The 57523-nt window shown below is 53.3% G+C and carries 52 protein-coding genes and 2 tRNA genes (2 of these 54 running past the window's edge); 28 read left to right on the top strand and 26 right to left on the bottom strand.

Annotation, left to right across the window (positions count from 1 at the left end):
• The 4 genes from TGAM_RS02305 to TGAM_RS02295 all read left to right on the top strand — a co-directional run.
• Positions 1-474, top strand: the final stretch of a protein-coding gene (locus TGAM_RS02305) for an McrB family protein (RefSeq protein ID WP_015858073.1). 1368 nt of this gene lie to the left of the window's left edge; 474 of the gene's 1842 nt are visible here — the last part of the coding sequence; its start codon lies beyond the left edge, outside the window; it ends in the stop codon at positions 472-474.
• A gap of 5 nt (positions 475-479) precedes the next feature.
• Positions 480-1856, top strand: coding sequence for an McrC family protein (locus tag TGAM_RS02300; protein ID WP_015858072.1), 1377 nt, complete (start codon positions 480-482; stop codon positions 1854-1856).
• Positions 1857-1891: 35 nt separating this feature from the next.
• Positions 1892-2062: a hypothetical protein gene (locus tag TGAM_RS11210; RefSeq protein WP_015858071.1), complete on the top strand. Its 171-nt coding sequence runs from the start codon at positions 1892-1894 to the stop codon at positions 2060-2062.
• 92 nt (positions 2063-2154) lie between these two features.
• Complete coding sequence (locus TGAM_RS02295) at positions 2155-2493, top strand: type II toxin-antitoxin system VapC family toxin (RefSeq protein WP_015858070.1); 339 nt, start codon at positions 2155-2157, stop codon at positions 2491-2493.
• Here the strand turns inward: TGAM_RS02295 and TGAM_RS02290 are convergent.
• Positions 2490-2918, bottom strand: coding sequence for a DUF356 domain-containing protein (locus TGAM_RS02290; RefSeq protein ID WP_015858069.1), 429 nt, complete (start codon positions 2916-2918; stop codon positions 2490-2492). The two genes, TGAM_RS02295 and TGAM_RS02290, sit on opposite strands and share 4 nt — an antisense overlap.
• A gap of 108 nt (positions 2919-3026) precedes the next feature.
• Here TGAM_RS02290 and TGAM_RS02285 point away from each other — a divergent pair, with 108 nt between their 5' ends.
• From TGAM_RS02285 to TGAM_RS02275, 3 genes are all read left to right on the top strand, one after another.
• Complete coding sequence (locus TGAM_RS02285) at positions 3027-3869, top strand: SDH family Clp fold serine proteinase (protein ID WP_015858068.1); 843 nt, start codon at positions 3027-3029, stop codon at positions 3867-3869.
• A gap of 97 nt (positions 3870-3966) precedes the next feature.
• Positions 3967-5670 (top strand): DUF505 family protein, encoded by a 1704-nt coding sequence (locus tag TGAM_RS02280; protein WP_015858067.1) that lies wholly within the window; start codon positions 3967-3969, stop codon positions 5668-5670.
• A 101-nt stretch (positions 5671-5771) separates the two neighbouring features.
• Positions 5772-6350 carry a TATA-box-binding protein gene (locus tag TGAM_RS02275; RefSeq protein WP_015858066.1) on the top strand — a complete coding sequence of 193 codons (579 nt, stop codon included), beginning with the start codon at positions 5772-5774 and terminating at the stop codon, positions 6348-6350.
• Between the two features lie 5 nt (positions 6351-6355).
• Here TGAM_RS02275 and TGAM_RS02270 read toward each other — a convergent pair whose 3' ends face one another.
• From TGAM_RS02270 to TGAM_RS02210, 13 genes are all read right to left on the bottom strand, one after another.
• A complete protein-coding gene (locus tag TGAM_RS02270; RefSeq protein ID WP_048811030.1) occupies positions 6356-7009 on the bottom strand; it encodes a hypothetical protein in 654 nt (217 codons plus the stop codon).
• A gap of 23 nt (positions 7010-7032) precedes the next feature.
• Entirely contained in the window at positions 7033-8916 is a 1884-nt protein-coding gene (locus tag TGAM_RS02265) for an S-layer protein (RefSeq protein WP_015858064.1), read from the bottom strand.
• A gap of 65 nt (positions 8917-8981) precedes the next feature.
• Positions 8982-9779, bottom strand: coding sequence for a hypothetical protein (locus TGAM_RS02260; RefSeq protein WP_148206248.1), 798 nt, complete (start codon positions 9777-9779; stop codon positions 8982-8984).
• The gene (gene amrS, locus TGAM_RS02255; protein WP_048811029.1) at positions 9776-10825 is read right to left on the bottom strand and encodes an AmmeMemoRadiSam system radical SAM enzyme; all 1050 of its coding nucleotides are present in this window, start codon (positions 10823-10825) and stop codon (positions 9776-9778) included. The genes TGAM_RS02260 and amrS overlap by 4 nt, the downstream gene beginning before the upstream one ends.
• Positions 10826-10849: 24 nt before the next feature.
• Entirely contained in the window at positions 10850-11572 is a 723-nt protein-coding gene (locus TGAM_RS02250; RefSeq protein ID WP_015858061.1) for a polysaccharide deacetylase family protein, read from the bottom strand.
• The gene (locus TGAM_RS02245; protein ID WP_015858060.1) at positions 11565-12710 is read right to left on the bottom strand and encodes a glycosyltransferase family 4 protein; all 1146 of its coding nucleotides are present in this window, start codon (positions 12708-12710) and stop codon (positions 11565-11567) included. The genes TGAM_RS02250 and TGAM_RS02245 overlap by 8 nt, the downstream gene beginning before the upstream one ends.
• Positions 12686-13567, bottom strand: a complete 882-nt coding sequence (locus TGAM_RS02240) for a lysylphosphatidylglycerol synthase transmembrane domain-containing protein (RefSeq protein WP_015858059.1) — start codon at positions 13565-13567, stop codon at positions 12686-12688. Before TGAM_RS02240 ends, TGAM_RS02245 begins: the two co-directional genes overlap by 25 nt.
• A gap of 68 nt (positions 13568-13635) precedes the next feature.
• A complete protein-coding gene (locus tag TGAM_RS02235) occupies positions 13636-13917 on the bottom strand; it encodes a MazG nucleotide pyrophosphohydrolase domain-containing protein (RefSeq protein ID WP_015858058.1) in 282 nt (93 codons plus the stop codon).
• Positions 13914-14303 carry an ArsR/SmtB family transcription factor gene (locus TGAM_RS02230; RefSeq protein ID WP_015858057.1) on the bottom strand — a complete coding sequence of 130 codons (390 nt, stop codon included), beginning with the start codon at positions 14301-14303 and terminating at the stop codon, positions 13914-13916. Before TGAM_RS02230 ends, TGAM_RS02235 begins: the two co-directional genes overlap by 4 nt.
• 26 nt (positions 14304-14329) lie before the next feature.
• On the bottom strand, positions 14330-15289 hold the full coding sequence (locus TGAM_RS02225; RefSeq protein ID WP_015858056.1) for a thiamine-phosphate kinase: 960 nt from the start codon (positions 15287-15289) through the stop codon (positions 14330-14332).
• A gap of 55 nt (positions 15290-15344) precedes the next feature.
• Positions 15345-15587 (bottom strand): AbrB/MazE/SpoVT family DNA-binding domain-containing protein, encoded by a 243-nt coding sequence (locus TGAM_RS02220; protein ID WP_238516236.1) that lies wholly within the window; start codon positions 15585-15587, stop codon positions 15345-15347.
• A 90-nt stretch (positions 15588-15677) separates the two neighbouring features.
• Positions 15678-16943, bottom strand: coding sequence for a TIGR00375 family protein (locus tag TGAM_RS02215; RefSeq protein ID WP_015858054.1), 1266 nt, complete (start codon positions 16941-16943; stop codon positions 15678-15680).
• 9 nt (positions 16944-16952) lie between these two features.
• Complete coding sequence (locus tag TGAM_RS02210; RefSeq protein WP_048811027.1) at positions 16953-18674, bottom strand: chloride channel protein; 1722 nt, start codon at positions 18672-18674, stop codon at positions 16953-16955.
• A 74-nt stretch (positions 18675-18748) separates the two neighbouring features.
• On the opposite strand from TGAM_RS02210, the gene TGAM_RS02205 reads away from it, so the two are divergent.
• Positions 18749-19219, top strand: a complete 471-nt coding sequence (locus TGAM_RS02205; RefSeq protein ID WP_015858052.1) for a hypothetical protein — start codon at positions 18749-18751, stop codon at positions 19217-19219.
• 2 nt (positions 19220-19221) lie between these two features.
• Here the strand turns inward: TGAM_RS02205 and speB are convergent, their stop codons facing one another.
• Positions 19222-20079 carry an agmatinase gene (gene speB / locus TGAM_RS02200; RefSeq protein WP_015858051.1) on the bottom strand — a complete coding sequence of 286 codons (858 nt, stop codon included), beginning with the start codon at positions 20077-20079 and terminating at the stop codon, positions 19222-19224.
• 94 nt (positions 20080-20173) lie between these two features.
• On the opposite strand from speB, the gene TGAM_RS02195 reads away from it, so the two are divergent.
• Positions 20174-20776 carry a DNA-binding protein gene (locus TGAM_RS02195; RefSeq protein WP_015858050.1) on the top strand — a complete coding sequence of 201 codons (603 nt, stop codon included), beginning with the start codon at positions 20174-20176 and terminating at the stop codon, positions 20774-20776.
• Positions 20757-21773 carry a histone deacetylase family protein gene (locus tag TGAM_RS02190; protein ID WP_015858049.1) on the top strand — a complete coding sequence of 339 codons (1017 nt, stop codon included), beginning with the start codon at positions 20757-20759 and terminating at the stop codon, positions 21771-21773. Before TGAM_RS02195 ends, TGAM_RS02190 begins: the two co-directional genes overlap by 20 nt.
• 121 nt (positions 21774-21894) lie before the next feature.
• Here the strand turns inward: TGAM_RS02190 and TGAM_RS02185 are convergent, their stop codons facing one another.
• Genes TGAM_RS02185 through TGAM_RS02175 form a run of 3 tightly spaced genes read right to left on the bottom strand, consistent with a single transcriptional unit; the run spans position 21895 to position 25865 of the window.
• Positions 21895-22503 (bottom strand): indolepyruvate oxidoreductase subunit beta, encoded by a 609-nt coding sequence (locus TGAM_RS02185; RefSeq protein ID WP_015858048.1) that lies wholly within the window; start codon positions 22501-22503, stop codon positions 21895-21897.
• 1 nt (position 22504) lies between these two features.
• Entirely contained in the window at positions 22505-24448 is a 1944-nt protein-coding gene (gene iorA / locus TGAM_RS02180; RefSeq protein ID WP_015858047.1) for an indolepyruvate ferredoxin oxidoreductase subunit alpha, read from the bottom strand.
• A gap of 40 nt (positions 24449-24488) precedes the next feature.
• Complete coding sequence (locus tag TGAM_RS02175) at positions 24489-25865, bottom strand: acetate--CoA ligase family protein (protein ID WP_015858046.1); 1377 nt, start codon at positions 25863-25865, stop codon at positions 24489-24491.
• A 165-nt stretch (positions 25866-26030) separates the two neighbouring features.
• Here TGAM_RS02175 and TGAM_RS02170 point away from each other — a divergent pair, with 165 nt between their 5' ends.
• The 7 genes from TGAM_RS02170 (at position 26031) to cca (ending at position 33530) form a co-directional block, all read left to right on the top strand.
• Positions 26031-26702, top strand: a complete 672-nt coding sequence (locus tag TGAM_RS02170) for a metal-dependent hydrolase (protein WP_015858045.1) — start codon at positions 26031-26033, stop codon at positions 26700-26702.
• 62 nt (positions 26703-26764) lie between these two features.
• Complete coding sequence (locus TGAM_RS02165) at positions 26765-27574, top strand: HAD-IIA family hydrolase (protein WP_015858044.1); 810 nt, start codon at positions 26765-26767, stop codon at positions 27572-27574.
• A gap of 1 nt (position 27575) precedes the next feature.
• Positions 27576-28010 carry a ferritin family protein gene (locus TGAM_RS02160; RefSeq protein WP_015858043.1) on the top strand — a complete coding sequence of 145 codons (435 nt, stop codon included), beginning with the start codon at positions 27576-27578 and terminating at the stop codon, positions 28008-28010.
• A 190-nt stretch (positions 28011-28200) separates the two neighbouring features.
• Complete coding sequence (locus TGAM_RS02155) at positions 28201-30936, top strand: adenosylcobalamin-dependent ribonucleoside-diphosphate reductase (RefSeq protein ID WP_015858042.1); 2736 nt, start codon at positions 28201-28203, stop codon at positions 30934-30936.
• 165 nt (positions 30937-31101) lie between these two features.
• Entirely contained in the window at positions 31102-31566 is a 465-nt protein-coding gene (locus tag TGAM_RS02150) for a phosphoribosyltransferase (protein ID WP_015858041.1), read from the top strand.
• A 39-nt stretch (positions 31567-31605) separates the two neighbouring features.
• Positions 31606-32160, top strand: a complete 555-nt coding sequence (gene thpR / locus TGAM_RS02145) for an RNA 2',3'-cyclic phosphodiesterase (protein ID WP_015858040.1) — start codon at positions 31606-31608, stop codon at positions 32158-32160.
• 5 nt (positions 32161-32165) lie between these two features.
• The gene (gene cca / locus TGAM_RS02140) at positions 32166-33530 is read left to right on the top strand and encodes a CCA tRNA nucleotidyltransferase (RefSeq protein ID WP_015858039.1); all 1365 of its coding nucleotides are present in this window, start codon (positions 32166-32168) and stop codon (positions 33528-33530) included.
• On the opposite strand, the gene TGAM_RS02135 is transcribed toward cca, so the two are convergent.
• Positions 33527-35254, bottom strand: a complete 1728-nt coding sequence (locus TGAM_RS02135; protein ID WP_015858038.1) for a hypothetical protein — start codon at positions 35252-35254, stop codon at positions 33527-33529. The genes cca and TGAM_RS02135 overlap by 4 nt on opposite strands.
• A gap of 103 nt (positions 35255-35357) precedes the next feature.
• On the opposite strand from TGAM_RS02135, the gene TGAM_RS02130 reads away from it, so the two are divergent.
• Positions 35358-35666 (top strand): hypothetical protein, encoded by a 309-nt coding sequence (locus TGAM_RS02130; RefSeq protein WP_015858037.1) that lies wholly within the window; start codon positions 35358-35360, stop codon positions 35664-35666.
• Position 35667: 1 nt separating this feature from the next.
• On the opposite strand, the gene TGAM_RS02125 is transcribed toward TGAM_RS02130, so the two are convergent.
• Positions 35668-36099, bottom strand: coding sequence for an OsmC family protein (locus tag TGAM_RS02125; RefSeq protein WP_048811026.1), 432 nt, complete (start codon positions 36097-36099; stop codon positions 35668-35670).
• 108 nt (positions 36100-36207) lie between these two features.
• Between TGAM_RS02125 and TGAM_RS02120 the strand changes: the two genes are divergently transcribed.
• From TGAM_RS02120 to TGAM_RS02105, 4 genes are read left to right on the top strand one after another with little or no spacing between them, the layout of a single operon-like run.
• The gene (locus TGAM_RS02120; RefSeq protein WP_048811025.1) at positions 36208-37062 is read left to right on the top strand and encodes a DMT family transporter; all 855 of its coding nucleotides are present in this window, start codon (positions 36208-36210) and stop codon (positions 37060-37062) included.
• Positions 37063-37108: 46 nt separating this feature from the next.
• Positions 37109-37474, top strand: a complete 366-nt coding sequence (locus TGAM_RS02115) for a hypothetical protein (RefSeq protein ID WP_015858034.1) — start codon at positions 37109-37111, stop codon at positions 37472-37474.
• Positions 37475-37523: 49 nt separating this feature from the next.
• Positions 37524-38333: a hypothetical protein gene (locus tag TGAM_RS02110; protein WP_015858033.1), complete on the top strand. Its 810-nt coding sequence runs from the start codon at positions 37524-37526 to the stop codon at positions 38331-38333.
• 48 nt (positions 38334-38381) lie between these two features.
• Complete coding sequence (locus tag TGAM_RS02105; protein WP_015858032.1) at positions 38382-38570, top strand: C2H2-type zinc finger protein; 189 nt, start codon at positions 38382-38384, stop codon at positions 38568-38570.
• Positions 38571-38619: 49 nt separating this feature from the next.
• Here TGAM_RS02105 and TGAM_RS02100 read toward each other — a convergent pair whose 3' ends face one another.
• From TGAM_RS02100 to TGAM_RS02080, 5 genes are all read right to left on the bottom strand, one after another.
• Positions 38620-40722 (bottom strand): hypothetical protein, encoded by a 2103-nt coding sequence (locus TGAM_RS02100; protein WP_238516235.1) that lies wholly within the window; start codon positions 40720-40722, stop codon positions 38620-38622.
• A gap of 47 nt (positions 40723-40769) precedes the next feature.
• Positions 40770-47822 carry a carboxypeptidase-like regulatory domain-containing protein gene (locus TGAM_RS02095; protein ID WP_193777119.1) on the bottom strand — a complete coding sequence of 2351 codons (7053 nt, stop codon included), beginning with the start codon at positions 47820-47822 and terminating at the stop codon, positions 40770-40772.
• A gap of 216 nt (positions 47823-48038) precedes the next feature.
• On the bottom strand, positions 48039-49178 hold the full coding sequence (locus TGAM_RS02090; protein ID WP_048811024.1) for a glycosyltransferase family 4 protein: 1140 nt from the start codon (positions 49176-49178) through the stop codon (positions 48039-48041).
• A 2-nt stretch (positions 49179-49180) separates the two neighbouring features.
• Positions 49181-50290, bottom strand: a complete 1110-nt coding sequence (locus TGAM_RS02085; protein ID WP_048811023.1) for a glycosyltransferase family 2 protein — start codon at positions 50288-50290, stop codon at positions 49181-49183.
• A gap of 47 nt (positions 50291-50337) precedes the next feature.
• Positions 50338-51147, bottom strand: a complete 810-nt coding sequence (locus tag TGAM_RS02080; RefSeq protein WP_238516234.1) for a hypothetical protein — start codon at positions 51145-51147, stop codon at positions 50338-50340.
• Between the two features lie 88 nt (positions 51148-51235).
• Between TGAM_RS02080 and TGAM_RS02075 the strand changes: the two genes are divergently transcribed.
• From TGAM_RS02075 to TGAM_RS02055, 5 genes are all read left to right on the top strand, one after another.
• Complete coding sequence (locus TGAM_RS02075; RefSeq protein ID WP_015858026.1) at positions 51236-53581, top strand: STT3 domain-containing protein; 2346 nt, start codon at positions 51236-51238, stop codon at positions 53579-53581.
• Positions 53572-54720: a lipopolysaccharide biosynthesis protein gene (locus TGAM_RS02070; protein ID WP_148206246.1), complete on the top strand. Its 1149-nt coding sequence runs from the start codon at positions 53572-53574 to the stop codon at positions 54718-54720. The genes TGAM_RS02075 and TGAM_RS02070 overlap by 10 nt, the downstream gene beginning before the upstream one ends.
• A 28-nt stretch (positions 54721-54748) precedes the next feature.
• Positions 54749-54826, top strand: a tRNA-Glu gene (locus TGAM_RS02065).
• A 10-nt stretch (positions 54827-54836) separates the two neighbouring features.
• A tRNA-Ile gene (locus TGAM_RS02060) sits at positions 54837-54914 on the top strand.
• Between the two features lie 248 nt (positions 54915-55162).
• Entirely contained in the window at positions 55163-55894 is a 732-nt protein-coding gene (locus TGAM_RS02055; protein ID WP_015858024.1) for a helix-turn-helix domain-containing protein, read from the top strand.
• On the opposite strand, the gene TGAM_RS02050 is transcribed toward TGAM_RS02055, so the two are convergent.
• The gene (locus TGAM_RS02050; protein WP_048811022.1) at positions 55891-56676 is read right to left on the bottom strand and encodes a 4-phosphopantoate--beta-alanine ligase; all 786 of its coding nucleotides are present in this window, start codon (positions 56674-56676) and stop codon (positions 55891-55893) included. The two genes, TGAM_RS02055 and TGAM_RS02050, sit on opposite strands and share 4 nt — an antisense overlap.
• Before the next feature lie 190 nt (positions 56677-56866).
• On the opposite strand from TGAM_RS02050, the gene TGAM_RS02045 reads away from it, so the two are divergent.
• Positions 56867-57523, top strand: partial view of a sulfide/dihydroorotate dehydrogenase-like FAD/NAD-binding protein gene (locus tag TGAM_RS02045; protein WP_015858022.1) — the 5' portion only. 195 nt of this gene lie beyond the right edge of the window; the window shows 657 of its 852 coding nt (coding positions 1-657); its start codon is at positions 56867-56869; its stop codon lies beyond the right edge, outside the window.

Here is a 57523-nt window from a genome sequence, read left to right as displayed (position 1 = left end):
AGAAAAAGGCTAAACGAAAAACTAAACGAGCTATTTAGTAAACTGGGTAATGATAACTACTTTCTCAAAACTCTTCTCGAGAAGATTAACGTTCGCATTACTGTCGTTAAAGACCGCGACCACAGGATAGGCCACAGCTACTTCCTAAATGTAGAAACTGTTGAAGACCTCCACCACGTCTGGTACTATGAAGTGCTCCCTCTTCTCATGGAGTACTTCTACAACGACTGGGAGACAATAAAGTGGGTGCTGAACGAGAAAGGCAAAGAGCATGGAAACGTGTTCTTCGAGAAGTTAAGGCTTACTGGACCAAACGGAGAAGAAGCATATCAATTAAAAGTTCTCGAAGGAGACGCCTTTATTGGGGCTTTAAAGAGAATAATCAGTAAGAACACTCCATCTCAAGAGGGAGGAGCAACAACTAACGAGGAAAACTCCCCAGAGAACACCCAGTCCCAAACTGAAGGGGACTGATTCGCATGCCAAGACTAACGACAATAACACTCTACGAACATGATGAAAAGAGGTACAGGGATATTGCAGGAGACAAAAAGGCTATTCAAGACGCTCTCATCAAGTTGAACAAGCAATTTAAGAAGGATTTTAAAAAGCTGGACAGATCAGAAGATAATTCAGATACTGAGGATACAATAGACGAGAGCAAAGGCGTAGTAGAGGTCTATGCCAACAAGATTAAAGCACGACACTACGTCGGCTTCGCCGCCGTTGACAACGTTTTCCTTCAAATTCTTCCAAAGGTCTTCAAGCCAAAGAAAGAGCAAACACAAGAGACACAGGAAGATACTTGGGAGCCCATTCTGGCTTTTATACGAATGCTTGACATGGCCTATGGACTAAAAATCAAAGACCACGACTTAGCTTATCTTCAAGGAAGAAACCTCCGGCCGAACCTTTACGAAGTTTTTATTTATTTGTTCGCTAAAAGCCTCTGGAGTGAGGTTCAAAGGGGATACCATCGGGAATACGTTGAAGTTCACAGGGAAGAGAAGTTTCTTCGGGGAAAACTACTGATGAGCAGACAGATACGAAAGCTTCCCCACCAGCTAAACACCTTTAGCGTTGAAGTCCATGAGCTCATTGAGGATAATCTGCTCAACAGGATTTTCTATGCATCGGTTAGAGAAGCACTCAGAAGAACAACATGGGGCCTAAACAGAAAGCTCCTCGGTGAGCTGATGCTGGCCTTTGACGGTATTACGCCTATACACCTTAGGACAGAGCACTTTGAACGCGTTCATTTTACAAGGCTCAATGAGAGGTTTAGGAGGCCCTTTGAGCTGGCTAAACTTTTGTTTATGCCTGCAAGCGGAAAAGGAAGGAGTCGGGAAGTTAGCGGGTTCTTTGTTGACATGAACAAGCTGTTTGAGAGGTTTATTGAGAGAGTTCTCGTGAGAAACCTTCCGCCGGAATACAAATTGTTCTACCAAGAATCTTATCCATTTTTAAAAAATCAGAATGGAAGCTCCCAAAAGCCTGATTACGTTGTTAGAAAAGGTAACACTCCTGTTGTAGTTCTTGATGCAAAATACAGAGAGCTCAAAGAGAGAATCCCCAGCTCGGATATGTTACGCCAGCTTTATGTCTATTCACGGATTTGGGGTTATAAGACCAGTCACGAAAATGACTCAAAACCTCCTGCCGTCATTGTAATTCCTTCCAGCTCAACTTACAATCAAGGGCTTCCAGACAAACCGTTAGAGTTTGAATTTTTCGATGAGAGGAAGCTCTTTATAGTTGCGTACAACATGGATTATGTAAAAACGGGTGCAATATTTAAGGCAGATAAAAACTTTAGAAGGAGCCTAAACAACATTATTGGCAAACTAAACACCTAAGTTATCTCAATGCTAAACTATAGCGCGGTGATACAATGGGCGAGATAGTTGTGAAAGTTCCCTCTGGAATGGAGCGCCTCATTGAACGGAAGATAAAGATTATACTTGAGCGGGAGATAAGGAAAGGGCTGAGCAGAGCTGTTCTTTCCAAGTACCTTGGCAAATTCAAAGGGGATGTCAATGAAGAGGACTGGTACCTCCAGTGAGCTTATCTTTTTGGACTCCTCCGTTTTAATCGAAAGGACTAAAAGGTAATCCCTCCGCCGTTTCGCTTTTTGAGGAGCTCCTCAACTCCAATTTGGTCCCAGTAATCAACGACATAGTTTTCAGTGAGTTCCTTTTTCACTACATTGCCCTCAAAACTGGAGTTTCCCCGTTTACAATCAAAAAGCGGGGTGAAATAGGAAAAGTAATCCTCACCGAGGAACCAAAGGACTTCCTCAACCAGTTTCATGTTCTCCCTACGGACGATGAGGTTCTTGAGGTATCTTATGGGCTCATAAGAAAGCACAATCTGCTCCCGAATGACGCAATAATCCTCGCCACTTGTCTTGTCTTTGAAGTGAGAAACTTTGGAACGCTGGACAGCGATCTTAAACAGGCTGGGGAGAAAGAAGGACTAAACGTCCTTCCCTAAACCTCCTCGAACTCCCACTCCTCCTTCTCTCTCCTCTTCTCGGCCTTCCTTCTGAGCTCTTCAGCCTTCGTTCTCTTCGGGGGGTGGAAACCCTTAAGCTTCTCAAAGCTTCCCCAGAGGCGCATTAACTCTTCCCAGACCTCGGAATCTGGGGGGATTACAAGGATATGGGCCGGGGGATGAATGTCCATCAGCCTGCCTATGGCCTTCTTCGGCGGAAGGTCAATCTGGGCAACGACGTGGGCTTTAAAGCGCTTTCTCGGTTTCTCGCCACTTATCTTTTCGAAGGCCCAGTCTGAGAGGGCAGGCGGTATTATCCTCGGGTCACCGCGAATTCTCATACCCCCGTACCTCACGAGGTCAGCTAAAGCAACGCTCGCCTTCTGAAAGTTGTCGGTTCTAACTAAGACAATCGTGTTTCTCATACTCTCACCAAGGAATGAACGATTGAGATACTTATAAACCTGATCGAAAGCAAAGCTTTAAGTATCAGGAAGCGTAAACATTTCGTCAAAACGTTAGGGGGGAAACCCATGGATCCACTCAGCGGTTTCTTAGGTTCACTTCTCTGGTGGCTGTTCTTCCTGTACATCCTGATGTGGCCCCAGCTCCAGTACAGGCAGCTCCAGATAATGAGGGCCAAACTGCTCGCCAAGATAGCGAAGAAAAGGAACTCAACGGTAATAACGATGATACACAGACAGGAGAGCATCGGGTTCTTCGGGATTCCAGTGTACAAGTTCATAAGCGTTGAAGACAGTGAAGAAATACTCAGAGCCATAAGGGCGGCACCAAAGGACAAGCCGATAGATCTCATAATACATACACCGGGGGGGCTCGTTTTGGCGGCGACTCAAATTGCAAGGGCACTCAAAGAACATCCGGCAGAGACGAGGGTTATAGTGCCCCACTACGCCATGAGCGGGGGGACGCTGATAGCCCTCGCCGCAGACAGGATAATAATGGATCCCAACGCCGTTCTCGGACCCGTTGATCCACAGCTCGGCCAGTACCCAGCTCCGAGCATTGTGAAAGCAGTGGAGCAGAAGGGAGCCGAGAAGGTAGACGACCAGACACTGATCCTTGCTGATGTGGCCAAGAAGGCAATAAAGCAGGTACAGGACTTCGTGTTCTATCTGCTAAAGGACAGATACGGCGAGGAGAAAGCCAGGCAGCTGGCCCAGACACTCACCGAGGGCAGATGGACCCATGATTATCCAATTACTGTCGACCACGCTAAGGAGATGGGACTTCACGTTGAAACGGACGTTCCAGAGGAAGTCTACGCGCTGATGGAGCTCTACAAGCAACCGGTAAGGCAGAGGGGAACCGTCGAGTTCATGCCATACCCGGTGAAGCAGGAAGGGGCCAAGTGATTTTTCATTTTTAGTTACCGAAATTTTTAAAAACTTTATGTTTCTAAAAACTTCAGAGCCTCTCAAGAGGCCAAGTGAAGAAAGGAGGTAGGATACCATGTACCTGAAGAGAAGGCACCTTGAGATACTCAGGGAAATGAAGAAGACCGATAGTCAGACCGAGATTGAGGCCAAACTGCCGGAGGAGTTTCAGATAAGGGCAATCGAGCTCTACATACTCGGTTTTGCCGAGCTTGAGGGCGGAAAGATTAAGCTCACCGAGGCCGGAAGGAAGCTCCTTGAGATTACTGAGTTGCTCAACCTCGACGAGCTTCCCGAGGTCGTAGCGGACACCGAGATAATGAAGATGCTTGAGCTCCTCGAGGAGACCGGAAAGGTACCCGAGGGCTGGCTCGAGAAGCTGAAGGAGAGGAAGCTCGCCGATGAGAACGGCCTCACCGAGTTCGGGAAGGCCCTCCTCAAGCTCTACCGCGAGACCCACCCGGTCGTTTACCTGACCCCAGAGATAGTGTCGTTCCTCAGGGGAATGCCGAAAATAGGAACCCTCGATGAGCTCATAACCTACAAGAACTCCAAGCTCTACGGCGACAACATCGTGAACGCCCTCCAGGCGATGCGCCTGCTCCTGATCTCCCCGCCGACCGAGAATGGAAGGGCCTTCGCAACGACTCCAGCGGCGAAGCTTGCCCTCAAAGCTGTCAGTATGATTCCAGTCTTCGCGAGAGCGATAGTCCTCAGGAAGGAGGACTTCGAGGCCCTGAAGGCCGGTAGGAGCAACGCCGAGCTGGAGAGCATGGGGCTCGCCGACGAGAAGGGAACCACCGAGTTCGGAAAGGCCGTGATGGAGACCTACGAGGCGATGGGCAGGGTTGAGGAGAAGGTCCTCCCGATTTACCTGCTCAACGATGAGCTTGCAGTCCTCAAGGTCATCAAGGAGATTGAGGAGAAGTACGAGACCAACCCAGACATACTCCCCACCGAGAAGGAGATAGGCAAGCGCGTTGAGGTCGAGGACCTTGGGGCCATACTGCACCTCCTCGAGAGCAAAGAGCTGGTCGAGAGGAGGCTCGTCAAGAACAGGGACACCTACTGGCTCACCGAATGGGGTAAAGAAGCTATAAACTTCGGAACCGTCAGCCCGGACGCAATGAAGGCCGTAACCTACGCCGAGAGCGGTGATGTGCCCATAGCCGAGTGGGTAATCAAGGCTCAGGAGGAGGGCGTTGTCAAGGCCGGCGTCACCGACAAGGGCAGGTTCTACCTCAAGCTCAGCCGCTCGATTAAGCGGAAGCCGTTCCTCACCAGATACGACGCGGCGATACTGGCCAAGACCCCAAGGAAGAAGTACATACACAGGGACGAGCTGGTCGAGCTTGTCAGGGACTACGTCGGCGGAGATGAGAAGGAAATCATCAGGGCAATCGGCGAGGCGGAAGCGAAGGGCTTCGTCGTTGAGCTCCAGAACGGCATGGTCAAGCTGACCGAGCTCGGGGATAAAGTTAAGACCGCCCTCGAGAACGCCAAGCTCCAGGAGATAGTCAAGGTCAAGTTCAGTGTCACGCCAACCCTCTACAACGTGCTCAGGGTAATCTACGAGGAGCTTGAGACCTTCAACAGGATATGGAAGGAGAAGGGCGAAATCAGGGGCTACAAGATGGAGGAAGTGGACGTCATCAGGAAGCACCTCAGCCTCAGCGACGACGAGATAAAGAAAGCTTTGACGATGCTCCGCCAGCTCGGCTTCCTCGGAAGCAAGAGCCTGACCGAAGCTGGAAAGGTCCTCGTTGAGGCCTACCTTTGAATTTTTCTTCTTGAATGTTCCACTTTGATCGTAAAGCTTTAAAAAGCAATGGCTCCCATTTATAAAGGGGTTTTTAAACCCACCTGCTGGAGGTGCTGGCCTTGGTCGATATAAGTAACGTAAAGCTCAGAATTGAAAACATAGTCGCTTCTGTTGATCTCTTCGCGGAACTGAATCTTGAAAAAGTCATTGAAATATGCCCCAACTCGAAGTACAATCCAGAGGAGTTCCCCGGAATCATCTGCCGCTTCGACGAGCCAAAGGTTGCCCTGCTGATATTCAGCTCGGGAAAACTCGTCGTTACCGGCGCCAAGAGTGTTGAAGACATCGAGAGGGCCGTCAAAAAGCTCACCGAAATGCTGAAGACGAAGGTCGGAACGAAGTTCACGAAGCCACCCCAGATTGACATACAGAACATGGTCTTCAGCGGTGATATCGGCATGGAGTTTAACCTCGATGCCGTTGCTTTGAGCCTTCCAAACTGTGAGTACGAGCCGGAGCAGTTCCCCGGCGTCATATACCGTGCCAAGGATCCAAAGGCGGTCATACTGCTTTTCTCCTCAGGCAAGATCGTCTGCTCGGGTGCGAAGAGCGAGAAAGACGCATGGGAAGCCGTTAAGAAACTCCTCCGCGAGCTCGAGAAGTACGGGCTCATCGGAGAAGAAGAGGAGGAGTGGTAACTCCTCTAACCTTTTGAGCAGCTTATTCCCGTTATTCCCTCAACCAAAAGGGCCTCCCTGTAAAGGGTTCTATCATCAAGTGCCTCCAGAACGAGCACTCCCTTTCGTGGAACGTAAATCCTGTTCTCAACGGCCCCATCTAGGGGACCTCTAAGGATTATTAGCAGATGCTTTTCATTTCCGATTTCTCCTCGACCTATTGCCAGTTTAAGCGAAAACGTAAGCCAGTTACCGGAATTTACCCTTCTGGAAACCTGATCAAGGGCAAACTTTCTGGCGGCCGAGTCATTGTATCCCATCTCCCGGGCGGTCTCGTAGTAGTACGAACCCATGAGCTTGCCAACGAGACATGAGATCTCAACGGCGGCCAGCGTTCTGAACTGACACTTTCCAGTCCTGTCGCAGTAGTCCTTGGTGTCCCCACTACCGAGGATCACCGTAACTCGCTCGTAGTGATGGTATAGGGTGGCGTTTACGAGATCAAGGGGATCACCCGGGAGATAGCCTTCAACTCTCACTCCCTCGTTCTGGATCATGGCCTTTGATGGAAAGTCCGATCGAAAAAGGGACGTGTAGGCGGAATACCAGGAGTCAATGAGGAACCCACCGAGGAGAAGGAGTATAAAAACAAAAGTCACCAGAAGGTACCTTTTGCTCATGAGCACCACCAAAAAGGAAAGGATCACGAAAGGCCGGCTATGTACTGCATGAGTATCGTTGCGGCTTTTCTGGTCGCCTTGGGTGTTGAACCAGCCACTATTATGACGCTCCTGCCCTTGAGAAGGTCGCAGTGCGGGATGTAACCGAGGACCGGATATTCGCCGAACCAGACCCTGAAGTCAACGGGAAGGTGGTAGTGGCCGAAGATCATCGAGGTGAGCAAGTTTGCCTTGTTGGATCCCACGAGGATGTAGTTAGAGGTCGGGTTCACGAAGTTAACTTCGGTGTCGAGGATCGTTATGGGCTGGGTTGGGGTCTTCAGGACGATGTTCTTGACGCCCCCAACGCCCGAGATGACGTAGTCCGTCCCCGGAATCCTGTCCCCGACCGAGAGAACCAGTTCGTGGATCTTCGGGTGGTTTTCAAGGATCGTGATGGTAGCCTTGGCAACGACGTAGCTGGTGTCGGTTATGCTACCATCGCGGTTGATGTCGAAGTCAACATCCTTCTCGTTCAGGGACCTCATGTCAAAGGAGTACTTAATCGTGTAGATACCCAGGACGTCGAGGGGATTTCCGATGAGCTCGTCCTCGTTGGTCATGCTGATCCTCTTGATGTACTCACCGTCGGAATCAACGCTCATTATCCATCTCTGGTCGTTGTACTCGACGTATGTTCCGCTCGAGTACGTCTTTATGTTGCCGTAACCGCTTATCTGGGCGATCTTACCGAGGATGAGGTTCTCGGAGAGGGCCTCAAGCTTGAGCTGAAGCTCAACGGTGTCCCCCGTGACGACCACGTCCTTCGGCTCACCGAGCCTTAAGACAACCGGTCCGTAGAGTTCGCCAGTTTTGGTGTCTTTAACGGTCACTATCGCCTTCTCCTGCAGTGGATCAGCACCTATGAGTGTGATCTCCCATCTGCTGTTACCGAGGAGTTTGCTCTCGTTCTGGGCGAACCAGCCGGTGCCGAGCACTTCACCAGCGGTGAAGCTGCCCATCCCGACGGAGAAGACGTGGTACTTGGTTCCGAGGAGCGTAAATTCGTCCCCGGCCCCAACACCCGGGCTTATGGTTCCAACGATCGTTCCATTATCAAGCTCAACGTCGATTGAGTTGCCGATTCTGCTCTCGTTGACAACTATGGTCTCGGCTGGAACTCCCCACTCCGGGTAGGCCTCCCTCACAACCTCAGTCTTCTTCACGGTGTAGTTGTAGAGGGTGTAGTCAACGGAAACTACTATCCTCCTCGAGGGTATCTCAATGTCAGCCTGCTTTGGAGGAGCAACACCGTCCCAGTCGGCTGGATCAATCGGGAGGAGTGAAAGCTCGTTGATCTCGATGTCCCAGCCGTAGAGGTACTCACCGTTGACCGCGTCGCTGTCCTTAACCTTGAACTGAGCAGAGAAGGAACTCGCCCAAGTCGAGTAGTTGGCGGTGTAAGAGGCACCGTTGAACCAGTAATCCGCTGGAAGCTCATCATAAGACTTTGACCAGTTCACTAGGCCGCTGTTGTAGGGCAGGTTATGATCCGAGGTCATGGTTTCGTAGTCGTAGCGGTATATAACCTGCTCAAGGGCAACGTCGGTTTCACCGGCTTTTCTCAATTTAACGGCTATGTTCTTGGCTTCCTCTTCCTTGTACAGCACGCTCCCAAGTGCAGCGGCTATATCGGCGGCGCTGGCAACATCCTCCGCCTTAGCGTAGCTTCCCACAACTATCTTCACGTTGGGGGTTCCGTCAGGCTTGACGAAAAAGCTCCTTGGAACGTTGCTGATGTCCTTAAGGCCAGTGGGGACGATGTAATTGGAGCCTGCTGAAGCACCGCCGATCGATAGGAGAAACATAACCCCCAGGAGGAGGGCAAAGACCTTCGTGACGTTTTTTCGAAGTATTTTCATCAGCATACCCCCTTATTCTCCTGCGTCATCTCCTACCTTCTCCTTCAACCTCATATACTTTTCGACTGCTTTCAAACAAGTTTGAAGGAAAAAGTGTCCCTCTCATAGGCCTTCTGAAGATCCTCACCCATCAGGAGGGAGTTAACAAAGGAACCAAGATCGCTGAGAGCATTCTGGAGCTCAGGGGCGGTGATGTCAAAGACCTCCGGTTCTATTACATTCAGTGAGAAGGGTCTGTACTTGAACACCACCGCGAAGAGCGACTCAAAGGGAGAAACCACTTCAAGCCTGAACTCGCTCCCCCCATCGAGGTCACGAGCCTCGATACTGTTGACGCCGCAGCCCTCAAGGAGGAGGAGCTTTAAGAGGGTATCCTCCGCGATTTCCTCGGGCAGACGAAGGGAAAGCCCGTATAGAATACCCCTGTCCTGGTAGATCATTTCCCAGAGCTCCTCCTCGTCAAATCCTACCTGAGGAACCGGAATCTCCTTCAGGCTCAGCGGAACCGGTACCTGGATATCCCCCTCAACCAGATCACTAATCGTTCTCGAGAGCCCGAGCAAAAGCCTGGAGAGGTCCTCGGCACGGAGTTCAAGCCTGCCCGGTCTGAGGATCTCAACGAGGGTTGGGCCATATCGAGCAACAACTTCGACCAAATCTTCCAGGCCCCCCTCAACCCTCGCCTCGAGGAGGGCCGAAAAGCGAAGGGGATCGAGTTCCGGCTCCTCAATGACCTCCCCCACCTCGAGCCGCTTTACATCCAACCTGGACCCCTCTAGTCCACGGGAGGTTTTTCTCACCCTGTCCTCAACCGCAAGCCTCGTTCTCCCAAGGGCCTCAAAGTAGAGTATAGCTTCGATCACCCTCACCACCACATCCCAGGATAGTGCTTTTTCTTGTAGGTGCCGACTATCGGGATTTTCTCACCGCAGTACTTACACCTTCCGTCCTCAGTTATGTTGTACTCGGTAATCTCAAAGCCGTAACGGACTATTAAGGGCCTTCCACAGCGCGGGCAGTAGGTGTTCTCCCCAGGGTGCCCTGGAACGTTGCCGATGTAAACGAACTTTAAACCCTCTTCCTTGGCGACGCGGTAGGCCATGTCCATCGTTTCAAGAGGTGTCGGCGGAAGGTGGAGGAGCTTGTAGTGAGGGAAGAAGCGCGAGAAGTGGACGGGCGTGTCGTCGCCGAGCTCATTAACCACCCAGCGGGCGAAGGCCCGTATCTCTTCTTCCTTGTCGTTGAGCGTCGGGATTATGAGGTACGTCAGCTCAACGTGGATTCCAAAGTCCTTCTTCGCTATAACCGCCGTCCTCCTGCTCGGCTCACCACTCGGGACGCTCGCTATCTTCATGTAGAACTCGTCGCTGAAGGCCTTGATGTCGATGTTCATCGCGTCGATGTAGGGCGCGAGCTCCCTGAAGGGCTCCTCGTTGATGTAGCCGTTTGTGATGAGGAGGTTGTAAATGCCTTCCTTCTTCGCGAGCTTCGCCGTGTCGAGGACGAACTCGTACCAGATTACGGGCTCGTTGTAGGTGTAGGCTATGCTCTCACAGCCGTAGCGCTTCGTTATCTCCACGACCATCTCGGGCGTCATATCGTGGAGGTAGGGGAAGGTTTCATCCGCCTGACTTATCTCCCAGTTCTGGCAGTGCTTGCAGTGCATGTTGCATCCAACGGTGCTTATCGAGAGCGCGCACGAGCCGGGCCAGAAGTGGAAGAGCGGTTTCTTCTCCACCGGGTCGGCTCCGATGGCCGAGACCTTGCCGTAGTTGAGCGTGTAGAGCTTACCCCCAATGTTCTTTCTGATTCTGCAGGAACCCCTCTTTCCCTCGCTGATGATGCAGTTGAGAGGACAGAGCTTACACCTAACTTTGCCCCCCTCGAGGGGCTCCCAGTAAAGGGCCTCCCTCATAACTCTCACCCAATTAGAGTCCGTTCACTCACGTTTAAGCTTTTGGTATTCCTCGTAGAACTCCCGAAGCGTTAAAAATCTCGCGCCGTTATCGAGATGGAACTCAATCAACTTCCTGAGCTTTTCCAGGGCACTTTCTCCAGTCCCAAACCAGCAATCGGGTCTAAGGGTCCTGGGCATTCTAACGAACTCCCAGGGGTGAAAGATGTAAACGATTGGACTTTCAAACTTCCGGTGAAACCTCTTCTGTATCTTCCAGGGAAGGCGCGTAACTATAGAGGTAGTCGTGGCGGGAACTTCAAGAACGCCGTTGATTTCGGTAACTCCTTCTCCCCAGCCCTTGTGCCTGGCCTTCGTCGAATCGACTTTAAAGCCGAGCTCGGCAAGAATGCGGTAGTACATATCTGGAAACTGAAAGTTGGGGGCGCGGAAGGAGACGGGGTCGGAGAAGCGGGAAAGAATTTCCCTCGCCTCTTCAAGTCTGCGCTTTGCTTCCTCAAAGGAAAGCCGGTCAAATCGCTCGTGCTCAAGACCGTGACAGCCGAGCTCGTGCTTCTTCCCAGCGCGCTCAGCCAGCTCCGGGAATTCCTCCGCGATTCTGCCGGTGAAGAGGAACGTTCCTTTGATTTTAAACTCCTCGAGGAGGTCCATAACCCTCGGCAAGCCTTCCTCCATGCCCCTTCGGGTTTCCGCAAACGGAGGGCAATCCTCCTCAACATCGAAGGTTAGAATAACGATTTTATCCATCCCCTACCACCTCGTCGAGAACCTCACGGTAGAGAGCCTCAATTTTCCTGACCACTACATTCCAGTCGTAGACTTTCTCGACCCGCCTCTTCCCAAGCCTGCTAAGGCGCCTCTCAACGCTCTGATTGTTGAGAACCAGGTTTATGGCATTGGCGAGCTCCTTCGCGTTTCCGGGCGGAACGAGCAACCCACAGCCGTCGATTATCTCGGGGATTCCACCTACCTTCGTTCCGATGACAGGTGTCCCGCTGGCCATTGCCTCGAGGAGGACTATGCCAAAGGCCTCGCTCAGGCTCGGGAGGACGAAGACGTCGCTTGCCCGGTAGTAGAGGGGAAGCCTCGAGTACTCGACCACCCCGAGAAACTTTACTTTCTTGGATACGCCGAGGAGCTTTGCCCTCTCCCTGAGAAGGGGAAGCATGCTTCCCTGGCCTGCTATCAGGAGGGTTCCATCCACGTGTTTCATCGCGTTGATGAGCGTGCTAATTCCTTTTCTCGGCTCCAGCCTGCCCACGTAAAGGATGACCCTCTCGCCAAGGCCCAGCTTCTCCTTGGCTTCCTCCTTTGAAAGGGGGACGTCAAAGAAATCCACGTTGACACCGTTCTGGATTACCTCGATAGGGATGCGGGTAAAGCGCCTCATGAACTCCTTTGAGGCCCTGCTGACGGCGATTATCCTGTGGGGGTTGCCCAAGTAATAGCGGAAGTACGGAAAGGCCATCCTAGCAAGGGCCTTTATCACCGGTGAGTTCTCATAGTTGATGCTGTGCGTTGTCAGGAGAGTGGCTTTGCCGGCCTTCCTACCGGCGGAGACGGCCTTGAGGGCGAGGGGAGTGAAAGCGTGCTGACCGTGAACGACATCGTAGTTCCGCACGTATGGAATGAGACGAGAGGCGTTTCTGGAGAAGACCGTCATATTGATTCCAATGCTCCCAAAGGTGTAACCGGGGACCTTGATTAGACCTATCCCCTCCCTTTTCAGCTCGGTTTCCTTTCCAGTCTCACGGTCGTTCGTGATTATATCAACTTCGTGACCGAGCTTCCTCAGGTAAAGCGCAAGGTCGTGCATATGAACCGCGACGCCACCGAGTTTTGGGTAGTACCAGTCGCTCACTAGCGCGATTTTAAGGCTCTCCATACTTCCCTTCCCCCGGACGTGAAGAGCACCAGCAACCCCGATATGCTACCAAGAACATAGGAGATAAACCTTTCGAGCAGCACGGTTGAAACAGCCAACGCTGGGGGAAAGCCCAGGTATGTGAGTGCCCCGATCAAGCCACTTTCAACCACTCCAACCCCTCCAGGAGTGAAGGCCGCGATACCGAGCATCAGGTTAATAATCGAGACGAGGATTAAAACTGGAAAGGAGACGTTCAAGCCTATTGCCAATGTAATTAACTTGAGCCTGAGAACGTCGAGAACCCAGACCAGGGAGCTGGTGCCTATCCCAATTAGGTTGACGTCACCACATTTCCTGAGGGCAACTATTCTCTCCCGCTCCTCCTCCGAGAGGTTCACCCTGAAGAGGCGAAGGGTGAGCTCTATGAACTTCTCCCACTTGAACCATACGAGGGCGAGCCCTATCACGAGGGGAATTAAGGCGAGGGCTTCAGAAGTCGTGAAGTACAGGAAACCCAGAGTTACCATTACCATGACGGGTATCGACTCGAGGATTCTCTCATAGACTACGGTGACGGCCGAAATTCGCATCGGAACCCCCTGAAGCTTGGAAATCCAGGCCATTCTGAGGAGCTCGCCCCCACCCCTGCTCATTGGCGTTATGTTGTTCATGAAAAGACCCGCAAGGTTCGCCTTGAAGAGCTCGGCAAGGGGAACCTCAACGCCTGTCCCCTTGAGAACGTACTTCCAGCGGAGGGCGAAGAGGAAGACGCTCAGGTAGTAAGTACCTATCGCGAGGAGGAGGTAGTGGATGGGAACGTGCCGAAGAACACCAATGTATTCCTCAGCGCTCTGGACAAAGTTTTCAAGTACCATCCAAGCTCCCCCGTTAACTTCTTTCCTCCCCGCAAGGGTAAAAAGGTGCCGCCGTTATAAACCTTTTTTTAATCTCCATCGAAACGGCGGCGGTACTTCGCTATGGTCTGCCTCAGCGCTCCCTCCAGATCGACCCCGTAATGGTTGGCTATACAGGCGAGGGCGAAGAGAACATCGCCTATCTCCTCAACGAGGGCATCCCTCTGACCCTTCCCCTTAACACCCTCAAAGGCCAGCATAGCCTCTGCCAGCTCACCCGTTTCCTCAACGAGAGCTGCCAGCATCTCAAAGGGCTTCCAGTAACCACCCAAGGCCTTTATGAGCTCATCAACTTCACCCTGGAGTTTCAACTCCTACCACCCAGCAACTCGAGTGATAGTTTCTCAAGGTAGCGCTCAAGGACTTCCCTGTTAGTCCTGTAAAAGCGCAGTTTGCCCTCCCTTTTCTCGTGTAGAAGGTTAAACCTCTTAAGGGTTCTAAGGTGATGGCTTATAAGGGTCTGATCCTGGTCGAGGGCCTTCGCTATCAAACAGACACAGAGCCACCTGTTGCTGAGCATCTTGAGTATCGACGCCCTTATGGGGTTCGCTATAATCTTTGAGAACTCAACTACGTCTTGGGGGATCTCTTTAGCTATTTCCTCCTCGGGATCAAGGAGGTCGCACCGCTCAAGGCAGCCCTCAACACTCTTCCTTTGCCTATCCGATAGCATGTTTATCAAATCCTTAACCTTCATCCCAGCCCACCAATACTAACTCGCCTTCAACTATATAAAATTTTCATCTGAAAGCCAGTTAGGTGCTCCCACCCGAGCTTGGGCATAACCCTCTTACCGGAATCATCGACGAGGTAAATCCCCTTTCCACGGGTGACGCGGCCTATGACGGAGAAATCGAAGTTCAAGCTCTCAACGAACTCAGGGGCAACGGTAAAGACCAGCTCAAACTCCTCCCCGCTTGCGAGTGCGATCTCAAAGGGATCCAGGCCGAGGAGCTCCGCAACCTCTTCAACGCCTTTTCCCAAAGGAAGGCTCTCTGGTCTCACTTCTATCCCCACCTGGCTCATCTCCGCTAAAAGGTAGAGCTCCTTTGCGAGGCCATCGCTTATGTCTATCGCAGAACTGGCGACCTTCGAGAGCTCAGACCCCTCCCTAACTCTCGCCCTCGGTTCAAGAAATTTCTCATAAAGGGGCTTCCTGACGGCGTCGCTCACCTCGAGCCCGTTCTTCCAGACGAGGTAGCCGGCTAAAGCCCTCCCCAAATCACCGGTGACGCAGACCAGCTCACCGGGTTTTGCCCCCGAGCGCGTGAGCAAACGCTCAGTAATACCCAGCGCTGCCCCGTCTATGATGAGATCATCGGCCTCATTGGTGTCAGCACTCAGGACAGGAAGGCCGTAAAAGTCGAGGGCCTCACCGATTCCCCTCGCAATCCCCTCAAGGTAGTCCGAATCCAAATCCCCCGGAATCCCAAGGGAGAAGAGGAAGCCGAGCGGTTCTGCCCCCATCGAAGCCATATCGCTCACGTTCATGGTTACCGCCTTGAAGCCAACCTGCTCGGGCGTCATTATGTCGGGCACGTCCGTTTTCCTGACGAGCATATCGTTGGTTGCAACGAGCCACCTATCACCGAGCCTTAAAGCCCCAGCATCATCGCCGAGGGGTAAATCACCTTGTCGTTTGAGGTGCCTGATGAAGAGCTCTATGATTTCGGATTCCATCATTTGAACTCACCCGGCTTTAAGATTTTGAAGCAATGGTTGGACAAGCAGAATTCTCCTAATCCTCATACCTCACATCCCCCACGGCCCTGATTACGTCTTCCCTCGTGATTTCAAGGGTCTTTGCGAGTTCCTCACCCTCTTTGAAAACGTCCTCAACGCTCAGCTTCTTCATCACGATGTAGCCGTTTTTCTCCATCACGACGAGATAGTCCCCGTTCCGTATCCCAAGGGCATCGCGGATTTCCTTAGGTATGACAACCTGCCCCTTGGTGGATACCTTCACTACCTCCACCCCCATCACCGTAGGAATTTCCTACTTTCTTACTTATTACCCTTTCGGGCAAACTTGCCAATCACGTTTGGCAACTTTTCACAAATTCTGCCGATCTCACCTGGCAACCTTGAGGAAGTCCGTTATGCTCCTCTGCCTCAGCCTCTCGGTTTCCTCAGGAACTTCCACCTCAACGCTCTCAAGCTCCTCAACCCTCGCCCTCCTTATCTCCTCAGGGAGCTTTATCTCCCCGTACTTCCCGCCACCACCCGGGATAACGATGAGCTTCCCGTTGCGGTAGGCCCATATAGCCTTTGCCACTTCCTCGTGGACTCTGGCAAGCTCCCCCACGGGAACGTCAACGAGAACCATAATCTCGCTCCCAAATTCCCTCAAAAAGCGTTCCCATATCAGCCTAACGGCCTTGGTTTCAACTCCCTTGCCGATGACCATCGAGATTATCTCCGCGAGGGGAGCGAGGCGCAGGTAGGGAGGCCTGTCCTTTGGCCTCTCGTTAGTGTCAGCCAATTCCAGGATTCTGTCGCGAACGCCCTTCTTTATCCGACCGCCGCACTTTGGACACCTCCATTTGAAGGCTTTTGCCTCGCCGAGGGAGTAGTGGGCGTAACAGCGGGAGCAGGCTGTTAGATGATACTTGCCGAGCCTCGGGTCCAAACCAGCGTTCAGGACGATTCTCCTCCCACCGTGCCTTAGAATCGCCTTTCGAATTTCTTCAAAGGTTGGTTCTTTGACCTCAAAGCGGTTGAACTCCCTGCCCAGCCTATGAGGCATCGGCGAGTGGGCGTCGCTGTTGCTGAGGTAGGTAAGCCTGTGGTGGGCCTTTATCATATCGGCCATCTCGCTGTCGGCGGAGAGGCCCAGCTCGAGGAAGTGTATTTTAGCTCCTCCATATGCCTCCTCCAGACTGTCGTACTCCTTGTATAGGCTCGTCCAGGGGGTGAAGGCGTGAGCGGGGCCGATTAAGACACCGAGCTCGTTGGCCATGTCGGCTATCTCCCCAGCTGAGAGGTTAATGTGCGGCCTTCCCTCGGTATCGATGTCGTTTGAATACGGCCTCAATCGTTCTCTCATCTCACGGACGGTTTCTATGCTCGGGAAAATCAGGACGTGGTGAACCCTCCTGCTGTCCTCGACCTCAGTTGTGAGGAGGAAGCGGACTCCATTGAGTTCGTAGGTCCCTTCGTCAACTTTTTTCGCGTATTTGAGAAGCTCGGCCTCCCAGTGGGGGCTGAGTATGTCGCCCGTCCCGACCAGGCCGAGACCTTTGAAGCGCGCGTTTTCTGCCAGATTTGGTATCGTCATTGCCTTTGAGACGGCCTTCGAGTAACGCGAGTGGATGTGTAGGTCAGCGTCAACGAGCATGAAACCACCTCAGTCTATGTACATCCCCTCCAGTCCGCGGTAGTATGCGGTGTATATGTCCTTTTTGGTCACGACGCCGATGAGCCTTCTGTCGTTCGGTCCCCTGACGACGGGGAGGAGGTTCTGGTCGTAGGCCATCAGCTTTTCAAGCGCCGTCTCGGCGGTTTCAGTTGGATACGTAACACCGTACGCCCTGCGGAGGAATCGCCTCACCCTCATTCTCTTCAGCGACGATGGCTTCTTCAGTATGTCCTTGACCCCAATTATTCCGATGACCCTGCCCTCGTTGTCCACAACGGGGAAGCAGTCGTGGCCAGTCTCGCTTATGAGGTGCTCCACGTCGAAGAGCGTCATATCCGCCGTAACGTAGACTGGCTCCCTCGTCATTATCTCCCCGACGGATATCGTCTCTAAGATCACTGGTTTCCCCGTCCTAACGCGGTAGCCCTTCCTGACGAGCTTTAGTGTGTACACGGACTCGCCCTTCAGGAAGAACCTCGCGGTGAGAAAACCCATCGTTGCCGAGGTCATAACAGCTGGAAGAATCGCGTAGCTCCTTGTAAGCTCTGTTACCATTAAAATCTGGGTTATCGGCGCCTGCGTCATTCCGCTGAAGAACGCCGCCATCCCAGCCAGCGCGTACACCGTCGGCATGGCCCCCAAAGATGGAAACAGCTTGGCGACGACCATTCCGAAGGCGGAACCGAACATGGTGCCTATGTATAGGCTCGGCGCGAAGACACCACCGCTCTGGCCTGAGCCTATGGTCAGGGCCGTGGCCAGCATCTTCAAGACGCCCAGGGTTAGGAGCAGCCACACTACCAGCTTCCCGTAGAAGGCCAAGCTCATGCCCTCGTAACCAACGCCAAAGATGCCGTAGTTCGGGAAGAAAGCGCCGAGGAGACCCACGCCCAGACCGCCAAGAACAGGTTTAAAGACTTCGGGGACTGGAAGGCGCTCGAAACCCTCGATGAAGGCATAGATAACGCGAACGTAGAGGGCCGCCAGGGCGCCGAGGAGCAACCCCAGAACGAAGAAAAACGGAAGCTCTGGTAGAGTGTGCCCCATTCCTCCTGGAATCTCAACCTCAAAGGCCCTCCTGAGGACGGCGAGTGTAACGGCGTTCCCCGTCACGGAGGCTATGAATATAGGAACGAGGTTTATTGAGAAAGCACCCATGTAAACGACCTCGAGGGCAAACATGGCCCCCGCGAGGGGCGTGTTGAAGGTTCCCGCGATTCCAGCGGCAAGACCGCAGGTTACGAGGAGCTTGCGCATCTCCCTGGAAAGGCCAAACCACTTCGCGAAGGCCGAGGTCAAAGCGGCCCCTATGAAGCCGATTGGGCCTTCCCTGCCGACGCTACCGCCCGAGCCTATGGTTACTGAAGTCGCCACTATCTTCGCTATCGCAAAGACACCGCCGATTCTTCCACCTTTGAAGATTACCGCCTCGATGACCTCAGGGATTCCGTTCCCCTTGATATCGGGAAAGCGAACCACAAGCAGGGCCACGAAGAGCCCACCGATTGCTGGCAGAAGAACGTAGCCGAGATTCAGATGATAGAGGGTAAAAGAGAGGCGCGGGAGGAGCATTCCGAAGAAAAACTTATGAGTGAAGCGTATCATAAGCCTGAACACAACGGCCCCCAGACCGCCAACTACGCCCGCCAGTATGGAAAAGGCCATTACAATGCCCCATTTTCTGAGGTACGCTCCGTTTCCAGAGGTCATCAAATGAATTTAGCGTCTCAAATAAAAAGCTTAAGCTTTTATACCCCATTCCAGAACCTCTAACGGTGAAAACTATGAAGGTTGAAGGATTTGTTGCTTCGCTCAGAAACGCCGAGACAATCGGCGAGCTCTTCAAGATACTTCAGGAGAAGGGCGCCCCGATAGTCGAGCTCGACGGCCAGAGGTTCCTCATCGTCGTTGAGGGCGACTTCGAGGGAAGACCCTTCTGGACCGAGATAAACGGGGAGAGGGCCAACCAGGCCCTGGGCGATGCCATGCTCAACTCCTCCAGCTTTCCCTTCAAGTGCAGGAGGCCCTACACAGGTGGAAACGTCATCTTCGTGAACTTCGACGACATCGAGGTGGAGAAGTTCCTCGTTGCCTACCGTGACCCTGACTACGGCATCTTTTACCTCGTCGAGGACGGTGAGGCGAGAGAGATAACGAAGGAAGACTACGAGAAGCTCAAAGGGGAGATGCCCGAGTTCAAAGTAAAGTCCATGAGCGACGAGCAGATGGACATGATGGGGGCCTTCTTCGGCTGACCTCACCTTTTCATCATTGCGAGGAAGTAGAACAGCAGCTTCGCAGCGGTCAGGGCAGTTGGGTTCCCCAGCCTCTCCCCCGCCACTTCCATTATGTCAAAGCCCACTATTCTCTTGTTGGCAGTGAGCCATTCGATTGCCTCGATTACCTCCCAGAACCTCAAACCACCGGCCTCGGGCGTCCCAGTATCAGGAACCATCGAAACATCAAAGACGTCTATATCCACCGAGAGGTAAACCGGCTCGGGCAAGGGTTCAACGAGATCCACGAAGGAATCGAAGCCGTAGTCCCTGGCGTGAACCCAGCGAATTCCATTCTTTTCAGCAAACTCCACCTCCTCCCTCGTACCGCTCCTTATTCCAAACATCGCTTCCCTAATGCCGAGCTCCGCTATTCTTCTCGCGACACAGGCGTGATTATAGGGATTGTCCTCGTAGCTGTCCCTTAGGTCGAGGTGGGCATCGAAGACGACGTAGCTCTTGGGCTTTAGTGCCTCAACCGCTCCCAGCGTCTGGGAGTGCTCACCGCCGAGGAGCACCGGGATCGCTTTAGGGTTTACCCGTTCCAGCTCCTCAATAGTTTCCCTGACTCTATCGGCGGTCTTTCTCGGATCGCCCGCCACGACGGCGATGTCCCCTATATCGGCTATTGGAAGATCGGCTATGTCAATGTCGTAGTCGAGTACGTAGCTCTCAAGGTTCAGCGTCGCCTGTCTTATGAGAGTGGGGCCAAAGCGTGCCCCTGACTTGTAGCTGGTCGTCCCGTCAAAGGGTACGCCCAAGATTACAAAATCCGCGCGCTCAGGGGAAACGAGGGGAAGCTCGAGCTTAAAGGCCTCGTACGTGTACAGGAACTCCAACTTTCCACCCCCGGGCATGGATTGATGAAGGCTAAAAAAGCTTTATGGGCAAAATTATTTTACCCGGAACGACGTAGTTTCTACGGTGGTGATTTTGAGCGAGGCAGTTCTGGAGTGGCTCCGGAGCGGTAGGGACGATGCGGAAGATATCGTCGATCTCCCCTGGGAAGTCAAGAAGGTCGAGGAAAACCACTACGTTGCCGAGCATCCGAAGATCCCCTTCATCCTTAACGTAGTCTTTGCCGATGGCTTCATACGGCTGGCTGTCCCCTCGGGGATAGAAACTATAGCCATGAGACTCGAAGAGAGACTTAAAACTTACCACACACTACTCGTTCTGAACGAGCGCATGAACATGCTGAAGTTCACGCTCAGCGGGATGAACGATGAAATAACACTGAGGGTGGATCTTGACGAGAAAAGCCTCGGAAAGGAGGAGTTCAACGACGCACTAACGGCTCTCCTCGTCGGGATGAACGTCCTGATGGACTCACTGGGACTCACCGAGGAGTTCCAGGAGGCAATCTTCGAACGGCTGGGCATGATGATAATTGAGAGACTGCAGAGGGGGATGAGTGAAGCGGAGATCATAAACTTTCTCGTAAAGAAGGTTGGTATGAAAATGGAAGAGGCGAAAGAACTGCTGGAGCATATAAAAAGCGCGATAGGGGAGTCCGATGATAAAGGATACTTCTGAAGTCACTACACTGTACTCCCCCATCTTCCTCGAACACAGGCCAAGGGACTATCACCCCGAGAACCCCGACAGGCTGCTGAGGGCGGTAAGGGCTCTCCAGCGGTTAAACCTGTGGAAGCCCATCGAGCCGGTTCCCGTCCCAGAAGAGGAGCTCCTGATGGTTCACTCGAGGGACTACGTTGAGCTCATCCGCGAGAAGAGTAGGGCCTTTTCATACCTCGACCCGGACACCTACGTTTCACCCGGCACATGGGAGGCAGCTTTAACTGCGTTTGGAGCCTCTCAAATGGCCGTTGAAATCGCTCTGAAAACCGGTGGAATGGCCCTCGCCCTCGTTAGACCCCCAGGACATCACGCAGGAAAAGCCGGAAGGGCCTTCAACGCCTCAACGCTCGGCTTCTGCATCTTCAACAACGCGGCCTACGCGGCGAAGGTTGCCGAGGAACTCGCTGGAAAGGTTTTGATCATAGACTTCGACGCCCACCATGGCAACGGGACGCAGGAGATACTCTGGAACGACCCCAACGCAGTTCACATAGACCTTCACGAGCGCGACATCTACCCCTGGAGCGGCTACGAGCACGACGTCGGCGGAAAAAATGCAGAGGGGACGAAAATCAACCTGCCTATGCCCCACTACTCCGGAGACGATGACTACATCTACGCGTGGGACGAGGTCGTCCTCCCCCTTCTGGCCCAGCTCAGGCCGAAGCTCGTGGTTGTCTCAGCCGGTTTCGACGGATTCCTCGGCGAGAACCTGACGACGCTTCGCCTCAGTGAACTCTTCTTCGCCTACGCTGGTTCAACGCTCTCGCGCTATCCGCTCGCGGTGATTTTCGAGGGTGGCTACTCCGTCGGACTTGGCAAAGGTTTGCCTGCCTTCATCAGGGGCTACCTCAGCGGGGAAATCCGCGAGGTCCCAGTTAGTCCCTCATATGAGGCCCTTAGAACGGTGGCGAGGGTCAAAGAGGTACAGTCCGAGTGGTGGGAGTTCTAACTTACGGGAGGGTAAGTGGCTTACCCGGGGGTAAGTTAGTTTACGTCAGGGAAGAAGTTAAATATTTCGGGAAACAACAAATTAGCGAAAGCTCTCAAAGTGTGATAAAAAGAGAAGGGCCTTAAAGCCCCAGCATCTCCTTCGCGGCTTTAACTCCAAGGTCGAAGGCCTTCATGTTGACGTCAACGGCCTTCTTCGGCACGCTGACCTTTATGACCTCCCTGACGTGCTCTGCCGAGAGCGGGAAGCCTGGTGTCTGGGTTAACGCTCCGATGAGGACGACGTTGGTGGTGATGATGTTTCCAGCTTCAATTGCGAGCTTCTCGGCGTCGAAGGCCATGAACTTGGCCTCGAAGTCCTCCTCGACGACCTTTTTTATCTCCTCAAGGCTTGGATAGCTCGCGAGACCCATCGAGACCTGAACCGGGGGAATCGGCCTCGCGTTGGTGAAGACCAAACCCCCTTTCTTGAGGTAGTTGATGTATCTCAGGGCTTCAACGGGCTCGAAGCTCAGTATGACGTCGGCCTTGCCCTCGGGGACCATCGCGCCGTAGACGTCCTCTCCAAACCTGACGTAGGCGATAACGCTTCCAAAGCGCTGGCTCATGCCGTGAACCTCGCCAACGCGCACCTTGTAGCCGGCCCTCAAAGCGGCCCAGCCGAGCAGGTTAGCTGCTGTAAGGATTCCCTGGCCGCCAACTCCGGTGATAACGATGTTGTACTCCCTCATCTCACTCACCCTCCTTCATAGGCTCGAAGGCGTCGAACGGACAGACCTGGGCACAGCCGCCGCAGCCCCAGCATATCGTCGGATCAATCCTGGCCTTCTTCTTCTCGGCGTCCCAGTAGATTGCCGGACAGCCGTAGGCGTTGATACAGATCTTACAGCCGGTACACTTCTCCTCGATGACGTGATAAATCGGCCACCTCTCGCCCTTCCTGCGCATCTGGCCTATCCTGTAGAGAGCACACGGCTGTCTCGCGACGACGACGCCCACGCCTTCAACGGCCAGGGCCTCCTTGATGGCCCGCTCGGTGGCTTTTATGTCGTAGGGGTCAACAACCTTGACGTAATCGGCACCGAGGGCCTTCGCGACCTCTTCAATCTTAATCCGCTTGCCGGGCCCGTGCGGGGTCTCGCCGGTTCCGGGGTTGGGCTGATCGCCGGTCATAGCGGTGACGAGGTTATCGAGGACTACTATAACGACGTTGGAGCGGTTGTAGATGGCGTTCGCTAAAGCCGGAAGTCCCGTGTGGAAGAACGTCGAGTCGCCTATCGTGGCGACTATTATCTTCTTCTCCTTTCCAGTTCTCCTCTCCTCTTCTCCGGGCACTCCGTTGAGGGCTACGTCCAGACCATGCGCGACGCCGATTGATGCACCCATCGCGACGGTTGTATCGACGGTCTTGAGCGGCGGCAATACGCCAAGGGTGTAACAGCCTATGTCGCTCGGGAAGATTGCCCTCGGCGATGCAGCGCGTCTAATCGCGTAGAAGGTGTTCCTGTGCGGACAGGCCGGACACAGCGAAGGAGGCCTCGGAGGAACCATTGCCTGAACCTTCTCGTACTTCTCGTCGATTTCCTCGAAGTTAATCGGGGTTTCGAGGCCGAGGAACTTCGCTATGGCTTCAACTGCCCTCCTCGTGGTCATCTCGTAAACCCTCGGCACGAGATCCTTGCCGTGAATCGGAATCCTAAGTCCCTTATCGTAGGCCCAGGTCTTGACCTGCTCCTCGACGACAGGCTCGAGCTCCTCGACGATGAGAACCTTCTCAAGCCCGTCGAGGAACTTCTCAAGCAGGCCGTAGGGAACCGGGAAGGGAGTTCCGAGCTTGAGTATCTTGACGTTCTCAACGCCGAGCCAGGCCAAGGCCTCCTTGACGTATGCGTACGCTAAGCCTGGAGCTATTATACCGACCTTCGCGTTCTCGTCGCCCTCAATCCAGTTGAATGGGCAGTTGTTGAGCTCCTCGCGAATCTTCTCGATCTTCTCGAGAACCTGCGGGTGGAAGCGCCTCGCGTTGGCTGGGATGTCAACGAACCTGCTCGGGTCCTTCTTGAAGTTCCCGAACTTCCTCCTGCCCTGCTTTATCTCATCGGGAAGCTCACCGAGAACGACGTCGCCCCTCGCGTGGGAGCTCCTCGTGGTCGTCCTCAAAATGACGAAGTGCTTGAACTTCTCGCTGAGCTCGAAGGCGTACTTCGTCATCTCCTTGGCCTCGTGCGGTGAGCTCGGCTCGAGAACGGGCACGTTGGCGAACTTTGCGTAAACCCTCGTGTCCTGCTCGTTCTGACTGCTCCACATGCTCGGGTCGTCGGCGACCATTATGACGAAACCGCCCTCGACGCCCATTCCGACGGCGCTGAGGAATGTGTCAGCGGCAACGTTCAGTCCGACGTGCTTCATGGCCGTCATGGCCCTGAGACCGCTCCAGGCAGCTGAAAGCGCGGTCTCAAAGGCAACCTTCTCGTTGGTGGAGTATTCCATGTAAACTCCTGCCTTCTTCGCAACGGCCGCCATAGTGTCGGTAAGCTCTGAGCTTGGCGTTCCAGGATAAGCGGCGAAAACCGCTATGTTGGCCTCCAAAGCTCCGCGAGCTATGGCGTGGTTCCCGAGCAGGAGAACCCTCTCCCCGGGCTTATCCCACAGCACTATGTCCGTTACCTTCGCCATCAAACAACACCTCCGAAATTAAGTTGATGAAAAATGAAAGTCATTCCTCCTCCAAAACTCCCGCGTTCTTCGCCTGCTGGACGAGCGCGTAAGCTCCAGCAGCTACATCCTCGGGCCTCTCGTAGCTCGGGATTCCGTTCTCTTCGAGGAGTTCTTTCGCCTTTTCGCTGACGTAACCGGCCATGAAGAGGCCGAGAACGGGCTTTCCGTTGTTGACCTCCTTGACGGCCCTGATGACACCCTCAGCGTGCTCCGTTGGAGTCATTCCCGCGAAGGTCGGGACGACGCATATCGCTATGAGCATGTCGACGTTCGGGTCCTGAAGGAGTAGCTTCGCGGTCCTGTAGTAGTCCTCACCGCGAGCGCTTGCAATCATGTCAACGGGGTTCTTTACGGCGGCCATCGGCGGGAGGAACGAACGGAGCTCCTCTATCGTCTTCTCCTCGAGGTCGGCTAGCTTAAGGCCCCTCTTGTCAATCTGGTCGGCCGTCAGAACACCTGGACCACCTGCGTTGGTCATTATAGCAACGCGCTTTCCTTTGGGCAACGGCTGGGTGAAAGCGCGAGCCATGCTGAGCATGTCGTCGATTGTTTCAGCAATGAGAACTCCACTCTGCTTAAAAGCAGCTTCATAAATCTTCCAGCTTCCGGCTAAGGAACCCGTGTGGCTTGATGCCGCCCTAGCTCCGCTCTCGCTCTTTCCGGCCTTGAGGGCTATGACGGGCTTCTTCTTGGTGACCTTCTTGGCGACCTCGATGAACTTCCTTCCGTCCTTGAGCCCCTCGATGTAAAGCGCTATTGCCTTGTCCTCCCCTGTCTCTGCCAGGTACTCCATGAGCTCCGCGAAGTCAAGGTCTGCCATGTTGCCGACGCTCACGAACTTGGAGAAGCCTATTCCCTCCTTGACGGTCTTGTAGACGATTCCCGCCCCCAGGGCACCGCTCTGGCTCACGAAGGCTATGCTCCCCTTCTTGGCGTCCATTATGAATGTCGCGTTCATGTCGTTGTGGGTGTTCATGACGCCGACGCAGTTCGGGCCTATCAGGCGCATTCCATACTTATGGGCAATCTCGACGAGCTCGCGCTCCTCCTTCTTGCCTTCCTCCCCAGTCTCGCCGAAGCCGGCCGTTATGATGACCGCTCCCTTAACACCCTTCTCACCGCAGTCGATTATCGCCTGCTTCACGAAGCGCTTGGGGACGACGATTATCGCGAGGTCCACCTCGTCGGGGATGTCCTTGACGTTCTTGTAAGCCTTAACTCCCTGAACGACCTCGTCCTTGACGTTGACGGGGTAAACCCTTCCGTCCCTGTACTTCTTGAGGTTCTTAAAAACCTCGTAGCCGAGCTTCATCGGGTCGTTTGATGCACCGATGATGGCTATGCCCCTCGGTTTGAAGAAGTAGTCCAGGTTCATGAACCTCACCGTTTAAATCTCCGCCGAATCGTATATAAGCTTTCCCAAATAGGACATCGGAGAATTTTAGGGCATCGCTGAGCTCTTTACGTTCATCGGTGGGCTTTTTAGGCCATCGAAAGGTTTAAGTAAGCTCTGGTTATTTTATTCTCGGAGGTGGTGGTGATGGTGAAGGTGAAGTTCCTCGGCCATGCGGCTTTTCTGATTGAGGGGAGCAAGAAAATCCTTATAGACCCGTTCCTCAGCGGCAACCCGCAGGCGGCTGTGAAGCCCGAGGAAGTTGAGGCAGACCTGATACTCGTTACCCACGCCCACGGCGACCACATCGGAGACGCGGTCGAGATAGCCAAGAGGACCGGCGCGAAGATAGTGGCGATGTACGACATAGCCAACTACATCAGCGAGCAGGGCAACGTTGAGGTCATCGGCATGAACTACGGGCCGACTGAAATAGACGGCGTCGGAATCGTCCAGGTTCCTGCCTGGCACTCCAGCAGCGACGGCAAGTACGGCATCGGCAACCCGTGTGGCTACATCGTCAAGCTCGACGGAAAGACGATTTACCACGCTGGCGACACCTTCGTGTTCCTTGACATGGGGCTCTTTGCCGAGCTCTACGGCCCGATTGACGTTGCCCTGCTCCCAATAGGCGGGCACTTCACGATGGGTCCGAGGGAGGCTGCCAAGGCCGTCGAACTGCTCAAGCCGAAGAAGGTCGTCCCGATGCACTACAACACATGGCCCCCGATTTCAGCAGATCCAGAGGAGTTCAAGAAGCTCGTTGGGGACAAGGCCGAGGTCGTCATTCTCAAACCCGGCGAAAGCCTTGAGCTCTGATTTCTCGATTTTCCGATTTATCCGATTTACTTTTAAAGGGCCCCATCCTCTTCTACTCCGGGATGAATATGATAGGGATAATCTTTGACATGGATGGTGTCGTTTACAGAGGAAACCGGCCCATTGACGGTGCCGGGGAGACGATAGAGTTCATCAAGAAAAGGGGAATTCCGTTCGTATTTCTCACCAACAACTCCACGCGGACCCCTGAGATGTACAGGCAGAAACTCCTCCACATGGGTATCGATGTTCCTGCGGGCAGTATCGTTACATCGGGTCTCGCGGCCAGGATCTATATGGAAAAGCATTTCGAGCCTGGAAGGATCTTTGTAATAGGGGGTAAAGGACTGGAGATCGAAATGGAGAGCCTCGGATGGGGGATCATTGGTCTTGAAGACTGCAGGGCAGGCAGGTGGAAGGAAATAGAGTACGTAGTCGTCGGTCTCGACCCGAACTTAACCTACGAGAAGCTCAAGTACGGAACCCTGGCAATAAGGAACGGGGCAAATTTCATCGGAACGAATCCGGACACGACTTACCCAGCGGAAGAAGGCCTCTACCCTGGGGCAGGGGCAATCATAGCGGCACTGAGAGCTTCGACGGAAAGGGAACCTCTAATCATAGGAAAACCCAACGAACCCGCCTACGAGGTCGCCAAGGAGAAACTCGGACCTGTGGACGAGATCTGGATGGTGGGGGACAGGCTGGACACAGACATAACTTTTGCCAAGCGCTTTGGAATGAAAGCGATAATGGTTCTGACAGGGGTAAACAGTCTAGAAGATCTGGAAAAAAGCAACGTAAGACCGGATCTCGTGTTCCCGAGCATTAAAGAGCTCAAGGATTACCTCTCAACGGTATTGGGGGATTAGAATGAACGTTAAAGAGCTCCTGGAGGCTCTAATACGCCAAGAAAATGAACTCTACAACCTCCACAAGCTGGGTGAAACCTTTGCAACTTTTGAGAAAATCGAGTTTGCGGACACATTTAGACTGATGGCCGAAGAAGAGCTCAGACACCGAAAAACTCTGGAGTCAATGCTCTCGGAGGGAAGTCTCGAAGAGAGCGAGATGATAGATTACCTCGATGCCCTCTCCCTTGAGCCCGTTTTGAAGGATGAAAGGGCCGAGCCTAAAAGTCTGGAGGAACTCGTTGTGGAGGCGCTGATCCGGGAGCAGCATGCCTATGAGATGTACTCAAAACTTTCGAAGATACTAGGCGGTTCTCTTGGTCATATCTTCAGAATGATGGCCGGAGAAGAGCTGAAACACGTTTACAGGCTCAAGATAATGTACGAGGCCCTCTAGCAAATGGACAAATTATCCGACACTTCTTTTTTCTACTTCATTACACCATGAGCAAAGTAAACCGGCGTTTATTGTCATTTCGCCAGCGGTTGATGGGGCAAGGTATATTTAGGGGTGAATCCCAAAGGATTCCGCTGATGCTTTTACCAAAAGGTACAATAACCCGAAACTATAAGACAGGGGTGTTTATATGGCCGTTGAAAAAGTGATGAAAAGGGACGGTAGAATCGTACCTTTTGATAGGGAGCGTATAAGATGGGCTATAAAAAGGGCAATGCTGGAAGTTGGTGTTCACGACGACAAGCTCCTCAACAGGGTCGTCAGAAGGGTTGTCAGGAGGATAAACGAGCTTTACGACGGACAGGTTCCTCACATTGAAAACATCCAGGATATCGTTGAGCTCGAGCTCATGCGCGCCGGTCTCTTTGAAGTTGCCAAGGCCTACATCCTCTACCGCAAGAAGAAGGCCGAAATCAGGGAAGAAAAGAAAAAAATCCTCAACAAGGATAGACTCGATGAGATAGATAAGCGCTTTTCCCTCAACGCCCTCCGCGTTTTAGCGAGCAGATACCTCATAAGGAACGAGAAGGGGGAGATAATCGAGAGCCCCAGGGAGCTCTTTGAGAGGGTCGCCACTCTCGCGGTCATTCCAGATTTACTCTACGATGAGCGCGTTTACGACAAGAACGGAAAGCACGAGCAGGATTTGAGCAGGGTCAAATACTACCTCGAGCACTTTGAAGAGTTCGACGGAAGGTACTCAATCGGACGCTTCAAGCTCAACAAGTACCACTTCGAGAGGCTCGTGAACCTCTACCGCGAGCTGGCGGAGAAGGGCAGGATGAAGGTCTCAATAGACGAGTTCCTGGGGATGCTCGAAAACGGGGCCTTCGACGATTACGAGAGCGAGGTGGAGGAGTACTTCAGGTTGATGACGGGACAGGTGTTCATGCCCAACACGCCGGCGCTCATAAACTCCGGCAGACCCCTTGGAATGCTCTCAGCGTGCTTCGTCGTGCCGATAGAGGACGACATGGAGAGCATAATGAAGGCGGCGCACGATGTGGCCATGATACAGAAGAGCGGTGGAGGTACAGGCCTTAATTTCTCAAAGCTCCGCCCCGAGGGGGATTTTGTCGGTTCTACGGCCGGGGCTGCCTCAGGCCCGGTCAGCTTCATGCACCTCATCGATGCCGTCAGCGACGTCATCAAGCAGGGAGGCGTAAGGCGCGGAGCGAACATGGGGATCCTGGAGGTCTGGCATCCCGACATAGAGAAGTTCATCCACGCGAAGGAGAAAAACATAGGAACCAACGTGCTCAGCAACTTCAACATCAGCGTCGGCATCTGGGAGGACTTCTGGGAGGCACTGAGAGATGGCAAGCGCTACCCACTCGTCAACCCGAGGACGGGAGAGAAGGTCAAGGAGATAGACCCCAAGAGCCTCTTCGAGGAGCTGGCCTTCATGGCCTGGAGCAAGGCTGACCCTGGAGTCATATTCTTCGACGTCATCAACAGGAGGAACGTCCTGGAGCCAGCGAAGGGAGGGCCGATAAGGGCCACTAACCCCTGCGGTGAAGAGCCCCTCTACGAGTACGAGTCGTGCAACCTCGCGAGCATAAACCTTGCCAAATTTGTAAAGTATGACGACGAAGGGAAGCCCTACTTCGACTGGGACGAGTACGCCTACGTGATTCAGAAGGTTGCCAAATACCTCGACAACGCCATCGACGTCAACCGCTTCCCGCTTCCAGAGATAGACTACAACACCAAGCTCACGAGGAGGATTGGCGTCGGAATGATGGGTTTGGCAGATGCCCTCTTCAAGCTTGGCATACCCTACAACAGCGAGGAAGGCTTCGCCTTCATGAGGAAGGCCACCGAGTACCTCACCTTCTACGCCTACAAGTACAGCGTTGAAGCGGCCAAAAAGCGCGGAACGTTCCCGCTCTACGAGAAGAGCAGATACAAGGACGGTGAGCTACCGGTCGAGGGCTTCTACCACCGCGAGATATGGAATCTGCCCTGGGACGAGCTCGTCGAGGAAATCAAGAAGCACGGCGTCAGGAACGGCATGGTAACTACCTGCCCGCCAACGGGAAGTGTTTCGATGATAGCCGACACCTCCAGCGGAATCGAGCCAATCTTTGCCCTCGTCTACAAGAAGAGCGTCACCGTCGGCGAGTTCTACTACGTTGACCCAGTCTTTGAGGCAGAGCTCAAGAAGCGCGGGCTCTGGAGCGACGAGATACTCAAGAAGATAAGCGACAACTACGGCTCAGTGCAGGGGCTTGAAGAGATTCCCGAGGACATGCAACGCGTTTTCGTCACCTCGATGGACGTCCACTGGCTCGACCACATACTGGCCCAGGCCAACATCCAGCTCTGGCTCACCGACAGCGCGAGCAAGACGATAAACATGCCGAACGACGCAACGGTGGAGGACGTCAAAGCCGCTTACCTGCTCGCCTACAAGCTCGGCTGTAAGGGAATAACAGTCTACCGCGACGGCTCGCTCTCGGTGCAGGTCTACAGCGTCGAGGGAGAAAAGAGGAAGCGCGTCCCGGCCAAGCCGAGCAGGTACGCGGTCGAGAAGCTGAAGGCCGTTGTCGAGGCCGAGCCCTGGCTGGCCAAGTTCATCAACGTCGAGGCCATCCTCAACGGCACCAACGGGAAGGGGAAAGCCGCTCTCCCCTCAGGACTGACCTTTTCGGTCGCTCACATCACACCAGCTAAACCTCCCGTTCGTGAGCACCCCCACCACGCGGAGAAGCCGGAGATTCCTGAGGAGAAGATTAAGGAACTCCTTGGGGTTGCCTACTGCCCGGTCTGCTACGAGAGGGACGGAGAACTCGTCGAGCTCAGGATGGAGAGCGGCTGCGCCACCTGCCCGCGCTGTGGATGGAGCAAGTGTGTGATTAGCTGATGCATCGTTATTTCTCCTTTTCTCTGCTTCCCAATCTTGTCCCCCTTCGGGTATTTTAACATCTTCCTGCCAAAATAGGATTTTTAAGCCCTTCATTTTAACTTCCACCACTCACCCAAAGCTTAAGTTTGCCGTTGAGGACTCACGCTATTCGGAGGTGTTAACATGGACAAGGTTTACCTGACCTGGTGGCAGGTTGATAGAGCAGTCTTCGCGCTCGCTGAGGAGATACGAAAGCACTTCATGCCCGACGTGATAGTTGGAATCGCGAGGGGAGGCTTAATCCCGGCCGTGAGACTGAGCCACGTTTTAGGAGACGTCGAGCTCAAGGTCATAGACGTCAAGTTCTACAAGGACATCGAAGAGAGAATGGAGAAGCCGAAGATAACGATTCCACTCCACGGCTCACTGGAAGGCAAGAAGGTCGTCATAGTTGACGATGTGAGCGACACGGGGAAGACCCTTGAAGTCGTCATCGAGGAGGTCAAGAAGGCCGGGGCGAAGGAGGTTAAGGTTGCCTGCCTCAGCATGAAGCCCTGGACGAAGGTCGTTCCCGACTTCTACGTTTTCCGCACAGACAAATGGATAGTCTTCCCCTGGGAGGAGTTCCCGGTTGTGGTGAGGGAGTAACCCCTTTTAACCCCTCCCCCAACTTTTCCTGGTGGTGGTATGAGGGCGTTCATAGCGATTGATGTGAGCGACGAGGTTCGCGACAACCTCCTGAAGGCCCAAGAGAGGATAGGGAGCAAAGCTGCCAAGATAAAGTTCGTCGAGAGGGAGAACTTCCACGTCACGCTCAAGTTCCTCGGCGAGATTGACGAGGTAACGGCGGAAGAGGTTAAGAAGGCCCTAGCCGAGATAGCGAGAAAGCACAAAAAGCATCGCGTTCGCGTTAAGGGAATCGGCGTCTTCCCGAACCCGAACTACGTAAGGGTGATATGGGCCGGAATAGAGAACGACGAGGGAATAAAAGCGATAGCGAACGACGTCGAGCGCGAGATGCGTCGCTTAGGCTTCAAGAAGGACAAGGACTTCGTGGCCCACATAACAATCGGACGCGTCAAGTTCGTCCGCGATAAGGTTGAACTGGCGATGGCGCTCAAAGATCTTGCCAACGAGGACTTCGGCGAGTTCGAGGTCGAGGCCATAGAGCTGAAGAAGAGCACGCTGACGCCAAAGGGTCCGATTTACGAGACGGTAGCGAAGTTCGAGCTCGCGGAGTGAGTGCAATGGAGATGGAAGAAGTCCTCAGCGAAGTCATTCAAAGGATAAGGCCAAGCGATGAAGAGAGAGCCTTCGTGAAAGGCCTGATGGAGGAGCTGAGAACAATAGCCGAGGAGAGAATAGAGGAGCTCGGCCTCGACGCTAGGCCCTACTTCGTCGGCTCACTCGCGAAGGATACTTATCTGGCTGGAGACCACGACATTGACCTATTCCTGGCCTTTCCCCTCGAAACTCCCCTTGAGGAGCTGAGGAAAAAAGGTCTGGAACTCGGAAAAGCCATAGCCGAAAAACTCGACTCCCACGAGATAGCCTACGCGGAACACCCCTACGTCCGGGCGAGATACAGGGGAGTGCGCGTTGACCTCGTGCCCTGCTACGACGTCGGAAACTGGAGGGATGTGAGAACTGCCGTTGACCGCTCGATACTCCACACGAGGTGGGTGAATGAGAACCTCAGGGGGCGGAACGACGAAGTTAGACTGCTCAAGCGCTTCCTGAAGGGCATCAACGCCTACGGGAGCGAGATTTACGTTAGGGGCTTTTCCGGCTATTTGGCCGAAATCCTCGTCATAAAGTACGGTTCTTTCCTCGATGTTGTCGAGAAGGCGGACTTCCTACTGAGGCAGAAGATAATAGACCCAGAGAACTGGCTGAGAAAAGAGCCTGAGGTTGCGCTCAAGACCGTGAAGAGGGAAACCGAGGAGGACAGACCTCTGATAGTGATAGACCCCGTCGACCCGAGGCGGAACGTTTCGGCCAACTTGAGCTGGGAGAAGTACGGGCGCTTCTACTTCAAGAGCATAGAGTTCCTTGAGAATCCCTCGGTCGGGTTCTTCTTCCCACCGGAGAAGCCTAAGGGGAGCTACCTCGACGAGCTGAGGAAGAGGGGAACAGCCCTTGTAACGCTCCTGATCAATGTCCCCGATATGGTGGACGATGTCCTTTTACCCCAGCTGGAGAGGAGCGCGAGGGGCTTTGAGAGGACCCTTGAGAGGGAAGGCTTCGGAGTCCTCGGCTGGGACGTCGGGAGAAAAGGCAGAGCCTTCATAATGCTCGAACTCGACAGGGAAAGGCGCGAGAGGGTGAAAATTAAACCCGGCCCGGAGTTTTTCACCGAGCGGGGGCGGGACTTCTACAGGAAAAATGAAAAGGTCTGGCTAATAGGGAAAAGGCTCTACTCGGAAAAGCTCGTCCGGGAGAGCGTCGTGGATGTTATCATCGAACTTCTCGAAAAGAACCAGGTATCGCTCGGAAAAGGAATAAGGGACGCAATCAGGAGGGCGGATATCCTGTTAAACTACGTTCCCAAGGAGCTGGAGGAGGAGGCGTATCTCTTCCTAAGCAGGGAAAAATGGAACATTAAAGGTTAACGCCCGTGCTCGCAGTACTGGGGATTCTCCCAGAGACCGTGTTTCTCACCTGCAATGTGACCGGTATCCGCAACGGCCCACTCGAGGTTGTAGCCCTCGATGATGCCCCTCAAGTCACCTCTAAGGTCACGTTTTCCTACGTAGAGCGCGGCCCTCGTCACGACGTTGTAGCCGCTAGTCGGGACCTCTGGCTTCAAGGCCTCGTGCCAGGCCTTCTCGCTTGTCTCCCATCCTTCCATTGAGGGCATTGCGGAGAGTTTCCAGAGGTGGTAGAGGTTCTCGAAGTTGAGGAGCTTTAGATAGGCTCCGAGGAAGAGACTCCAAAGCTCGCTTCCCTCGAAATACTTCATCAGCTCAATCAGAGCCTTCGCCATTACTGAGACGTTGGAGAAGGCAACGCGAGTGTCGAGGTTCTCCCAGAAACGCGGGCAGGAGTGGTTGGCGAGGAGCATAAGGTAGTAAATCCTTCCGAGCTTCAGAGCATTTCTGTCTCCACCGGCAGGCTCAAGCACGTAGTCGAGAGAGGTCTCAATGCCGAAGTAACCGTAGTAGTCCCTGAAGAAGATCCTCGCGTACCTGACCAGGAACTCCTCTGGGCCGGCGTTAAGCTCTTTCAGGCCCGTTAAAACGCCGAGCCTCACAGTTCTGTTGAGCTCGCCGAAAAGGCGCGTGAAGGCGACCTTCCAGAGCTGGGAGATTTTCCTTCCGTCTACTTCCCTCGCGAAGACCCGCCCATCGACCCTCCTGTAACCGAGCCAGCGCGAGTCGCTCGTCTTGCCGTCAAGGCTCAGATCAAAGTAGTCGCTCCAGCTCGAGTAGTCCTTAACCGGCATCTCGAAGGAGCATTCACCCTCAAGGCGCCTGAACTCGCTGGAGAGCTTCCTCCAGACGAAGGAAGGAGCAGAGATCCTCTCAACTCTGCTTCTCCCAAGAGCATCCATCCACGCAACGAAGCGGTCTAGCTGTGCCGGATTACCGAGCAGACTCTCAAGGTCGCTCGCGGTGAAAATGAGATAGGGGACGCCGAGCTTCTCTTTGTATTCGTCCCTCCGCGAGAGGGTCTCGTTTACCAGCCCGGAGACGTCGAGGGTGTTGAAGGCGAAGGCGTCGCTCAGGCTCCACTCACGACCGAAAACGAAGGAGTTACCGTAGCGGTTGCAGGAGTACTTCGCCTGCGGAAAGTCGTAGAGTAGTTGCCTTTCATCGAGCAGGAAGACGAGCTTTTTCTCGGTCAATGACTCGATGAGCTGGGCGGTTTTTCCCGTTATCACGGCCTCCGGGAGCCAGTAGCCGATTACCGGCTTATCCCCGATTAGAGGAGCGTAGAAGTCAAAGGAAACCCTAGCGAGGATTTTCTGTTCGAACTCATCGAGGTGGGGCATTATCGGGTGAAACGGAACGGTTGGAACCGCGTCAATTGATTCAAAAAGCTCGACGGTTTCTTCGAGGGCCTTTTTTTGGTAGCGGAGAAGCATGAAAAAAGTGAAGGGCTCGATATCGACGCTGACCCCTTTAAGCCTTGACAGAACCTCGGAGATCCTCTCGTAGGAGTAGAGCATAGCCCTCGTCCAGTTCTCACCCCTGACTTCTTCATCGCCGATTCTTACTGCAACGGGGCTTTTTCTCTCTTCATACTCTATCGGCCCGGAGCCGTCACCGTCATTGACGTAAACTATATCGCCAGGCTGATAGGCGTGAAAATGGTGGGCGTACTTCATAAACATGGTCTCACCGGGCGTGATACGTTATTGAGCTTTATCACCTTTCCTACCCACATCTGCCCGATAGGTTAATAAACCTGTCCAACAAAGTACAGCTGGTGGAAGAATGAAGAGGCTTGTAAGAGAACTCCTCGGGGAGGATCTGGCCAACTACCTAGAACTCCTGAGGGCAAAGCTTGCCTTTGCCGAAGAACTTTACGGGGTTAAGATGAACTACGTCCCCCTGATCCCAGAAGGAGAAGTTGTAATTCTAGACAGGAGGGATGGCCTCATAAAGTGGCTAAAAAGCAAAGAACCTCTCAATGAACACGAACTGAGAAAGCTCTCCAAGAGGATAAAAAGAAACCTTGAGAGTGGCTATGTGGAGATGCTCTTGGCCATGAACATGTCATGCATTAACGGACCCGGTGAGTGAATCACTCTCTCTCAATCTCTATTCTGACGGGTGTCGGGTTGGCCAAGTTGTCACTTATTGGACAGCGTTCCTCCACGAGGCTGAGCCATTTCTTCAGGGTTTCCTCATCAGCGTCCGTTTTGACCCTAATGGTCACATCTATCTCCTTAAAGCCGGCCCTGCCGTTATCGACCCCCATAAACTTTGAGGGGTTGAATATTCCGACGATTTCAACCTCCATGCCCTCAACATCGATTTTTAGATCTTTGGCAACTAGAGTGCCGACTATGTTCAGACATCCCGCCAGCGCTGCGAGCTGGTAGTGGAGCGGGCTTGGAGCTTCACCACCAAGTTTATCCACCACTATTTCAAAGCCGTTCCCCACCACCTTCATCTTGGTTGGGGAAACTCGGATTCCCGATATTTTCACAGGCATGTCCTTGTACTTCGGCATCTTCGCCACCTCATCGGAAGATCCAACGGAAACCTTAAAAGCGTCTCCAAAACCAAAGGTTTAGAAACGTTGGTTCAGGAAAAGAACGAAGGAGTAAGGGTAAGGCGTATGAAGAGGGAAGAAGCGATACTCTTGGGCATAACAGCGATCTGGGGTTCAACATTTCCGGTCATGAAGGTAAGCCTCAACTACTCCGAGCCGATGACGTTTTTAGTGTACAGGTTTGGTATTGCCTCTCTGCTAATGCTCCTCATTTTCAGGAGACGAACGTTGAGATGGAGCACTTTCTGGAGGGGTTTTGTCCTTGGCGTTACACTGTTTCTAGGGCATGGTTTCCAGATTGTGGGACTCAAATACACAACCCCCTCCAACTCAGCCTTTATAACATCCCTCTACGTAGTTTTTACACCATTCGTGGCATACTTCATCCTTGGGGAGAGGATAAGAAGGAGAGATGTGGAATCACTACTTCTCGCCCTGCTTGGTCTTTATCTGATCTCCGGGGCCTCCCTGAAGTTTAACTATGGAGATCTACTAACGGTGCTGTGTGCTGTGAGCTTCGCTTTCCAGATAGTACTCGTCGAGAGATTTGGAGAAAACGATTATCTTAGCCTCTCCTTCTGGCAGATATTCTGGAACTTCATCTTATCGACGCTTTACATAACCATCACTGGAGAGCTTACGCTCTGGAGAAATTCAGTTCCCTGGCTCGGAGCACTCTACACGGGCGCTTTCGCAACAGTTCTTGCCTTCACCCTTCAGATCAAGTATCAGAAGTACATCAAGGCCTACCGAGCGGCGCTTATCTACTCCACCGAGCCAATATTCGGGCACATTGCCTCTCTCCTGGTTTTCGGAAAGCCCCTCAGTCCCGAGGGATACCTTGGAGCTCTACTCATCCTCGGTGCCATCTGGAGAGAAATACGAAATGAACAACACCAATTGCCCCCGGAACACTTTTAAGAACTGAAAGTTAATAAACAAGTGAAGAACCCAAGGGGGTGATATCGTGGTTCACGAGTACATCAAAGGCAAAATCAAAGAGTTCACCAAAGAGGAAAAGGAGAAGCGCTACAAGTACTTAGGAAAAGAGGTCATAGATGTCGGCGATCCCGGACTCGACAGCATCCCAGAGTTCTACGGTATAGCCAATGCCATATGGCGCGACTGGAAGAACGGTGAGATAAGCACCAAAACGGCTCTCGGAAGGCTCGCACTTCTCAAGTTGCTCACCTACAAGACCAAAAACAGGAAAATCCAGGATATTCCTGAGGAAGAACTCGAGGAAGTCAGGAAGTTCATTGACTATGTGATACAGGTCATTAGGAACGAGAGCAGAAGAAGAGGCGAGCCAGAGGAGGAAAGGAACGCTTAATGGCCGTTTTCTTTTTAACTTTAACGGGAAACCTATTATAGGTGGTTGGATGAGATTCGAGGTTCTCTCAAAGGATGATATGAACGAGCTCTCAAGGCAGCTGAGCAGGGCTGGGATAATGAACAGAAAGATAGAAGAGGTTAGAAAGGAAGTATCGCACTATGTAATCATCGCTGGCAGGTACGGGGAACTCTTTGAAAAGGCTGAGGGTATCCCACCCGTAGAGGAGGCACTTCACTCCATTCGTGGAGTTTATCAAAGGGTTTTTCTATCAAGGGAGATAGGGGAGGAAATCAGCCCAGAAGAGCTTCTTGAGGAGATGGACGGGGGTCTAGCCCTTCTGGAGGCCCTGGCGAGTGAGGGGGCAATTGAGGAGAAAGGAGAAAAATTAAAAGTCGTTTCAAAACCGCCGCTAGAGGATCTTGAGATAGAACTCAGATTTCCTCTCGACGAGCTTGGAGAAAATCTCGAGGAACTGGAGAAAAGGTTCAGTCCGAGAATGATAACAGAGGTAGCCATGATGAAAGCCTACTACGTTGAGGTACTTGAGGTTGATAGAGAGCTCATCGAGGCTGCACTCGAAATAGCGAGGGAGTACTCGACGGAGGAAAGCTACGTTGAGGCCATGTTCGTGGGTATAGCAAGATCCGTCCTGGCAGACGTGATTCTAAGATTGGCAGAGCGGACACGGAGAAAAGACGAACTGATAGAGAAACTCCTCGAAATGGAACCCCTGAGCGTTGAAGGGGAAAGGGAAACCGTTCAGGTGTACTTTGACGAGGAGACCATTGAGAGCTTCCTAAAGGAGCTCCAAACCCTGGGATACCTCAAAGTCAAGGGCAACAGGATATGGGCCTAGCGCAACCTTTAAAAAATGGAAATGCGGGGAAGAATCGGAGGTGGGAGGATGGTGGAGCTTAAGGCCATCACCTTCATCGATAGGGATGGCGAGCTCTACTATCGCTGCCCCCGCTGCGGTATGGTCTTCAGGAAGAGCAGGGACTACATAAGGCACGTTAACAAGGCACACGGCTGGCTCTTTAGGGGTGGCCGGCCAAAGGGCAAGAGGGCCCTCAAGAAGCTGGGAAAGGAGTGACATCCTCTCGGGATGACGAGAAGCCAGGACACTGAAATATGATGACCGGTCAGGGCTTTCCGACCGTTCCGATTCTCAGAATTTTTATCCTGTCCCCATAACTGAAGCCGTTTTTATCACCGGAGTAAGCCCTGACAATAGGGAGAACCCTTCCATCCATCTCATCCCACTCACCAACTACAAAGGAGACATTCCCCCACTTCGTTCTGTTCCGGAGGATTTCATTTTTGAGTAACCAGAGCCCGGCGGCAACACCGTCCAGGGAAGGTGAGCTGATGACGATCACGGGGGTGTCGTTTACTAAGACCGCCTGAACGACGAACATCGAGCGGTCAACGTCCCCCTTTATCCTTCCCTCCCTGATGGCGAAATAGTACCTGAAGTGGGGGCCAGTAATTACCGAGTAGTTGACCACCACCGGGAGGAAGTACTGAGACTCAAGTTTTGAAATCAGAGGATTTAAGGTGGAGTTGCCCAAAGCAAGAACGGGGTCTCCTTCTCCTCTAATGTGAAAGAGAGAGCGAATCCAAGACACAAGATCCGGAGGAATGTTTCCCGTAACAATTGTCGCACGGGATAGGTTCACTGAAGTCAGGGGGATCTCCCTGTAGGGATAAGGAGAATGGCACAGGTCTGAGACGCAGAGATCGGATTCTGGAAGAGGTTCCACGTTACCCGGATAGGGCTCAATGCGGTTTCCATAGGCCCACCCTAGGAACGATAGCACAAGGGAATTCTCAGGGGGAGTGAGGGTATCCCCCTTATAAACAAACCCCGGACCCACCCGGGACAGCAGCTCAAGATCGCACCCTGTCCAGTAGTAGGGGTAGTTATAAGCGATGGGAGGACGGCTAACGTTTAGAACACTAGCTGTGATCCCAAAGACTAATATGAAAACAAATGCCCTACGCCATTGTAGGCTGCCCAACAAGGCCTCGATCTCACGCGCTACAAAGGGAAGGGAGAACACGACGAAGTACTGATACATTCGGATCATCCAGTTTCTGAAGCCAAAGCTTCCGAAGCTGGCAGGCATCACCGTCGAGACGAGAAGGGCGAAAACCATTAGAACTACCATGAAGACGAGAACCTCCCTACTGAAGTCGGATCGTTTTTCATTGAGCGATCCGATAAACCCCGCGATGGTGAGGATTCCAAAGAGAAAGTTTCCTGCCTGCATTATCACGATGAAATTAGGACTGCGGTACACGAGTTCGTAAACGTTTCTCCCCAAATAGAACTGAAGTATCATAAGGGCTAGCATTGCAAGGGTTCCAAGGAGGGTGTATAACCCTGCCCTCCTAACGACCTCACCCCTAATTCTCTCCAGAATCAAACTGAAAGTAGGAGTTCTTCTCCACAGTGAGGCAACAATTGGACCGGAGACCAAAAGGAAAAGCCATCCAAGAAGGAGGGACGAGTAAAAGTTCCAGCCAAGAAAATGGAACAGGGTGTTTGTGGAGTGCTTGAACATCCATTTTATCGAGAAGACCATAGTCTCGTATCCGGGCATGAAAAGAAGGAAGAGGGCAAAAAAAGAAGGAACCAGCGAAAGGAAGTAAACCTTTAGGGGTCTGCCCCTAATCAGTTCAAGAACGCCCACGAACCAGACTAAGGCAAGAAACACTGCAAATGAAAGGATATGGGCAAGGCCCAACAAGACCCACAGAACGGAGACCCCGAGGAGTACCTTAAATCTAGGTAAATCTTCCTCGTGAACCCTAAGGATAAACAGAAGAAGAGCCAGACCCACTAGTGTTCCTATCTGCTGCGGTCTGACCTCGTTGGAGGACCACAGGAGGTGGCTGCTCAGGAGTAAAGCCAAGAAAAACGGAAACGACATTGATGAATAACCGCTGAACGATTTATGGAATCTGAGAAGAAGAAAAGGATAGACAATGAACAGCCCCAACGAGACTAATAGGAGGGAAATCACGGGGTTAGAAATGATAGCGTTAACCGCCCGCAGAACACAGGGGGTTATCATTCCCGAGTACACACCGCCTATTCTCAGAGTTGAGAGATAGTAGGCTTCGTCGAAGGTTGTCGTTATTCTACCAGAACTAAACCTTATAACAAACCATACCACGAGAAACACACCAGCAGCCAATGTTTTACCCATTGGAGAATTCTTCGAAATCAAAACGACCACCGAAGGAGTTGTAATAAACAAACGAGAAAAGAAAGGTTGGAAGGGCCTCAGCCCTCAACGACTACCCCGATGTTATCGGTCGGGCTGAATCCGTTCTTGTCGTCGCTGGCGAACTTAAGGAACGCTGGGCTGTAGATCATGCTGTCGGTGTCCTCCCAGTAGCCAACGACGTAGTTGACGTTGTTGAGCTCGCTGAAGTGCTTGCTGAAGTAGTAAGCCGCAGCCCAGGTGCTGTCAGCGTCGGTACCGTAGATCATGTAGACCACTGCACCGGTGTCCGGATCGACGACCCTCTGGATGACCCAGTAGCCCTCGGTAACGTTCCACCATGGGCTCGGGGCGCTCCAGTTGGCGACCGTCTCGTTGTCGACGACGATGCTTATTGAACCGTCAGCGTTGGTGACCATCCTGACCGGAGTAAGCTCCTGGTAGTGGGCGGTAATGTCGTTGACCTCAGGACCACCAACGGCTATTATCATGTCGGTGGCGGAGAGTCCCTCAACGTTGATGTCGCTGTCACTGTAGACGGGCTTGACACCGATGTACTCGAGGAGGAAGTCCATAGCGTGGTAGTCGACTGATGTGAGGGCGTTCTTGCCAAGGACTATCTTGACGTCGTGGATCTGGGCGTCGCTGAGGAAGGCTCCGAGTCCGGTAACGTTGGTGGTCTCGTAGGTTGTGACAACGACGTCGGCAGTGCTGGTCTTGAACGGATAGACGATCACGTCCGCGTAGCCGGTGCCATCTCCGTAGTAGGCAACGACCCTGTAGGCGGTTCCCTGCGGGGCAGCCGGTACGTTGAACGAGTAGTGGCCGTGGCCGTCGGTGATGGTGGTGATGTTATTGCCAGCGTAGTCCTTAGCGATAACCCACTCACCGTTGTCATTGATCCAGAGCTCGACCTTGGCTCCAGGCAGGAGGTTGTTGTTCGGGTCGACAACGTCACCGGATACGCTACCGATGCCACCGAAGGAGACCGTGTAGCTGTCAGTCGTCATGTTGTCATAGGTAGCCCAGATGGTGACGCTGCCCATGTAGTTGACGAGCTCCTCTGGGGTGGCGTCCTTTGGTGCGGCAGAGTAGAGCCTAACGATGACCTTGCCGTTCTCATCGGTGGTGGCGTTGACCGGCTCGAGGTACGCTATGGCTGGGTTGTCGATGTGGAACTGTACCTCAGCGCCGCTGATCGGAATCTCGTCCTCCGGATAGGCACCGATGATGTCGTCCTTGTAGCTGAGGGCCTCGTTGATTATCTCGTTTATGAGCTCCTGCTTGTCATCGTCGCTGAGGAACTGCAGGCTCTCAACCATGCTCTCGACGTTGCTCTCGAAGGCTTCAAACTGCTCATCGAACTGGCCGCTCATGTTGAGGTACTTCTCATAGAGCACTGCCTCGAACTCGAAGTATGAGCCGTACTGAGCAGGCTGGATGCTGAGAGTGCTTATCTTGTTGAACTCGATGAACTCGGTCGGTTCGAAGGTGAATGTGTAGCTCGCGCTACCGGTGTCGTTGACGAGCTCCTCGGTGTGGACAAACTCATAGCCGGTGTACGGAGCAATGCCCTGCACTGAGGCGGGTGGGATTACTGAGATGTAACCGGGAGCCCTCGGGATCTGGTAGGTCCAGCCTTCGGTTATGGTCCTCTTGTAGACAACTGCGCTGGCGCTTATGGTCTCGTTGACGACTGTGACAGAGTAGTTGTACCAGACGTACTCGTGGGTGACAGTGGCATCGATTGGCGTGGATGTGAGGATCGGGTACTTGTCGGCGATGAACTTCGGAACAGCTATCACGTAGAGGGTGAACTCATTGACCGGGTAGAGCGGGAAGACAACCCTCGTAGTCACGGTTGTGTCAACCTGAACTATGGCCTGCTTGAGGTAGTCGTAGGCCGGGAAGTACGTCCTGCCGTCGACAGACCAGTAGAGGACAACTGTGTCGTTTGGAGCCTCAAGGCTGCCCTCCTTGACTATGTCTACGTAAACCCAGGTTGGCGAAACGGTTGGCTCGGTGACCTCGATAACTGTCTTGGCGCACTTGCCGTAGTCAACTGCCATGGCCTTGACGGTGAAGTTGCCCGGAGCTGGTGCGAATAGGCTCTCGTTGAAGGTGTACTCGCCGTCCACGAGGTTGAAGTCCTCAACGGTGAAGGTACCGTTCGGTATGAGTGCTGGGTTGCTGAAGGTTATCTGCACGTGTATTAGAGCGTCAATGTCAGCGGTGGCGTTGGTCTCATCGTCAATGGCCCTGACTGTGAAGTTAACCACTTCAAGGTCACCCGCAGAGATGCTGGTAGTGCTTGGAATTATCTCAAGGTGCCATGGGACGACGTGGAACGTGTCGGTGACTGTAATGTTGTGAGCTGTGTCGTAGGCAACGACCGTGTAGTTGCCAGCTGGGAGGCTGACCTCGGCAGTCCATATCTGACCGTCTGTAGTGGTCAGGGTTATGTTCTGTCCCTCAATGTAGACCTCCAGCTCGTGATAGTCACCGCCGTTGTAGGTTATGTTGGCGACGATCTCAGTCGGAACGTTCTCGTAGATCCTCTTGGTGGTGAGGTTCATTTCGAGGAGGTTCTCAACCTGGATGGTGCCAGTGAAACTGATGGCCGGGTAGTCGTTGGCAACAACGGTTATGGTTCCAACGCCCGTCTGGTTGAGCTCGATCATTCCAAAGTCAACCGGGCTGGCGTTGACGTTCGCGCTGAGGGTTATGTTGCCGGGGAGCTCAATCGTTATGGTAGTGTTGCCAGTGTACGGAACAGTGCTGTTGTCATCGGCAATGTATTCAAAGCCAACGACGACCGGGTTCTTGTAGCCCGGAGCAACGAAGAGCTCCTCCGGGTAAGTGACGAGGACGTTCCATCCGTGGATGGTTACATTGACGATTCTGCTCTTGCCGTGGGCAGCGTCCGTTACAGTAAAGGTTCCGACGCCAGCATTCTCAGTAGCGAGGCCTGTGAAGGTGACCTCTCCCTGACCACCGGTGACGTCGACGAGCTCGCTGCCGGTGACACCTGTGAGGTTGTAGCTAACCTCCACAGTTGAGTCAATGTCCGCTATACCCTCTGTAACATCGTCAATGTACTTGATTCCAACGGTGTAGTCCTGCGGCAGGTAGGTGTACCACTCGGTTGGCTCAAGGGTAACCTCCATGTGCCAGTCGTGGACCTCGATCGTAATGTTGTCGCTCTTCTTGCCGGAGGCAGCGTCCTCGGCGTAGATGGTGATGTTACCAGCCCTGTCAGCGGTAACGCCGGTGAAGGTAACCTGACCTTTGCCGTCGAGGATGATAGCCGTCTGGCTCAGCACGGTTCCATCCGGCAGGACGAGGTAAACGTTGGCGTTTCCGTCGAGCATGCTGTCACTGTAGTGGACGTCAACGGTGATGTCAGTTGAGACGTTTGTGTAGACGAAGTTGACGTTCGAGGTGACCGCGATGTCCCAGCTGACGACCGGTATCTTGAGGGTGGCCGTCTTGCCGTACTGGTCGGTGACAGTGACGCGGACGTAGCCCTCGGAGGCGACGACCTCGCCAACGTTGACGACCGCTATGGCGCTGTCCTCACCAACCGGCTCGACGTGGGCGGTGTAGGTGGTTCCACCAACGTCAACTGTGGCGACGCTCTCGATTCCAGCGCTGTAGCCGATTATGAGGGTCAGCTGCTGCGGCAGGTCGGCGTAGAGCTTGCTCGGGTAGGCGTTGACGTAGATGCTCCAGTCCTTGACCGGGATGACGAAGTCATTGACGTAGCTTATGTCCTCGTAGGCAGCCTCAACGTGGAAAGCCTCGCTGGCCGGCTCTGGTGAGGCGAGGTTGATCGTTATAGAGTCGGTTCCGGTGTAGGTGTAGCCGTTGTAAGTAACGTTGATCGGTATGCTGACCGGGAGGTTGATCTGCTCCTCGGTGTCAAGGTCGTAGGTAACGACGCTGAAGGTTATCTGGGCCGGAACTCCTGCCCAGAGGTAGTCAGTTCCGCTGTAGGCGCTTGAGGTTATGGTCTTGGTGACATCGATGGCCCAGTCGTGGGTGTCGATGAGTATTGGCTCGTAGGTGACCATCTCGTGAGCGCCATAGCTAACTGTAACGAAGTAGGTCAGTCCAGCACCAACGTCGTCCTGAATTGAGACACTGACGGTGTTAGTGCCAGTGGCAACTACGTCGAGTGTCTCGTTGTAGAGGGCAACATCGAGCTCAAACGGCAGTATCTCACCCGTTTCGTTGTCGACGGCTACCGCGTTGACGACGAGGGTGTCCGGGATGTGGGTGTAGATGACGCTCGGGCTGTAGGAGAGCTCAACGTGCCAGCCCCTGAGTTCGATGGTCTTGCTCGCGCTTCCGACCTCGTAGTCCTTGCCGGCAACGGCGTTGTGGTATGTCGCGACGACGTTAACGTCTATGGCCTCGGTCGGGTCAACTATCGGTATGCTTATGACCTGGCCGTCGGTGACGCCGGTGTAAACGGTTCCGCTGACGTTGACGTCAACGGCGACGCCGGCCGGAACGTGGACGGTTATCTTTGCTATGCTGTCAACGTACTGGTAGACGAAGTCCGGGGTTATGTCGAAGGTGACCTGCCAGTTCTGGACGGGTATCTCAGCAACACCGCGGATGCTGCTGTTGATCGTATCAACGAGCTCGACGTAGATTGGGCTGGTTCCGTTGACCGGAAGCTGGTAGCTGGGTATGGTAACGACGCCGTTGACGACCGGAACGTTGCTGAGCTTGTAAGTGCTGCCGTCGGCATCGATGATAGTTATGTTGACGTAGCTGTTAACCTCGTCCTTGTAAGCGCCATCGCCCATGTTGTAGTAGTACTGGGCGTCAATCCTGAGGGAGTTCTCAACGTAAGCGTAAACCGGGGTCTTCTCGGGGGTAACCTTGACGTCGATCCACCTGCCGGTTACCTCGCCGTTCGGGTAAACCGGGATGTACTTGACGGCGGTCTTGCCAGAGGTTAGATCCTCAACGACAACCTTAGCGAGACCAGGAAGGGTTGGAGTAACATTAGTGAACGTGACAACTCCATAGTACCCTCCATTGCCAGTGTATGTGCTTCCCTCAAGGGTAACGGTTTCGGTCTTGACAGTACCGTCGGGTAGGTACAGGGTTACGTTGGCGTCCCTCTCACCTGGGAAGTAGAGGCTCTCCCTGACTTCGACCGTAAGCGGAACTGACTTGCCGACGGTGAGGTTCTCCGGTGTGCTGTCAACGTAGATGCCCCAGTCCTTGATGGGGATCACGTAGGTAGTCCAGACCTTGTAGGTGCCGTTGTAGACCTTGACGGTGACGTAGCCGATCTGCGGCGGGACGAAGTTGTGAAGCACGAATCCCGCACCGTAGTTGTTGGTTATCGGGATGATAGTGCTGTTGATTATGTTGTTGTGCTCATCGTAGACGGTGACGTTGACGCTGGAGGTGAGGTTTACGCCGAGGGTGTAGGTAGCGTTGACCCACAGGTCGGAAGGAACTCCAACGTAGAAGACCTTTCCTGGGTAGATTGATCCACCGTAGTGGTAGTAGACGAGGTAGTCACTGGTAACGTTCCAGTCCCTGACCTCAATCTGCGGGCTGTAAGCTGGATCTGGGTGGTAGACCGGATCCCAGACCTTAACGCTGATCATGCCGAGCTCGTCCGGGGTGATCGTGGTGACTGTCCAGCCGGTATCGTTGACAACGTTGATGGTTCCGCTGTCGATGACGTTGCCGTTGAGAAGTACCTCATAGTTAGCAGTTGTGGTGAGGTTGTAGTAGTTGGTGTCATCGTAGTAGACGCTTATGTTGAGCTCACCTGGGACGTTGATGTAGAAGACGCTCGAGCTCTGGCCGTTGATGGTCACGCTGGTGATAACGTTGAGGTTCCAGTAGTTAAGGGGTATCGGGTTATACTGATAGTCTATTGTCTTATAACGTGGATAATAATAGTAACCCGCACCAAATGGCTCTACTGGGATATATAGGATGTTGTCTGCCCATGTAGCATTGAAGTATGTTCCACTAAACTGGACGTTTGTCCAGTGGGCAGTTCCTATTCCACCGTTCGGAACTAAGCCAGTTGCAAATCCAAACGTCATGGTGTGGCTGTTACCATCTGAGTCCACAATCTTTGCTTCTCTGCCCTCTAAACTCGAACCCACGATGGTGAAGTTGTGGAGCGTACCACTAATGTTGGCAAACACTTGGCCAGTGAGGGTGACGTTGAACGGGAGGTTCTGATAGAGGGTTGGCGGCTGGGTTTCAACGTTGGTTATCTCCATAACAAGTGGCCAGATGTGGAACGTGTGGATCGAGTTAACAAGGTTGTTCTCATTGTCCTCAACAACAATCCTCTCAAGGACACCATTGAGTATTGGGGTGTTTGTAACGAGGCCTGTTGCGGAGAAGTTATATTCTCCAGTTGAGAGGTTCGCATTCTCGAACTGCAGTGCAATCTGACCATTGCTCTCAGTGCCGGTGCCTACATGATACCAAGTCACAGGGGTCTGGTTTGCCAGTATAACCGTGAGGTTGCTCGGATCGGGAAGGGTAACTCCACTTCCGATGAGTGTGCTGTTGTACTTGATGGTAACCTTGATGTCAAACGGCATTCCGACAAAGGCCTGGTCATCTGCCCAAGCACTTCCGTTCCAGTAGTAGGCCTGCCAGTTAGCTGAGGGAGAGCTCTGAATCGTATAGGTAACTGTGAACGGGAACTTAACGTCGAACTCAAAGGTCCTGTTGGTTCCCGGGATGTTGCCGTTGGCTATGTCGTACTCGTAGACGATGAGGTAGACCTTGCTGACGTCCTGCGGCACCTTCTCATACTCCGGAGGAACATCAGTCGGGTCGCTCGAGTTTATGAGGACGTTTATTGATCCTGGGGGAGATGTTATCGGAACAACTCTCGAGTACACTGTAACGTTGTGTCCATCCTGGTACTCGTAGTAGAGGGTAACGTTTGCGAAAGTACTGGAGCTCGCGTTAATTGTTACGTTAACGAAGTACGGGAATCCTGCAAACAGAACTCCATCTCCGTAGTTAGTCTCGGCACTAACACTAGTAATGTAACCAGCAGCGCTCACTGGTTTGAGGAACGTCCCTGGAATGACTGATGCCAGCATTAAAAATGCCAGCATCAGGCTAAAAATTTGCGCTTTCCTGCGCTTATTCATACTACTTCACCTACCTTCCTTTTTTGCCACTCTTTGAGGCCGGCCTCATGGAAGGCCAATACCTTATAGGCCACCAGATAAATATAAACCTTTCGCCGGATTACCGAGCATTATTTAATAATTGAAGGCACGGAAGCTAATTTCACGAAAAAACGCCCACTATCTTCAAAATTTTTCCAAAAGATTGAGTTCTAAAAGAACGCTGATGTATCTAAACCGTTTGAAGGATTTCCTGGATCCCTCAGTCTCCCGCAGCATTGCAGAAAGCTTTTTTAAAGTTTTCGGATGCCCAAACAGCTCGCTTAACATCGAAGAAAGCTCCGCCTTTTGCCGTAACACGTAAGAGGCCTTGCCAACCCCAGGATATAGAGGAAAGATATTCTTCGCCACTGCACCCGAAACAAGGGGGATGGCACCGAAGATGGCTCCCTCAATAACGACAAGCCCAAAGGACTCAAAGGATGAAGGAAGAACCACGATTGAGGCCCTGGAATAGATCTCGGCAAGCTTTTTTGCATCGGAGACCGGACCGAAAAACCTGACTCTTTTGCTCAGACCGAGCTCCCGGGCGAGGGTGCGGTACTTCGGCAGTTCATCCCCACCTCCAACGACCCACAGTTCCCAGTCAGGATGGTCCCTCGAGGCCTGAGCGAAGGCCCGTAGGAGGAGTTCAAAGTTCTTGAAGCGATGGAAGGAAGAGAGCTGACCGATGAAAAGGACGATCTTCTCCTTAGGGGGAAGTTTCTTCTGAGCCGCGCTGAGAAGTTCCAGCTTCGGTCGAGGAGGGACAACAACGGAACGAAAGCCCGTTTCTCTGAGGTAATTCCTGACCGACGGAGAAACCGCCACCAAAAGCGCCGCCCGAGAGAGAGTAAACCGCTCGAGGGTCTTCGAGTAAATTGAGGCAATGACATCAAGGAGGGCCCCCTTCCTCAATCCGAGGGTGTGGTATACGATTATGAGGGGAACGCCGAAGAGAGCGGAGGCGAGGGCGGCGACGTCCGCGGCGAAGGGAACGGGGGTGTGGGCTATTATCAGGTCGGGCCTCCAGTTTTTGACGATTGAAAAAAGCCTCAGAGTGAACCTCAGGCTCAGGGGTGTATTCGAGAGGACAAAGCCCTTCACGCGCTCGAGAGGTACGGCCTTTCCCTGAACCCGCAGGGTTTCTTTCGATGAACCAAACCTGCTCATACATATAACCCGAACCTCGTGTTCTTTCGAGAGCTCTTCGACCATGGCAATTGCATAGCTCTCAAGCCCACCACCCTCAGGGGGGAAATAGGGGGAAACTATGAGGATCCGCAAGGCTAACCCTCCTTGAGCATGTACACGCTGATGAAGAAGGAGAAGAAGACCACCTGAAGGCCGAGGGTTATGAGGGTCAGTATCAGGATGGCCTCCTGAATGTGGAACAGCGCACCGTAGTTGGCATTCCTCCACTGGAGGAACAGCCTAACACCCAAGACGAGACCCATGAGCAGGAGAATCCCCCCAACCAAGAGGCCCTCCTCGAGGATGGAATACCTCATAAAGAAGCCCGTAATCCGATCCGGTTTTTCAAGACCTTCCTTAACCGCGTAAACCTTGGCCGAGACGCCGAAGCCGAGAACCTGAGTCCCCGTGATAAGGAGAAGGGAGCCGAGTATCATGGTGTGGAGCCTTATAGGCTCGAAAACGTAGGTGTATGCCAGGAGGAAAAGACCGAGGGTGAGAAGCAGGAGCCCGGGGATCAGGAAAAGGTGGGTCGGGGAATATAGGAGCATCAGTCTGAGGTGCCGCCAGCCGTCCTTGAAGGAGCTCAGTTTTGATTTCCCTATCCGGGGATGATATCGTATCGGGACCTCCCTTATGCGGAGCCCGTGCTTCGCCGCCTCTATCACCATCTCGCTGGCGAACTCCATGCCCTTACACTTGAGGGGGAGTTTTTCAAGGGCGTCACGCTTTATGGCCCTCATGCCACAGTGGGCGTCCGAAATTCCGGCCTTGAAGAACAGGTTCAAGACCCACGTCAGGAGGGGGTTGCCGATCCTCCTGTGAAGCCAGGGCATAGCCCCCGGATCCATCTCACCCTTTAAGCGAGAACCGATCACGAAGTCAGCCTCGTCCTTAAGAAGGGGTTCCAAAATTGCAGGTATGTCCTCGGGATCGTAGCTCCCGTCGGGATCGAGCATTAGGACGTACTTCCCCCTGGCCCTCCTGAACCCCTCAAGATATGCATCTCCGTAACCCCTACCCCTCTGTCTGACCACTACCGCACCGAGCCCTTTGGCTATCTCAGGCGTTTGATCACTGCTCTTGTCCACTACTATGATCTCATAATCGAGTCCCATTCCATCGAGGACGCCCTTTATCCTGGGGAGAACTACCCTTATTGCCTCTTCCTCGTTCATCGTCGGCAGAATTACTGAAACGTCCATCACCTCACCTGGAAAAAATTGAAGGAGTGGACTTTTAGGTTTAACCCTCACCCGAGACCTGCCTTTATCTCCTCGAGCATCTGAACGGCCTGGTCTATCATCTCATTGAGGCCCAGCTCCTCGGCCGTTAGGTTCATCGTGAACTCCATATCGATGGGAACCTCGAGCTCTTGGTCTATGGGAACGTCGAAGTAGTCGTCAAAGGGCACATCAACGGTCGTGTTTATGGGCACTTCCAGCTTGTCGTGAAACGGAACGACTGCGGTCGTGTTTATTGGAACTGAGGTGGTAGTGTTCACCAAGGTCGTGACGGGAACTGTGGTGTTTATGTGAACCTTAACAGTGGTGTTTATCGGGACGTCTACCCATTTATCTATGGGAACGGTCACGTTGAGGGTGAGGTTCTTCTCCCTGTTGTAGGCCGTGGTGTTGACTGTCTGAACTATGTGTACCCTCGTTACCGTGTTTATCGGCACGTTAACGACCTGATCGATGGGCACGTTGAAACTTACCTCCTGGTTTATCGGAACATCGACGGTGTCGGAGATGTTCACCTCAAAGCTCTTGTCCACCTCAACCTCAACCGTCTTCTCGATCCTTACGTGGAATGTCTTTGAAACGTGCACCCTGACGGTTGTGTTCACGGGAACCTTTACCGTTTTGTGGATCGGTACCTTCACCTGAAACGTCTTGGTCTTCAAATCCTGAAGGGACTCGATGGCCTGATCAACAGAGGAAGCCGCTTTTCCCTTGATCTTAACTGCAAACATTACCGCCGCAGCGTCGATCAGCAGGAGAATCAAAACGAGCACTGTCAGGATGCCGAGCCAGGCCTTGAGCTTTTTCTCCAAGGACATCACCACGAGACCACCCTACGGCCTTTAACAATATAACGTTTCCGTCAGAGATATATATGAAGAAGTCAATCCGAATCGGGTGCCAGGGATGGCGAGAAAGAGAGGAAGGAAGAAGGGCGAAATTGAAAGGGGCAACAAGAAAGAAAAAACCGCCGCACTTAAACGGCTTAAATCCCCACACCACCTTGCTCCCGCACTCATAGCGCTGATCGCGTTCCTCATACGGGTTATCCCCTACAGGCTCAAGTACCCGATAGGCTACGACCCGTACTTCCATCTGGCATATCTCCAGTACGTGACGGAGCACGGGTGGGTGAACTATTTCCCCTACGCCCTCGGCCCGTGGGGCTTCCTGATAAACCACTTTCACCCCAAAGGTCTGTGGGGTGCGCCCTACACCGTCTACATCCTGGGGAAATGGGCTGGTCTGTCCGTCTACGGCGCGTTCAAATTAACCCCCCCAATCTTTGGAACTCTCACCGTTCTGGCGCTCTACTACACCATTAAGAGGATACACTCCAAGGAGGCTGCCCTGCTCTCCGCTCTCATCCTGGCCCTAACCTTTGGACACATCTTCAGATCCATGTCGAACTATTACAGGGGTGATAACTACGCCCTCTTCTGGTACTCCCTCGTGCTCCTCTTCTTCTCCTTCGCCCTATTTGAGAAAAACCTCCGAAGAAAAGCAACGTTTTACGCACTGGGTGGCCTCGCCGGGGGACTTTCAAGCGCCTTCTGGAGCGCTTACTACATCGTTCTCGTTCTCCCACTATTCGTTGCGCTCGGCATTTCAGCCTACTATTTCCTGAGGGGAAAGGACTTAATGGACGGCCTTCTAATGGCACTCTCAACGGGAATAGCGGCCGTTGTAGCCTCTCTCCTTGGCAGGGTCTTTGGCTTTGGGATGTTCTGGGTGGAGAACTGGCAGGGGGAAAAGCTCCTAAAGCTCACAGGAATAAGCCCCGGGCCCCTTCAAGATGCCTACCTCGGTCTCCATCTCCTCATTATCCTCCCAGCGACTGTCTTAATGATCGCCCTGCTGTGGGTCCTTAAGTCAAAAATTCCGGAGAAGGCCAGAAAGATCGGAACCGCTGGCACGCTAACGGTTACTGTTCTCGTTTTCACTGGGCTGCTCTGGAGGTACGGGAACACGCTGGAGATACTCTCGGCCGGGCTAAGTGCATTCGGTGGGGCGGCAACGGCTGAGATGTCAAGACCCGGGTGGTGGGACATCAAGACGGCCTACCACGTGCTCCTGCTCTTCCTTCTTCTCTACCCGCTCTCCCTGAGAAAGCCGAAGCTCTGTGACGCCTTCGCCCTCGGTTCGGCCCTCCCACTGCTTCTGCTTCCCCTGTACTGGACCCGCTTCCTATTCCTCGGATCCTTTGGCCTTGCCCTCCTTGGGGGCATCGGTGGGGCAGAGTTCCTCAAACTGACAAAGAATGATGCCCGCCCCTTCGGAATCCTCGCCGTTGCGGTTCTGTTGCTCATAGGAGGTTACCACTCCGTAAAGGCCACGTACGAGGTGAAACCCATAGTCGATGAGCACTGGGAAACTGCCCTGAAGTACTTGGAAGGCAGCTCGAATGAAAACGACATAGTACTCACCTGGTGGGATCACGGCCACTGGGTCACTTATTTTGCTCACAGGGCGGCAGTCGCACAGGGGACGCCGAGCGAGCTGGTCTCGACGTTCTACCTGGGGAAAACTACAAAGGAGGATCTCCTGGAGCTCGGGGTGGATTACGTCACGGTTTCCCTCGACACGATGCTCAAGTGGGGCTCGCTCAAAGCAACCGCCGGTCAGGGAAACGGTTACGTCCTCATCCTCCTACCCTTCGGGGAGGCCTACGGGGACACCGTGATATTCCGGAACGGTAACTACCAAGTGGCCGTAAGGAAGAATGAAAAAACGTGGGACGTGCTCGTTAACGCTGGAGGTGCTCAGTTCATACCCAACGAAACGTGGATAGAAGATAAAAACGGAGTCTACATCGCAAACGTAACCGGGAAAAAAGCAGGCAACGCTTACCTGTACGTCAACTTCAACTACGGCTACGCTGTATTAATGGATGGGGAGACGTTTAGGACTCCGTTTGCGAGGCTCATGTTCACGAACAATTACCCCAAGGATTACACGCTCGTTTACACGGACGGTGGGATGGTCAAGATCTTCCGGCTCCTTCACCCAAACGTAGCCCTCGTCCGTGAGGAAGGAATTCTCAAATTCGAAAACGCGACCGGAAACACCCTGAGGGTATACGGTTACACGGACTCGGGGAAGATGGTATTCCAGCGGGCTTACAACGTCTCAGGGATGAATGAGTTCAAGATACCCCCAGAGGTTAAGGGAGTCGTGATAAGGTATACATATCTCAGGGACAACGTCATCCTCGACAGGGGAGTCTTCAGGAGGTCGGATGGGTGGGATTGAGGGCTCTCCTAAGGTCAACGACCGACCTGACCCTCGGAACTATAATAATGGCCCTCAGCGGCCTCCTCTTCTGGCTCTTTGCAGCCAGACTGTACCCTCCGGATGAGATAGGTACTGCCTCGGCACTCGTATCCTTCATGAACCTGGTTTTCGCCCTATCCACACTCGGGCTGAACATTGGACTCGTGAGGTTCCACAGGATCTACGGAAAGGGAGCCGCCGGCACGACGGTAACGGCTATGGTATTGCTCTCAACCGGGTTCACGACCGCGTACGTTCTGATGAACCCTGGAAAGGTTTTTGAAAGGCCTGGGCTTATCGTAGGAGCCTATTTGCTGGGTCTCTTTGGAGCCCTTTACAACGCCCTAGGCTTCATCTCCATCCCCCTCTGTAGGACGGAAGTGTACGTTAAGATGAGCACCCTGTACGGCCTGAGGGTCGTTTTTCTGCCCATCTTTCGGGGCCTGAAGGCAAGTGGCATGATCCTGGCAACTTCTCTCGGCCTGGCCATCGCTTCGGCTTTGGGACTGACTGAGTTCCGGGAGCAGGTCTCCTTCACAATCGATGTCGAGTTCATAAAAGAAAGTCTCGCGCTGTCCCTGAGCAACTACCTTGGATCCATCGTCAACGTGCTCCCCCTCTATTTGATGCCAACGATAGTCCTCGTGGAGCTTGGGAAGGCGCGGACTGGCTACTATTACATAGGTTTCACCATCGGAAACCTCATGATGACTCCAATAGTGGCACTCTCAACTATCCTTATACGGGACGGGGAAAAGGCGCTTTTCAGAAAATCACTTGCTCTCGTACTCTCCTACTGGGTCCTCGCCGTTGTCGGCATCTTCTGGCTTGGAAAGCCAATCCTCGAGATCTTTGGTGGGGACTACCTCGCCGCCCTCCCGATGCTCAAGATGATCGCACTCGGGCTGGGGCCGTTTGGACTCGTCTACATTGGGATTTCTGGACTTACGGTTAAGGGTGCCGCAGGAAGGATCCTGGCGATAAATCTAGTTAGGGGCTTATCCTTCCTTATCCTCGGTTATTTCCTCTTGACAAGGCAGGGTATAACGGGGATCGGAGTTGCCTGGGCGCTGGCACATCTCCTCGCAGCGCTCCTCCTCGATCCGAAAACTTTTTAAACCCTCCCTCACCCTTAATCTCGGACGCGCCCCGGTGGTGTAGCCCGGTCAATCATGCGGGACTCTCGATCCCGCGACCCGGGTTCAAATCCCGGCCGGGGCACCAGAATTCTCGCGGGCCCGTGGCTCAGCCTGGTCAGAGCGCCCGCCTGATAAGCGGGAGGTCCGGGGTTCGAAGCCCCGCGGGCCCACCATTACAGCCCTTGCAAAGCAAGCGCTGGCGGAGAAACTTTTCTGGTGAAAAGTTTCATCAAAGTGAAGCATGTGTTTTAGAAGGGTTCATTTTCGGGTGGGTTTGCTCCCAAACTCGCCGTTCTCGAGCGTGTTTTTTCCATTAGCGCCCTTCGGGCTCCCATGGTGAGTTGACAGGTGCTCGATCAACTAAGACCAAATTTCAGCAATTGCCGATAGGTTTATAACCACTGGACTGGATCATCAAAACATGCTAGAGAAAGAGAAGGAAGCTCTCGCGAGAAGGATCGCCGGTGAAATAGCGCTCTCCTCTGACCCCGGAAAGACAATGAGAAAGTGGCGCGAGATATTCGGGATAAGCCAGACCGAACTCGCGGAACACCTTGGTGTTTCCTCCTCTGTAATAAGCGATTACGAAGGCGGCAGGAGGAAAAGCCCTGGAGCGGCAACGATAAAGAAGTTTGTTGAGGCACTTCTGGAAATAGACGAGAAGAGGGGCGGCAACGTCATAAAAGCCTTTAGCAGAACTATCGGAGTCGAGCTTCCCACCAGCGCGATACTCGACATCAGGGAATTCGCAATACCCGTAACGATAGCGGAACTGGTTGAGGCCGTCAAGGGCGAAGTCATGACGAGAAAGGATGAACTCGAAAGGCGGATCTACGGTTACACAGTTGTCGACAGCATAAAGGCAATCCTCGAAATGAGCAGCGAAGAGTTTCTCAAGCTCTACGGCTGGACTACGGAGAGAGCGCTCGTGTTTACCAAGGTGAGCACCGGAAGGAGTCCGATGATAGCGGTCAGAGTTCAGGGCCTTAAACCGGCCGTTGTGGTCGTTCATGGCGTCAAGAAACTTGACGAATTGGCCGTGAGACTGGCGGAAAAAGAAAAGATACCCCTAGTAGTTTCTCACGCCGAAAACGAGAACGAACTGATATCAGGTCTTCGAGCACTGGTTGAAAAAAGCGAAAGGACAGCTTAGTCCAGACGTTTCCTCCTCCAGATCCCTTCTTCCGCGAGTTTAGTTAGTCTGTTCCTTATATGGAGCAGAACATCGCTCAGCGTTTTTCCGTTGTCGTAGGAGTTGACAATCCTTTCGAGCTCTTCCCTTGGGAGGTTTCTCATTTCCTCAGCAAGCTCTATCATCCTCGGGTAGGCACGGACTATGTTGTCAACTATCGTTATGTCCGCCATCCTCGCGCTCCTCGAGAGCGGGTTGAGGTCAACGGTGACGACGAACTTGCCCATCCTCACGAGCGCCTCCGTCCTGTCACCGTCCTCAAGCGGAACGAGAACGACGTCAGCCTTCCAGATGCCGTTTTCATCAGCTTTTCCGCGCTCGTGCTCAAGGCCCGGGATCCTCTTCGTTGGGTTTATCCCGAGTATTTCGATGTTCGGGTCGTACTTCCTGAGCTCCCGCTCTATGGCCCTGACGCGCTCCTCCGTTCTGTAGAAGAGGTTTATCTCAAGCTTGGCGTTTAAGGCTTTTGCAAGCTCAATTGTTTCCTTTGGGACGAGCGCCGCAACGTTGCCGTTAACCGAGATCACCGGGTGTTTAGCCAAGAGAAACTTTGCAACGGCAGCCATCATTGCCCTCTCCGCAGGCTCTATCGTTTTCTCGCCGATCAGGTAGTCAAAGGCCTCCCCACGTCCGTGTGCAATTAGACCGGCCTTGGCGGTCATCCCCTTCTCCATTCCCTCGATGATTTTCTCTCGGTAGTAGAGACTCCAGTAGCGCGGATGACTCTTGGGGATCTTCACCATTCTAACCACCGAGGGGGTTTCTCCCAACCCCTAATAAACCTGTCCCAGCGACTCCATCTGAAAAAACCAGCTTGTTTCTCTTCTTTCGGCTGGAGAGGGGTTCTAAACCTTTGGTTCAGGAAAACCCTATAAGCTTTAGGTTCAAAACTTATGGTGAACAACGTTGTTCCCGTGAACGGGGGTGTTCATCTTGGGATACAGAATTACCGCGAAGGAGGATTTGAGCCCGATTGACTATTTTGTGGAGGTGGAAGCCCCGCACGTCGCCAGGGCGTGGAAACCGGGCCAATTCGTTGTTTTCATTCTCCACGAGAGGGGAGAAAGGGTTCCAATGTCAGTCTACAAAGCCGAAAACGGAAGGGTTGGGATGTTCATCAGGAAGCTCGGGAAGACGAGCATGCAGCTCTACTATGAGTACAAGCCTGGAGACGAGCTCTGGAGCTTTGTTGGGCCGCTTGGGAAGCCCATAAAGATTAAGAACTACGGCAGCGTCGCTTTTGTTTCCGATGCAGTCTGCGGCCAGGCCGAGAACTACGCCACCTTAAAGGCGATGCGCGAGGCAGGAAACTACACTATCTCGGTTCAAACCTTTGAGGACAGGGAGAGGGTCTACCCCGAAAAGTTTCTCGCGAGGGAAGTCGCCGATGAGTACTACCTGACGACCCTCGACGGTTCCGTCGGTTTGAAGGGCCACTATCTGGACGTCGTGAAGGAGCTCATAGAGAAGGACAAGGTTGACGTGATCTTTGCCGGCGGAAAACTCGGCTCGCTCGCGAAGCTTGCAGAGCTCACAAGACCCTACGGAATCCCGACCTACGCTACCGTGAGACAGATTATGGTCGATGGG

It is taken from the genome of Thermococcus gammatolerans EJ3, assembly GCF_000022365.1.
Classification (GTDB): Archaea; Methanobacteriota_B; Thermococci; order Thermococcales; family Thermococcaceae; genus Thermococcus; species Thermococcus gammatolerans.
Note: the sequence above shows the minus strand (reverse complement) of the source record. Positions and strands in the feature narration are given on the sequence as shown.

What these genes read in the sequence shown, in the direction of transcription:
- TGAM_RS02110 (WP_015858033.1), top strand. Translation starts at nt 37,524, where the DNA reads ATGAGATTCGAGGTTCTCTCAAAGGATGATATGAACGAGCTCTCAAGG.
- TGAM_RS02190 (WP_015858049.1), top strand. Translation starts at nt 20,757, where the DNA reads ATGATAAAGGATACTTCTGAAGTCACTACACTGTACTCCCCCATCTTC.
- TGAM_RS02270 (WP_048811030.1), bottom strand. Translation starts at nt 7,009, where the DNA reads ATGAGCAAAAGGTACCTTCTGGTGACTTTTGTTTTTATACTCCTTCTC.
- TGAM_RS02230 (WP_015858057.1), bottom strand. Translation starts at nt 14,303, where the DNA reads ATGAAGGTTAAGGATTTGATAAACATGCTATCGGATAGGCAAAGGAAG.
- TGAM_RS02055 (WP_015858024.1), top strand. Translation starts at nt 55,163, where the DNA reads ATGCTAGAGAAAGAGAAGGAAGCTCTCGCGAGAAGGATCGCCGGTGAA.
- TGAM_RS02215 (WP_015858054.1), bottom strand. Translation starts at nt 16,943, where the DNA reads ATGCTCGTTGACGCTGACCTACACATCCACTCGCGTTACTCGAAGGCC.
- TGAM_RS02120 (WP_048811025.1), top strand. Translation starts at nt 36,208, where the DNA reads ATGAAGAGGGAAGAAGCGATACTCTTGGGCATAACAGCGATCTGGGGT.
- TGAM_RS02175 (WP_015858046.1), bottom strand. Translation starts at nt 25,865, where the DNA reads ATGAACCTGGACTACTTCTTCAAACCGAGGGGCATAGCCATCATCGGT.
- TGAM_RS02165 (WP_015858044.1), top strand. Translation starts at nt 26,765, where the DNA reads ATGAATATGATAGGGATAATCTTTGACATGGATGGTGTCGTTTACAGA.
- TGAM_RS02075 (WP_015858026.1), top strand. Translation starts at nt 51,236, where the DNA reads ATGGCGAGAAAGAGAGGAAGGAAGAAGGGCGAAATTGAAAGGGGCAAC.
- TGAM_RS11210 (WP_015858071.1), top strand. Translation starts at nt 1,892, where the DNA reads ATGGGCGAGATAGTTGTGAAAGTTCCCTCTGGAATGGAGCGCCTCATT.
- TGAM_RS02095 (WP_193777119.1), bottom strand. Translation starts at nt 47,822, where the DNA reads ATGCTGGCATCAGTCATTCCAGGGACGTTCCTCAAACCAGTGAGCGCT.
- cca (WP_015858039.1), top strand. Translation starts at nt 32,166, where the DNA reads ATGGAGATGGAAGAAGTCCTCAGCGAAGTCATTCAAAGGATAAGGCCA.
- TGAM_RS02280 (WP_015858067.1), top strand. Translation starts at nt 3,967, where the DNA reads ATGTACCTGAAGAGAAGGCACCTTGAGATACTCAGGGAAATGAAGAAG.
- TGAM_RS02250 (WP_015858061.1), bottom strand. Translation starts at nt 11,572, where the DNA reads ATGGATAAAATCGTTATTCTAACCTTCGATGTTGAGGAGGATTGCCCT.
- TGAM_RS02225 (WP_015858056.1), bottom strand. Translation starts at nt 15,289, where the DNA reads ATGATGGAATCCGAAATCATAGAGCTCTTCATCAGGCACCTCAAACGA.
- TGAM_RS02085 (WP_048811023.1), bottom strand. Translation starts at nt 50,290, where the DNA reads ATGGACGTTTCAGTAATTCTGCCGACGATGAACGAGGAAGAGGCAATA.
- TGAM_RS02105 (WP_015858032.1), top strand. Translation starts at nt 38,382, where the DNA reads ATGGTGGAGCTTAAGGCCATCACCTTCATCGATAGGGATGGCGAGCTC.
- TGAM_RS02265 (WP_015858064.1), bottom strand. Translation starts at nt 8,916, where the DNA reads ATGCTGATGAAAATACTTCGAAAAAACGTCACGAAGGTCTTTGCCCTC.
- iorA (WP_015858047.1), bottom strand. Translation starts at nt 24,448, where the DNA reads ATGGCGAAGGTAACGGACATAGTGCTGTGGGATAAGCCCGGGGAGAGG.
- TGAM_RS02170 (WP_015858045.1), top strand. Translation starts at nt 26,031, where the DNA reads ATGGTGAAGGTGAAGTTCCTCGGCCATGCGGCTTTTCTGATTGAGGGG.
- TGAM_RS02080 (WP_238516234.1), bottom strand. Translation starts at nt 51,147, where the DNA reads ATGTCCTTGGAGAAAAAGCTCAAGGCCTGGCTCGGCATCCTGACAGTG.
- TGAM_RS02185 (WP_015858048.1), bottom strand. Translation starts at nt 22,503, where the DNA reads ATGAGGGAGTACAACATCGTTATCACCGGAGTTGGCGGCCAGGGAATC.
- TGAM_RS02125 (WP_048811026.1), bottom strand. Translation starts at nt 36,099, where the DNA reads ATGCCGAAGTACAAGGACATGCCTGTGAAAATATCGGGAATCCGAGTT.
- TGAM_RS02210 (WP_048811027.1), bottom strand. Translation starts at nt 18,674, where the DNA reads ATGACCTCTGGAAACGGAGCGTACCTCAGAAAATGGGGCATTGTAATG.
- TGAM_RS02220 (WP_238516236.1), bottom strand. Translation starts at nt 15,587, where the DNA reads ATGGGGGTGGAGGTAGTGAAGGTATCCACCAAGGGGCAGGTTGTCATA.
- TGAM_RS02300 (WP_015858072.1), top strand. Translation starts at nt 480, where the DNA reads ATGCCAAGACTAACGACAATAACACTCTACGAACATGATGAAAAGAGG.
- TGAM_RS02290 (WP_015858069.1), bottom strand. Translation starts at nt 2,918, where the DNA reads ATGAGAAACACGATTGTCTTAGTTAGAACCGACAACTTTCAGAAGGCG.
- TGAM_RS02205 (WP_015858052.1), top strand. Translation starts at nt 18,749, where the DNA reads ATGAAGGTTGAAGGATTTGTTGCTTCGCTCAGAAACGCCGAGACAATC.
- thpR (WP_015858040.1), top strand. Translation starts at nt 31,606, where the DNA reads ATGAGGGCGTTCATAGCGATTGATGTGAGCGACGAGGTTCGCGACAAC.
- TGAM_RS02240 (WP_015858059.1), bottom strand. Translation starts at nt 13,567, where the DNA reads ATGGTACTTGAAAACTTTGTCCAGAGCGCTGAGGAATACATTGGTGTT.
- TGAM_RS02150 (WP_015858041.1), top strand. Translation starts at nt 31,102, where the DNA reads ATGGACAAGGTTTACCTGACCTGGTGGCAGGTTGATAGAGCAGTCTTC.
- TGAM_RS02050 (WP_048811022.1), bottom strand. Translation starts at nt 56,676, where the DNA reads ATGGTGAAGATCCCCAAGAGTCATCCGCGCTACTGGAGTCTCTACTAC.
- TGAM_RS02245 (WP_015858060.1), bottom strand. Translation starts at nt 12,710, where the DNA reads ATGGAGAGCCTTAAAATCGCGCTAGTGAGCGACTGGTACTACCCAAAA.
- TGAM_RS02135 (WP_015858038.1), bottom strand. Translation starts at nt 35,254, where the DNA reads ATGTTTATGAAGTACGCCCACCATTTTCACGCCTATCAGCCTGGCGAT.
- amrS (WP_048811029.1), bottom strand. Translation starts at nt 10,825, where the DNA reads ATGAGGGAGGCCCTTTACTGGGAGCCCCTCGAGGGGGGCAAAGTTAGG.
- TGAM_RS02155 (WP_015858042.1), top strand. Translation starts at nt 28,201, where the DNA reads ATGGCCGTTGAAAAAGTGATGAAAAGGGACGGTAGAATCGTACCTTTT.
- TGAM_RS02130 (WP_015858037.1), top strand. Translation starts at nt 35,358, where the DNA reads ATGAAGAGGCTTGTAAGAGAACTCCTCGGGGAGGATCTGGCCAACTAC.
- TGAM_RS02285 (WP_015858068.1), top strand. Translation starts at nt 3,027, where the DNA reads ATGGATCCACTCAGCGGTTTCTTAGGTTCACTTCTCTGGTGGCTGTTC.
- TGAM_RS02160 (WP_015858043.1), top strand. Translation starts at nt 27,576, where the DNA reads ATGAACGTTAAAGAGCTCCTGGAGGCTCTAATACGCCAAGAAAATGAA.